Source organism: Streptomyces sp. NBC_01013 (assembly GCF_045162765.1).
In the GTDB taxonomy this organism is placed as follows: Bacteria; Actinomycetota; Actinomycetes; order Streptomycetales; family Streptomycetaceae; genus Streptomyces.
Window position 1 is genome coordinate 6,193,421 of sequence record NZ_CP108687.1, and the last position, 57,671, is coordinate 6,251,091.

Genomic DNA, 57,671 nt, shown 5'->3' on the forward strand with positions numbered 1-57,671 from the left:
GTCCCGGTGACCGACCTCGACCGGACCGACACTGGGGCGATGTCCGAGGCGGTCCGCGAGGCGGCACGGCTCGCCCGGCCGGGAGACACCGTACTGATGGCCCCGGCCTGCGCCTCGATGGACATGTTCGTCAATTACAACAAGCGGGGCGAAGCCTTCGCGGACGCCGTCCGCACGCTCGCCGCCGAGAGCGCCTGACGGGCCCGGCCTCCGCGCCGTACGGTCCCGGTGCACCCGGGCGACTACGGCGGTGCCGGGGGCCAGGGCCCTCGGCACCGGAGCCCCGGGCACGAGCAGTGGAGGGGACAGGGACCATGCCGGCCGAAGAGAGCTCCGCCGCACGCCGCGGGAACCGCTCACGGGCGACCTCAGCGATCAGCCGGGCGCTCCGGCCACCCCTCCTCGCGGCCGGGGGCGCACCGCTGCCGGCCGGCGCGGCCCTGCGCGTGCGGCCCGCCGCCGGCGCCCGACGCCCCCCTGCGGCGCGTTCCGGCGCCTCCGGCGGCTCCTCGTCCCGGGGCGGTGGCCCGCGGCGGCTGTACGAGCAGGCACGCCGGGCCTGGGACCGCCCGCTGACCGCCTACTACCTGATCCTGGGCGCCGGACTGCTCATCACCGTGCTCGGTCTGGTGATGGTCTACTCCGCCTCGATGATCAAGGCGCTGGAGCTCGGCAAGCCGGGGACGTACTTCTTCCGCAAGCAGTTCCTCGCCGCCGTCATCGGGGCCGGGCTGATGGCGGCAGCCGCCCGGATGCCCGTCAAACTTCACCGGGCCCTGTCCTACCCGCTGCTGATGGGCGCGGTCTTCCTGATGGTGCTGGTCCAGGTGCCCGGGATAGGGATGTCGGTCAACGGCAACCGGAACTGGCTCTACCTGGGCGGCCCCTTCCAGCTCCAGCCCAGCGAGTTCGGCAAGCTGGCCCTCGTCCTGTGGGGGGCCGACCTGCTCGCCCGCAAACAGGACAGACGACTGCTGACCCAGTGGAAGCACATGCTCGTGCCCCTGGTCCCGGTCGCCTTCATGCTGCTCGGGCTGATCATGCTCGGCGGTGACATGGGCACTGCGATCATTCTCACGGCCATCCTGTTCGGACTGCTCTGGCTGGCCGGAGCACCGACCCGGCTGTTCGCCGGGGTGCTCGCCTCCGCGGGTCTGGTCGCCTTCCTGCTGATCAAGACCAGTCCCAACCGGATGTCCCGACTCGACTGCATGGGGGCCAGCGAACCGGGCCCCGGCGGCTCGTGCTGGCAGGCCGTGCACGGCATCTACGCTCTGGCGTCCGGCGGATGGTTCGGATCCGGGCTCGGTGCAAGTGTGGAAAAATGGGGCCAACTGCCCGAACCTCACACCGACTTCATCTTCGCCATCACTGGGGAGGAACTGGGGTTGGCGGGGACGCTGTCGGTACTCGCCCTCTTCGCGGCTCTAGGCTATGCGGGTATCCGCGTGGCCGGACGCACGGAGGACCCCTTCGTGAGGTACGCAGCGGGAGGTGTGACCACCTGGATCACGGCTCAGGCCGTGATCAACATCGGTGCGGTGCTCGGCCTGCTGCCGATCGCCGGTGTCCCGCTCCCGCTGTTCTCCTACGGGGGGTCGGCCCTGTTGCCGACCATGTTCGCTGTCGGGCTGCTGATCGCGTTCGCGCGAGCGGATCCCGCCGCGAAGGCGGCCCTGGCCATGCGGAGGCCCGGGGTGAGATGGAAGACGATGAGACGGCGCGTCAAGAAGCGTCCGTCCGGAGAGCGGTGAATTTCGGTGCATGTCGTACTCGCCGGTGGGGGGACCGCCGGCCACATCGAGCCCGCGCTTGCCCTCGCGGACGCACTGCGGAGGCAGGACCCGAGCGTGGGAATCACCGCTCTCGGCACGGAGCGCGGACTCGAGACCAGGCTCGTACCCGAGCGGGGGTACGAACTCGCCCTGATCCCGGCCGTACCGCTGCCGCGCAAACCCACCCCTGAACTCATCACCGTCCCGGGCAGGCTCCGCGGCACCATCAAGGCCGCCGAGCAGATCCTGGAGCGCACCAAGGCGGACTGCGTGGTCGGCTTCGGCGGCTACGTGGCACTGCCCGGCTACCTGGCCGCCAAGCGCGCCGGTGTGCCGATCGTGGTGCACGAGGCCAACGCCCGGCCGGGCCTGGCCAACAAGATCGGTTCGCGGTACGCGCACGGGGTCGCCGTCTCCACCCCCGACAGCAAGCTGCGTGGTGCCCGCTACATCGGCATCCCGCTGCGCCGCACCATTGCCACCCTGGACCGGGCGCGGGTCCGTCCGGAGGCGCGTGCGGCCTTCGGCCTCGACCCCAACCTGCCGACGCTGCTGGTCTCCGGCGGCTCGCAGGGCGCCCGCCACCTCAACGAGGTGGTCCAGCGCGTCGCGCCGCTGCTCCAGCGCTCCGGGATCCAGATCCTGCATGTGGTCGGCCCGAAGAACGAAATGCCGCGCGTCGACAACATGCCCGGGATGCCGCCCTACGTCCCGGTACCGTACGTGGACCGGATGGATCTCGCGTACGCCGCGGCCGACATGATGCTCTGCCGGGCGGGCGCGATGACCGTCGCCGAACTCTCCGCCGTCGGGCTGCCCGCCGCCTACGTCCCGTTGCCGATCGGCAACGGCGAACAGCGGCTCAACGCCCAGCCGGTGGTCAACGCCGGCGGCGGACTGCTGGTGGACGACGCGGCGCTCACCCCCGAGTGGGTGCAGGGCAACGTCCTGCCGGTGCTGGCGGATCCGCACCGGTTGTACGAAATGTCCCGTGCCGCCGCCGAGTTCGGCCGCCGGGACGCCGACGATCTGCTGGTCGGCATGGTGTACGAGGCGATTGCCGCACGCCGAGGCGCGTGAGGCGGGCGGGTCCGGGGGCGGCGCCCCCGGACCCGGCATAAGGAGCGAGCGTGGCCGGACCGACGACCGCCCAGCGCGGTTCAGCGCAGCAGAAGGACGACACCCCGGACCGCCCGTCGCGCCCACGGACGGAGGGGCGCCGGATGTCCCGGCGCGCGCTCCTGATCGTGATCGCGGCGGCCGTACTCCTGCTGGGTTCCGGCGTCGTCTGGGCGCTCTACGGCTCCTCCTGGCTCCGCGCCGAACAAGTCCGCATCACCGGTGTCGACGTACTGACACCGGCCGAGGTGGAGACCGCGGCGGCGGTGCCGATGGGGGCCCCGCTCATCTCGGTGGACACGGACGCCGTCGCCGAGAGGTTGCGCCAGAAGTTGCCTCGTATCGACTCGGTGGATGTCGTACGGTCATGGCCGCACGGCATCGGACTTAAGGTGACCGAACGACAGCCGGTCCTGTTGGTGAAAAAGGGCGCGAAGTTCATTGAAGTGGACGCCGAAGGCGTGCGCTTCGCCACGGTGGACAAGGCTCCCGGGCGCGTACCGCTGCTGGAACTGACACCTGGTCAGTCCGCGAGTCTGCGCCGATTCGGCAGTGACCGGCTGGTGCGGGAAGCAGTCCGTGTCGCGGGCGACCTTCCGGACGTGGTCACCAAGGAGACCCAGGTCGTGCGAGTCGTCTCGTACGATTCGGTCTCCCTGGGGCTCACCGGGGACCGTACGGTGATCTGGGGGAGCAGCGAAGAAGGTGCGGTGAAGGCGAAAGTCCTCACCGCTCTCATGAAAGCCGCTCCCAAAGCGGGACACTTCGACGTGAGTGCACCCACCGCTCCGGCGGTGTCGGGTAGTTGACGCACATTTGGCCTGGCCAGCACCCTGGTTGGTCAGCGCTACGGGTGATCACATAGGGTGAAAAGAAAAACGGGAGGTTCGGCGTGTTCGTTGAACGTGCGCCACTTGTCGACTTAGTGTCCTGTTCGGAAGAGTCCATGAAGCAGACACACTGGTAACCCTAAACTTCAACGTTAGGGTTTGGGTCGGCGTTCGGACCGTCCCAATCGGCATCCGTCGTCGCGGCGGGACTACCGCCAAGCGACGACACGTAACTCGAGGCGAGAGGCCTTCGACGTGGCAGCACCGCAGAACTACCTCGCAGTCATCAAGGTCATCGGTGTCGGCGGCGGTGGTGTCAATGCCATCAACCGAATGATCGAGGTCGGTCTCAAGGGCGTCGAGTTCATCGCGATCAACACGGATGCGCAAGCCCTGTTGATGAGCGACGCCGACGTCAAGCTCGACGTCGGCCGTGAACTCACCCGCGGCCTCGGCGCCGGGGCGAACCCGGCCGTCGGTCGTAAGGCGGCAGAGGACCACCGTGAGGAGATCGAGGAGGTCCTCAAGGGGGCCGACATGGTCTTCGTCACCGCAGGAGAAGGCGGCGGCACCGGCACCGGTGGCGCACCCGTCGTCGCCAACATCGCGCGCTCGCTCGGCGCCCTGACGATCGGTGTGGTCACCCGCCCGTTCACTTTCGAGGGCCGGCGTCGCGCGAACCAGGCGGAGGACGGCATCGCCGAACTCCGCGAAGAGGTCGACACCCTCATCGTCATTCCCAACGACCGTCTGCTGTCCATCTCGGACCGTCAGGTCAGCGTGCTCGACGCGTTCAAGTCGGCCGACCAGGTGCTGCTCTCGGGCGTGCAGGGCATCACCGACCTCATCACCACCCCGGGCCTGATCAACCTCGACTTCGCCGACGTCAAGTCGGTCATGTCCGAGGCCGGATCGGCGCTCATGGGCATCGGCTCGGCCCGCGGCGACGACCGCGCGGTGGCCGCGGCGGAGATGGCGATCTCCTCGCCGCTCCTGGAGGCGTCCATCGACGGCGCCCGCGGTGTCCTGCTCTCCATCTCCGGAGGCAGCGACCTCGGTCTCTTCGAGATCAACGAGGCCGCCCAGCTGGTGAGCGAGGCGGCACACCCCGAGGCGAACATCATCTTCGGTGCGGTCATCGACGACGCACTGGGCGACGAGGTGCGGGTCACCGTGATCGCGGCGGGCTTCGACGGCGGACAGCCGCCGGCCCGGCGGGAGAACGTCCTGGGTGCGAGCTCCACCAAGCGTGAGGAGCCGGCTCCGCCGGCCCGGGCCGCAGAGCCCGTGCGACAGTCGAGCGGGCTGGGTTCCGTGCCCACGCGCGAGGAGCCCCCGGCCCAGGCCGAGCCGGTTCCGGTGGCCCATGAGAGCCACCTCCCGCCGGTCGCCCCGCCGCACGTCCCGCCGGCCCGTCCCTACCAGGACTCCCAGGCCGAAGAGCTGGACGTTCCGGACTTCTTGAAGTGATAGGTCCGCACCACTCAGTGAGCCATGAGGATTCTGTTCCTTCGGACGGCGGCGCTCACTTCTCCTTCACCGACAGGTGGGGCGGGGTGAGCGCCGCTCCGTACGCGGAGCTCAACCTCGGCGGCGCGGTCGGTGACGACCCCGCCGCCGTTCTCGCCAACCGCGAGCGGGCCGCCGAGGCCCGCGGGCTCGATCCGGCGCAGGTCGTCTGGATGAACCAGGTGCACGGGCGCGATGTCGCCGTCGTCGACGGGCCCTGGGGCGACGACCGCGAGATTCCCGCCGTGGACGCGGTGGTGACCGCGCGACGCGGGCTCCCGCTCGCCGTCCTCACCGCCGACTGCACCCCGGTACTGCTCGCCGACCCGGTCGCCGGAATCGTCGCAGCAGCACATGCGGGCCGCCCCGGTCTGATGGCCGGAGTCGTGCCCGCCGCGGTCGGGGCCATGGTCGAACTCGGCGCGGACCCGTCCAGGATCACCGCCCGCACCGGGCCGGCCGTCTGCGGCCGGTGCTACGAGGTGCCGGCCGCGATGCGGGACGAGGTCGCTGCGGTCGTCCCTGCTTCGTGGTCCGAGACCAGTTGGGGCACCCCGGCGCTGGACGTCACCGCCGGAGTCCACGCACAGCTGGCCGGCCTCGGCGTCACCGACCGGCAGGCGTCGCCGTTCTGCACCCTCGAATCGGGCGATCACTTCTCGTACCGACGCGACCGCACCACCGGGCGGCTCGCCGGATATGTCTGGTTGGACTGATAGGGCATGACGGATCGTAAGGAACAACTCGCCGCAAATCTGGCACAGGTGGAGCAACGCATTGCTACCGCCTGCGCCGCTGCCGGTCGCAAACGGGAAGAGGTGACCCTCATCGTGGTCACCAAGACCTACCCCGCGAGCGATGTGCGGATCCTGCATGAACTCGGTGTGCGCCATGTTGCGGAGAATCGTGACCAGGATGCTGCTCCCAAAGCTACCGAATGCGCGGATCTGTCCCTCACGTGGCACTTTGTCGGTCAATTGCAGACGAACAAGGTCCGATCTGTTGCGAGTTATGCCGATGTCGTGCAGTCCGTGGACCGTACGAAGCTGGTGACCGCACTCTCGGCCGCGGCCGACCGCGACGGACGCGAACTCGGGTGTCTCATCCAGGTCGCACTCGACGCGGAGAGCGGTGAGCGGGGAGAGCGCGGCGGGGTCGCACCCGACGGGATCGCGGAGTTGGCCGACGCGGTCGCATCCGCGCCCGGACTGCGGCTCGACGGTCTGATGACCGTCGCACCGCTCGCCGGACCGTTCGCCGGAAGGCAACGGGCGGCGTTCGACCGGCTGATGGAATTCTCATCCCGGCTGCGCGGGAACCATCCGGCTGCGAACATGGTCTCTGCAGGGATGAGTGCGGACCTCGAGGACGCGGTTGCGGCCGGAGCGACACATGTGCGCGTCGGTACTGCGGTACTCGGAGTCCGACCCGGGCTCGGGTAACGTCGCCAAGCAAGTCGGACCACAGCAGAAAATATGGTCATTACCGCCCAGGGCGGGCTGACCACAGTGGATCGCGGGCACTTGGTGACAGATGCCGATCCACCACAGAGCGGAGGACTCAGAGCATGGCCGGCGCGATGCGCAAGATGGCGGTCTACCTCGGCCTCGTGGAGGACGATGGGTACGACGGTCCGGGGTTCGACCCCGACGACGAATTCGAACCCGAGCCGGAGCCCGAGCGCGACCGGCGCCGGCATCAGCCCGCGCATCAGGTGGAGCGGGAGCGGGACGAACCGGTACGAGCGGTGCAGCCGCCGGCGCAGCGTGAGCCGGTTCAGATTCCGGCTGAACGAGAGCGACCCGCCCGAATCGCACCCGTGGCATCCATCACACCTGAACGCCCGAACATGGAGAAGAACGCACCGGTGATCATGCCCAAGGTCGTGTCCGAGCGGGAGCCGTACCGCATCACCACGCTGCACCCCAGGACCTACAACGAGGCCCGTACCATCGGGGAACACTTCCGTGAGGGCACTCCGGTGATCATGAATCTCACGGAGATGGACGATACGGACGCAAAGCGACTTGTCGACTTTGCCGCGGGACTTGTCTTCGGTCTCCATGGCAGCATTGAACGAGTGACGCAGAAGGTGTTCCTGTTGTCGCCTGCTAACGTCGATGTCACGGCGGAGGACAAGGCCCGCATCGCAGAGGGCGGATTCTTCAACCAGAGCTGAGAACACGACACCGGGAACAACCCGGCCGCAAGGCCGGAGCTACGAGAGCCAGGGGAGAGGGAAGCGCGAGGATGGGCGTCGCACAAAGTGTTGTCTACATCGCGTTGATGTGTTTCCTCATCGTGCTGATCTTCCGGCTTGTCATGGACTACGTCTTCCAGTTCGCACGTTCATGGCAGCCGGGCAAGCCGATGGTGGTCGTCCTTGAGGCCACTTACACGGTCACCGATCCACCGCTGAAGCTCCTGCGGCGGTTCATTCCGCCGCTGCGTCTCGGGGGCGTGGCACTCGACCTGTCCTTCTTCGTTCTGATGATCATCGTTTCCATCCTGATCGCCATCGTGATCAGGCTGTGAGCGATACGGTCCTGCCGACTGCCGACGACTACGTAGAGGTGAAGAAGAGATGCCGCTGACCCCCGAGGACGTGCGGAACAAGCAGTTCACGACGGTCCGCCTCCGAGAAGGTTATGACGAGGACGAGGTCGATGCCTTCCTCGACGAGGTCGAGTCCGAGCTGACCCGCCTGCTCCGTGAGAACGAGGACCTGCGCGCCAAGCTGGCCGCCGCCACGCGTGCCGCCGCGCAGAACCAGCAGCAGCAAGGCATGCGGAAGCCGGAGCCGCAGGACCGTCCGGGTGCTCCCGTGCCCGCCGCCATATCTGGTCCGCCGGTCCAGCAGCAGCAGCCCCCGCAGATGGGTCCGCCCCAGCTGCCCGGTGGTGCTCCTCAGCTGCCGGCCGGTCCCAGCGGCCACGGCCCCCAGGGTCCGCACGGCCCCGGTCCGCAGGGCCCGCACGGCCCCGGCCCGATGCAGGGCGGTCCCATGGGCGGACCGATGGGTGGTCCCATGGGCGGCCACAACCCGCAGCAGCAGATGCAGCAGATGCAGCAGCAGCAGCCGCCGCAGATGCAGCAGCAGGGCCCCGGCGGCGACAGTGCCGCCCGTGTCCTCTCCCTGGCGCAGCAGACCGCCGACCAGGCGATCGCTGAGGCCCGTTCCGAGGCCAACAAGATCGTCGGCGAGGCACGCAGCCGCGCCGAGGGTCTGGAGCGCGACGCGCGTGCCAAGGCGGACGCGCTGGAGCGGGACGCGCAGGAGAAGCACCGCGTGGCGATGGGCTCGCTGGAGTCGGCCCGCGCGACGCTGGAGCGCAAGGTCGAGGACCTGCGTGGCTTCGAGCGCGAGTACCGGACGCGTCTGAAGTCCTACCTGGAGAGCCAGCTGCGTCAGCTGGAGACCCAGGCCGACGACTCGCTGGCTCCGCCGCGGACGCCGGCTGCCGCTTCGCTGCCGCCGTCGCCCTCGCTGGCTCCGGCCGGTGCAGGCGCCATGGGTCACACCATGGGTGGCAACCACGGCGGTCACGGCAGTCAGCAGATGGGCGGCAACCCGTCCATGGGTGGTGGCCCCTCGTACGGCGGCCAGCAGCAGATGTCGCCGGCGATGACGCAGCCGATGGCACCGGTGCGGCCGCAGGCGCCGCAGCCGATGCAGCAGGCTCCTTCGCCGATGCGCGGGTTCCTGATCGACGAGGACGACAACTGAGCGGGTCGCGCTCGCTGAGCGCGTAGCCGTCGGCAGGCTGAGGGCCGGGCCCCGGGGTTTCCCCGGGGCCCGGCCCTTTGCCGTGGGCGGGGGCGGTGGGCCCGGGGGAGGCGGCGTGGGCTGGGCTTGGGGCCCGGGCCGCTGCGCGGAGCTGTTCCCCGCCCCTCCCCGCCCCTCCCCGCCCCTCCCCGCCCCGCCCCTCCCCGCCTCGTAGCGGGGCTGGGCTCCGGACGCCGCTTCTCCATGGCAGGGGGATCGCCGCGCGAACGACGAAGGCCCGCCCGGACCGAGACGGTCCGGGCGGGCCTTCGTTCGGCCGGGGAGGCTACTGCTCCGTCTTGCGGAGCCGGAACGTCAGGGACAGGCCCTCGTCCTCGAAGGGCTCGCCGTACGCCGCGTCCGCCTCGCCCTCCTCGTACTCCAGGGCCAGGACCTCGTCCGCGATGAGCGAGGCGTGCTCGGTCAGTGCCTCGGCCGTCGCGGGAGAGGTGGACGTCCAGCGGACGGCGATGCGGTCCGCCACGTCCAGGCCGCTGTTCTTGCGGGCCTCCTGGATCAGGCGGATCGCGTCGCGGGCCAGGCCCGCACGCCGCAGCTCCGGGGTGATCTCCAGGTCGAGGGCGACCGTCGCGCCCGAATCGGAGGCGACCGACCAGCCTTCGCGCGGGGTCTCCGTGATGATGACCTCGTCGGGGGAGAGTGCGACCTGCTCGCCGTCGACCTCGACCGACGCGGTGCCCTCGCGCAGGGCCAGCGAGAGTGCCGCCGCGTCCGCGTTCGCGACGGCCTTCGCCACCGCCTGGACGCCCTTGCCGAACCGCTTGCCCAGGGCCCGGAAGTTCGCCTTCGCCGTCGTATCGACCAGCGAGCCGCCCACCTCGGACAGGGAGGCCAGGGAGGAGACGTTCAGCTCCTCAGTGATCTGTCCGTGCAGCTCGGGGGAGAGGGTCTCGAATCCCGAGGCCGCGACCAGGGCGCGCGACAGCGGCTGGCGCGTCTTGACGCCCGACTCGGCACGCGTGGCGCGTCCCAGCTCGACCAGGCGGCGCACGAGGGCCATCTGCGTGGAGAGCCCCGGGTCGATCGCCGACAGGTCCGCCTGCGGCCACGTCGAGAGGTGCACCGACGCCGGGGCGTCCGGGGTGACCGGCGCGACGAGGTCCTGCCAGACCCGCTCGGTGATGAACGGGGTCAGCGGGGCCATCAGCCGCGTCACCGTCTCGACGACGTCGTGCAGGGTGCGCAGCGCCGCCTTGTCACCCTGCCAGAAGCGGCGGCGGGAGCGGCGCACGTACCAGTTGGACAGGTCGTCGACGAAGGCGGACAGCAGCTTGCCGGCGCGCTGGGTGTCGTAACCCTCCAGAGCCTGGGTGACCTGGTCCACCAGGGCGTTGAGCTCGCTGAGGAGCCAGCGGTCCAGGACCGTGCGGTCGGCCGGCGCCGGGTCGGCGGCAGAGGGCGCCCAGTTCGACGTACGGGCGTACAGGGCCTGGAAGGCGACCGTGTTCCAGTACGTGAGGAGGGTCTTGCGGACGACCTCCTGGATCGTGCCGTGGCCGACGCGGCGTGCCGCCCACGGGGAGCCGCCCGCCGCCATGAACCAGCGGACCGCGTCGGCGCCGTGCCGGTCCATGAGGGGGATCGGTTCGAGGGTGTTGCCCAGGTGCTTGGACATCTTCCGGCCGTCCTCGGCGAGGATGTGGCCGAGGCACACGACGTTCTCGTAACTGGACTTGTCGAAGACCAGGGTGCCGATCGCCATCAGGGTGTAGAACCAGCCGCGCGTCTGGTCGATGGCCTCCGAGATGAACTGCGCCGGGTAGCGGCTCTCGAAGATCTCCTTGTTCTTGTGCGGGTAGCCCCACTGCGCGAACGGCATCGAGCCCGAGTCGTACCAGGCGTCGATGACCTCGGGGACGCGGTACGCCTCCAGCTGGCAGTTCTCGTGCGAGCAGGTGAACGTGATCTCGTCGATGAACGGCCGGTGCGGGTCGAGGCCGGACAGGTCGGTGCCGGTGAGCCCGGTCAGCTCGGCGCGCGAGCCGACGCAGGTGAGGTGGTCGTCCTCGCACCGCCAGATCGGCAGCGGCGTGCCCCAGTAGCGGTTGCGGGACAGGGCCCAGTCGATGTTGTTGTTGAGCCAGTCGCCGTAGCGGCCGTTCTTGACCGAGTCCGGGAACCAGTTGGTCTTCTCGTTCTCTTCGAGGAGACGGTCCTTGACCGCGGTCGTGCGGATGTACCAGGACGGCTGCGCGTAGTAGAGCAGCGCGGTGTGGCAGCGCCAGCAGTGCGGGTAGCTGTGCTCGTACGGGACGTGGCGGAAGAGCAGACCGCGGTCCTTGAGGTCTTCGGTGAGCGCCTCGTCGGCCTTCTTGAAGAACACCCCGCCGACCAGCGGCACGTCCTCCTCGAAGGTGCCGTCGGGGCGGACCGGGTTGACCACCGGAAGGCCGTACGCCTTGCAGACCAGGAGGTCGTCGGCGCCGAAGGCGGGGGACTGGTGGACCAGACCCGTACCGTCCTCGGTCGTCACGTACTCGGCGTTGACGACGTAGTGCGCGGGGGCCGGGAAGTCGACGAGAGCGAACGGGCGCTCGTAGGTCCAGCGCTCCATCTCGCGGCCCGTGAAGGACTGGCCCGTGAGCTCCCAGCCCTCGCCCAGTGCCTTCTCGACGAGCGGGCGGGCGACGACCAGCTTCTCCTCGCCGTTCGTCGCGACGACGTACTCGACCTCGGGGTGCGCGGCGACGGCCGTGTTGGAGACCAGGGTCCAGGGGGTCGTCGTCCAGACCAGGAGGGCCGCCTCGCCGGCCAGGGGGCCGGAGGTCAGCGGGAAGCGTACGAAGACCGAGGGGTCGACGACCGTCTCGTAGCCCTGGGCCAGCTCGTGGTCCGAGAGGCCGGTGCCGCAGCGCGGGCACCAGGGGGCGACTCGGTGGTCCTGGACCAGCAGGCCCTTGTTGAAGATCTCCTTCAGGGACCACCACACGGACTCGACGTACTCGGGGTCCATCGTGCGGTACGCGTCGTCGAGGTCGACCCAGTAGCCCATCCGGGTCGTGAGGTCGGTGAAGGCGTCGGTGTGCCGGGTCACGGACTCGCGGCACTTGGCGTTGAACTCGGCGATGCCGTAAGCCTCGATGTCCTTCTTGCCGGTGAAGCCCAGCTCCTTCTCGACCGCCAGCTCGACCGGCAGCCCGTGGCAGTCCCAGCCGGCCTTGCGGCCGACGTGGTAGCCCTGCATGGTGCGGAAGCGCGGGAAGACGTCCTTGAAGACGCGGGCCTCGATGTGGTGGGCGCCCGGCATGCCGTTGGCGGTCGGCGGGCCCTCGTAGAAGACCCACTCGGGGCGGCCCTCGGACTGTTCGAGGCTCTGGCTGAAGACCTTGTTCTCGCGCCAGAAGTCGAGCACGGCGTGCTCCAGCGCGGGCAGGTCGACCTGGGCGGGTACCTGGCGGTACTGCGGCGATGTCATGTGCGGGCTTCCTCCGGCGGACGTCTTCCACTTCCGTCGGAGGGACGAGAACCGATGCCGGATCCCGCGGTACCACCCTCCTTGGCCCCGGGCGTGCCGCCCGTGGCCCCCTCATTGGGGTGCGATGCCGGTTCTACTGGCCTTGCGCCCGTGGGCGGAGCCCACTGGTCAAAGCTTTCCTCCGGCGGCTCCGGGGTGATCTTCGCGGCGCGCTCGCCCCCGGGCTTCCACCGTCCCCGGGTCGCTCTGGGCTGCGTACGACGCTACTCGTCCCATCCATGCCTCTCGCTGCGGCCAGTGTACGGGCCCGGACGGGTGGCGGCCGACCGGATTTCCGCAGCCTCCCGCGTGACCCGAATGGCCAGACGGGGTGTACGGGTTCGCGGCGCCGCCCGGCGGGCGGCCGGAAGGCGGATTACCGGGCGGGGAGCTGGGCACAACGGTTTCAGGCGCGTGGTGATCCGGACACGGGGAGGGGCGATGCGGCGGCGTGCCCCGTTGCCGCGGGGCTGGGGCCGATTTATCGTCCCAGCACGACTCGCGAGCAAGATCACAACGCGTGAAGGGGCCGCGGCCATGGTGGCGAAGAAGACCGCCGCAGAGAAGACGGCGTCAGCGAGATCCACGGGCGCGGCAGCCGGGGAGACGACGGGAGAGACCGGCCGGGACGGCGCGTCCGACGCGGACGCGCGGACCGGGCCGGAGCACACGGCCGCGAAGGCCGCCGCTCCCGCCGAAGCCACGGGGAAGACCACGAAGAAGGTGGCCAGGAAGACGGCCGGGAAGACGACGACCAAGAAGGCGGCGGCGAAGAAGGCCGCGCCGAAGAAGAGCGCGGCCGCGAGGACCACGGCCGAGAAGGCTTCGAACAAGGCCGCCGAGACGGCCACGGAGGCGGCCGAGGCCGCCGAGCAGACGGGAGCCCACACGGTGGTAGCCAAGAAGAGCGCGGCCAGGACCCGGCCGGCCGGGACGAGCACGGCACCCGTGCCCCCGGCGCGGGCCTCGGCGACGGCCCCGGGGGAGCTGGCCGTACGGCCCGGTGAGGACCCCTGGACGCCGGAGGAGGTCGCGGCCGCCCGTACCGAGCTGACCGGCGAGATCACGCGGCTGCGCAACGAGCTGGAGGCCTCCGGGCTGGCGCTGGCCGGGCTGATGCGGGACTCCGGCGACGGGGCGGGTGACGACGAGGCGGACACCGGCACCAAGAACATCACCCGCGAGCACGAGATGTCGCTCGCCGCCAACGCCCAGGAGATGCTGGAGCAGACCGAACGCGCACTGGCCCGCCTCGACGCGGGCACGTACGGGCTCTGCGAGATCTGCGGCAATCCGATCGGTAAGGCGCGGATGCAGGCGTTCCCCCGGGCCACCCTCTGCGTCGAGGACAAACAGAAGCAGGAACGACGCGGCTGACCCCCACCGGTGTGTCGTACCCTCGTCCTCAGTCGGGAACTAGGTTGAGGGACTCACGTGGCAGAGGCGGAGCGCATCATCGGTACGCCGGACATCCCCGAGGCTGAGGGACACGAAGGAGCCGAGCCGGAGAAGCCGGCAGGGGACGAGTCCCCGCAGGCCGTCGAGCCGGACGGGCTGGACACCGGGGACGGGGAAGCGGCGGTCGACCGGTCGCCGGCCACGCGTCGGCGCCGGATCATCCTGCTCTTCTGCGTCGCCGTCCTCGCGTACCTGCTCGACCTGGGCAGCAAGATGCTCGTGGTGGCCAAACTGGAGCATCAGGAGCCGATCGAGGTCTTCGGCGACTGGCTCAAGCTCGACGCGATCCGGAACGCGGGCGCCGCCTTCGGCTTCGGCGAGGCCTTCACGATCATCTTCACTATCATCGCGGCGACCGTCATCGTGGTGATCGCCCGGCTCGCACGCAAGCTGTACAGCCTGCCGTGGGCGATCGCGCTCGGCCTGCTGCTCGGAGGCGCCCTCGGCAACCTCACCGACCGCATCTTCCGCGCGCCCGGTGTCTTCGAGGGCGCGGTGGTGGACTTCATCGCCCCCGCGCACTTCGCCGTCTTCAACCTGGCGGACTCCGCGATCGTCTGCGGAGGCATCCTGATCGTGCTGCTCTCCTTCAAGGGCCTGGACCCCGACGGCACCGTGCACAAGGACTAGGGCCCTGTTTCGAAAGTAGTGCCGCCCGGAGGGCGGGCAGGCGGGACTTTCGAAACACGGCCTGGGGCCTGCCCGGCGGAACAGGGGCGGACAGGCCCCGGGCCGTGCCGTCCGGCAGACAATCGCCGGTCGATGGCACGGGGACGCGCAAGGCATACTCGACAGGTGAGTACGCAACCCGAGGTCCGCACCCTGCCCGTACCCGACGGCCTGGAGGGCGAGCGCGTCGACGCCGCCATCTCCCGCATGTTCGGCTTCTCCCGCACCAAGGCCGCAGAGCTGGCCGCCGCCGGGAAGGTGCAGGTGGACGGTTCGGTGGTCGGGAAGTCCGAACGGGTGCGGGGAGGCGCCTGGCTGGAAGTCGAGATGCCGCAGGCTCCCGCTCCGGTCCAGATCGTCGCCGAGCCCGTCGAGGGCATGGAGATCGTCCACGACGACGACGACATCGTCGTGATCATGAAGCCGGTCGGCGTCGCCGCGCACCCGAGCCCCGGCTGGACCGGCACCACCGTCATCGGCGGTCTCGCCGCGGCCGGGTACCGGATCTCGACCTCCGGCGCAGCCGAGCGCCAGGGCATCGTGCACCGGCTCGACGTCGGCACCTCCGGGCTGATGGTCGTCGCCAAGTCCGAGCGCGCCTACACGCTGCTGAAGGCCCAGTTCCGCGACCGGGTCGTCGACAAGAAGTACCACGCGCTGGTCCAGGGCCACCCGGACCCGATGAGCGGCACCATCGACGCCCCCATCGGACGCCACCCCACCCACGACTACAAGTGGGCCGTGGTCGCCGAGGGCAAGCCCTCCGTGACGCACTACGACCTGATCGAGGCGTACCGCGCCGCCAGCCTCCTGGACATCAAGCTGGAGACGGGCCGCACGCACCAGATCCGGGTGCACATGTCCGCCCACCGCCACCCCTGCGTCGGCGACCTGACCTACGGCGCCGACCCCACCATGGCCAAGCGGCTGGGCCTGACCCGGCAGTGGCTGCACGCGGTCCGGCTCGGCTTCGAACACCCCGCGGACGGCAGCTGGGTGGAGTTCTCCAGCACCTACCCGGACGACCTCCAGCAGGCCCTCGACAGGATCGCGGCGGAGAGCGAATGACCTCCTACACCACCCGCACGGTCACGGGCGAGCAGGACCGGGCCGCCTGCTTCCGGATCCGCAAGGACGTCTTCGTCGGCGAGCAGAACGTGCCGGAGGAGATCGAGTACGACGCCTACGACACGGACGCGGTGCACGTCATCGCCGTCGCCGCGGACGGCACGGCACTCGGCACCGGACGGCTGCTGCACGGCGCCGCCGCGGCGGCCAAGACCGGCGGCGACCCCACCGTGGGCTCACTCGGCCGACTCGCCGTGACCAAGCAGGCGCGCGGTCTCGGCGTCGGCGCGGCCCTCGTGCGGGCCATCGAGGACGCCGCCCGCGAGCTCGGCCTGTCCGCCGTCGACCTGCACGCGCAGACCCATGCTCTCGGCTTCTACGAGCGGATCGGTTACGAGGCCTACGGCCCCGAATTCCCGGACGCGGGCATCCCGCACCGGGCGATGCGCCGGGCCGTCGAGGCGTAGGGCCCCGTCCGCCGGATCGCGGCCCGAGCCGCGGTGTCACCGGTGCCCGATGGGGGGCGTTGTCCGGATTGTGGGGCCTGCATGGCAGGCTTGCTCCGGGCCGGCCGGTCACCGAGGCCGGTCCGGCGCGCTCCGGAAGGCACCTCGTGGATCAAATGGCCCTGCTGCTCCTGCTGCTGCTCGGAGCCGTGGTCACCGTGCCACTGGGAGACCGGCTGGGACTGCCCGCGCCGGTGCTGATGACGCTCGCGGGCGTCGGGATGGCCTTCCTCAGCTTCGTACCGAATGTAGACATCCCGCCCGAGATCATTCTTCCCGCGCTGCTGCCCCCACTGCTCTACGCCTCCGTGCAGCGCACCTCCTGGCGGCAGTTCGCCGCCAACAAACGGCCGATCTTCCTGCTGGCCGTGGCCCTGGTCTTCCTCACGACGGCGGCCGTAGCCGCGGTCGCCAACGCCGTCGTCCCCGGACTGCCCCTCGCCGCCGCCGTCGCGCTCGGCGCGCTCGTCGCGCCGCCCGACCCGGTCGCGGCCACCGCCGTCGCCGGATCGGTCGGACTGCCCCGCAGGCTCGTCTCCATCCTGGAGGGCGAGGGGCTGTTCAACGACGTGACCGCGATCGTGCTCTACCACGTGGCGATCGCCGCAGCCGTCAGCGGTACCTTCTCACTGCCCGAGGCCTTCGGTCTGCTGGTCCTGTCCGCCGTCGTCGCCGTGGCCGTGGGCGTCGCCCTCGGCTGGCTCACCATCAAGCTCATGGGGCTGCTGGGCGATGCCACCCTCCAGGTCGGGCTGACCCTGCTGGTGCCCTTCGTCAGCTACGTGCTCGCCGAGGAACTGAAGGGCTCCGGGGTGCTCGCCGTCCTGACCACCGCGCTCTTCCTCGCGGAGCACACCGCCGACGCCGACGACGTCCTCGGCCGGCTCACCGGCCGCACGTTCTGGGAGATCGTCGACACCCTCGTCACCGGTGTCGCCTTCGGGCTGATCGGCCTCGAACTGCACAACGTCTTCGGCACCGCCGACGGGCGCGAACTGCAGATGGCCGGATGGGCCCTGGCCGTCGTCGCCGTCGTCGTCGGCGTACGGCTGCTCTATCTGCTCCCCGCCACCTGGCTGGCCAAGCGGCTGCACACCCGCCGCGACGTCAGCGAGGAGATCCCCACCAGCTGGCGGGAGACCGTGATCATGTGGTGGGCCGGGATGCGCGGCGTGGCCTCGGTCGCCCTGGCGCTCGCGATCCCGCTGAAGACGGACGACGGGAGGCCGTTCCCCGGCCGCGACGAGATCGTCTTCATCGCCTTCGCCGTGATCATGGTCACTCTGGTCTTCCAGGGCCTGACGCTTCCCTGGCTGGTGCGTCGGCTGGGGGTCCGGGCGGACACGGACGCCGAGGCCGCGCTGGAGCGGGACCTCGCGATCCGCGCGGCCAAGGCGGCCAAGCAGCGGCTCAAGGAGATCCAGGAGGTCGAGGAGCTCCCCGAGGACCTCGCCGAACGCCTCCAGCGGCTGGCCTACGACGTGGGCGCCCGGATCAGCCCCGACATGGTCGACAACGAACGGCGCGAGGCCCTCGCCCAGCGCGCCGAGCGGTTCAAGGCGGTCAGCCGCATCCAGCGGGAGATGATGTCGGCCGCCCGCCACGCGGTGCTCTCCGCACGCAGCGAGGCAGGCGCGGACCCCGAGGTGGTCGACCGCGTGCTGCGGCAGCTGGACGTACGCAGCCTGCGCTGAGCGTCGGGGGCCGCGCGCGCCCTGACCGGCAGGCTCTGCCCCGCGTCGTGGGCGGCCCCTGCCGGTCACGGCGCCAGGACCTGACCGGCGGATCAGGGTCGGACGGCCCCGGCCCCGGGGCCCTAACCGCGCCCGGTGCGCGGCGCCCGGCCCCAGCCCGCCGGCTTCCCGTCCGCGCCGTCCATCGCCGGCCACACATCACCGGGCGCCAAGGCCGCGGGGGCCGTGGCGATCCTCGGCAGCGCGTACGGATGGTGGTCGCGCAGCCAGCCGATCAGCTGCTCCCGGACCGCGCAGCGCACCGTCCAGATGTCGTCCGCGTCCTTCGCCGTGACCACGGCGCGCACCTGGATGGTGGAGGGTGTGGTGTCGGTGACCGCCAGCGACCAGTCCCGGCCGTCCCACGCGGCGCACTCGCCGAGGATGTCCCGCAGCTGCTCGCGCATCGCGGCGACCGGCGCCGCGTGGTCGAGGTGGAAGAAGACCGAACCGGTCATCTGGATCCCGCCGCGCGACCAGTTCTCGAAGGGCTTGCTGGTGAAGTAAGAGACCGGCATCGTGATCCGCCGCTCGTCCCAGGTCCGGACCGCGAGGAAGGTCAGCGTGATCTCCTCGATCGTGCCCCACTCGCCGTCCACCACCACCGTGTCGCCGATCCGCACCATGTCGCCGAAAGCGATCTGCAGGCCTGCGAAGAGATTGCCGAGCGTGGACTGGGCGGCGACACCCGCGACGATGCCGAGGACGCCGGCCGAGGCCAGCATCGAGGTGCCGACGGTCTGCATGGCGGGGAACGTCAGGAGCATCGCGGCGACGGCGACGGTCGTCACGATCGCGATGACCACGCGCTGGATCAGGGTCACCTGCGTCCGTACCCGGCGCACCCGCGCCGGATCGCGGGTGCTCGCCGCGTAGCGCGCGTACACCGAGTCCACCACCGCCACGGCGATCCCCACCACCAGCCAGGCGGACGCGCCGATCAGCACGAGTGTGAGCAGCTGTCCGATGCCCGTCCGGTGGTCGCTGACCACGTGGAGCCGGGTATGGGTGTACGTGGCCCGCAGCAGGGCAGCGCCGAGCGTCAGCTGGAACGGGATTCTGCAGCGCCGCAGCAGGCCCCACAGCGGCGTCTCGTGGTGGCGGCCGTCGGCACGCCTGAGCAGCAGGTCGACCAGCCAGCCGACCAGCAGCGTGATCACGACCGAACCGCCGAGGATGATCAGCGGTCGCAGTACGTCTTCCATGCTGTCGCTCTCCATCCTTTCGAACGCAAATGGCACCATGGGCCTCATGAACATCATGCTTTTCCACTCGACGTATGGTCTGCGCCCCGCAGTGCACGCGGCCGCCGACCGGTTGCGCGGCGCCGGGCATGAGGTGCACGTGCCCGATCTCTTCGGGGGACACACCTTCGAAACCGTCGAGGAGGGGCTGGCCTTCAAGGAGGAGACGGGTAAGGAGGAACTGCTGAAGCGGGCCGTGCTCGCCGCGGCGCCGTACTCCGACCGCGGGCTGGTCTACGTGGGCTTCTCCCTCGGCGCCTCCGTCGCCCAGACGCTGGCCCTCGGGGATGCGAAGGCCCGGGGGCTGCTGCTGTTCCACGGCACCTCGGACATCGCCGAGAACGCCTCGGTCGACGATCTTCCCGTACAGCTGCACGTCGCCGATCCCGACCCGTTCGAGACGCACGACTGGCTGAACTCCTGGTATCTGCAGATGCAGCGGACCGGCGCCGATGTCGAGGTCTACAGGTACCCCGGCGCGGGGCACCTGTTCACCGACGCGGAGCTGCCGGACTTCGACCAGGCATCGGCCGAGCTGGCATGGAAGGTCGCGGTCGGCTTCCTCGCGACCCTGTGAGAGACGCGACGGGCCCCGCGCACGGTGTGGCGCGGGGCCCGTCGGGGAGTGCGGAGGGGGGTCAGCCGCGGTACGCGGTCCAGCTGTCGCTCATCCGCTGCACCTGGCCCGCGGTGAACTGGTACATGCAGGAGTCGTACGTGTAGTCCATGAAGTTGTGGATCGGGTCGACGCCGGTCTTGTTGGTGCAGGTGTCGCGCCCGGTCGGGCACTCGAACGCGGCGCTCTTCTCCGCGGGGGTGTCGGAGACGTAGTCGCCGTTGCCGCTACAGCCGCCCTGGAACGTGTGGTAGAGCCCCATCCAGTGGCCGACCTCGTGCGTCGCCGTGTCGCCCTCGTCGTAGTTGGTGGCGGAGCCGCCCGGCAGCGAGGCGTCCAGGATCACCACTCCGTCCATGGAGGGGCTGGAGGTGTAGGAGCTCGGGAACGTCGCCCAGCCGAGCAGCCCGCCTCCGAGGTTGGCCGTGTAGACGTTCAGTGCGTTCTTGCCGCCCTTGCGCAGGGCCGTCTTCATGGCCTTCTCGGCCGACGAGCCCGAGGAGAGGTTGTACCAGGAGGCGTTGTCCGTGTAGTCGGTGCCCGCCAGGGAGAACTGGAAGCCGGTGGGGCTGTTGCCGGTGCCCTGCCCGCTGTACGCGGCGTTCAGAACGCTCATCTGGCTGCTGATGGCGCCCGCGGTGAGCTTGCCCGTGGTGCCGGAGTGGATGACGTGGAAGTAGACCGGGACGGTCGCGCCGGCGGCGAGGGTGGAGCCGGTGACCCGGCGCTCGGCGACTCTCTGCTTCAGCTGCTTGTCCATGGCCGCGGTCTGGGAGGCGGTGAGCTCGTTGGGTTCCGCGGCGTGCTGCGGGCCCGTGGGGCGGGACTGGCGGGCGGCGGCGCCGGCCGGGGAGCCGGCGCAGGCCTCGGCCGAGGCGGCGGCGGTGGCCTTGCCGTTGGCGGCGGTGGCGCCGGTGGAGACGGTGAGCGGTGCCAGGGCCAGGGTTCCGGCCAGGACGGCGGTGCCGATCGCACGGTGGCGCATACGCGGGGATATACGAGCAAGAGTGCGCACAGGGTCTCCTAGCGGATGTGGGGGGGAGGGATTTCCTCACCCGCCGCCGGGAGATTACGTGGGCATGTCATATGGGCGGGAGGATCGATCCGGCCCAATCATTCGTGGAGCAAACCAGGGCAGAGGGAAGAAAATCTTCTGTCTGCTCCGGAGTTTGAGAGGCGGACGTCATCTATCGGGTCGTTCCGTTGGCCGGTGTGTCCCCATTGGATCCGTACGCGACGGCGTCCGACGCGGGGCTGTCACCCGCCCGCAACACATCCCGTGGTGGCCGGATCTCGACGGTCCGGGCGCGCGGCGGACGCGAACGGGCAGGTGAACCCACCGGGTTCACCTGCCCGTTCGACCGGAGTCGCGCGAATCAGCCCTTCAGCGCGGCGGTGATCGCGGTGTTGAAGTCGGCCACCGTCATCGGGGCGCTCTTGTTGTCCGAACCGGTCAGTGTCTTGCCGTCCATCTTCAGCGTCGGAGTGCCCCCGACGCCGCTCTTGTCGAAGGTCTTGGACATCTTCATCGCCCAGGCGTCGTACGTGCCGTCCTTGACGTTCTTCCGGAACGCGTCGTTGCCCTTCAGCGCGTCCACGGTGTCGGCGACCTTGATCAGGTACGAGTCGTCCTTGAACTTGTCGTCCGTCTCCTCCGGGTGGAACTTGGTGGAGTAGAGCGCGTACTTGTAGTCGAGGAAGGCCTCGGGGCTCACGTTCAGCGCGGCACCCAGCGCGCTCAGGGCGTTCTTCGAGCCCTCGCCGCCGTTGTTGTCGATGAACGTGGCACCGATGTACTTGACCTTGTACTTGCCGGCGTCGATGTCCTTGTGGACCGTCTCGCCGACCGTCTGCTCGAACGTGGCGCAGATCGGGCAGCGGGAGTCCTCGTACAGCTCCAGGGTCTTCTTGGCGGTCGACTTGCCGACCACGACGGTCGTGCCGTTCTCGCCCGAGGTGTTCTTCGGCGCGGTGACGTTCTTCGCGTCCTTCGCGGCGTCCCAGTGGTCCGGCTTGTTCAGCTGCATCACGCCGTAGGCGACGCCTCCCGCGATCGCGAGGACGGCGACGACCGAGATGCCGACGACGACCTGCCGGCGGGTCTTGTCCTTCCTGGCCTGGCGCTCGCGCTCCACGCGCAGCCGCTCACGGGCGGCGGACTTGTTGGCCTGGCTGTTGCGGTTGCTCATGATCGGTTCTCCGAGGGGTGCGTGGTCTTGCGTCATCAGGGACTTGCGTGCTCAGGCGGTGGCGCAGGCCGAGCGCGGCGGTCCCCTCCGTCCCACGGAGTGCACCAGGAGGCGGGCGTGGGCGAGCAGGTGCGGGCGGGGGCCGGCGATGCGCGCCTTGAGGCGTACGGAGCGGCGGGCCGCCCCGGCCACGGCCACCGCGATCAGCAGCGGCCGGAACGCCAGCAGGGCGAACGCGCCCAGCAGTCCGGCGAGTGCCAGCTCTCCGCGGTGCAGCCAGGCGGCGGCGAGCAGCCCCACCGTCACGTGCGCGGCCAGCAGCAACCACGGAACCAGGGGGCCGGGCGAGGCCAGCAGCGCGGCCGCGCCGTGACCGCCCGCAGCCACCGAAGCCAGCGGGGTGCCCACCTCGCCGACGCCGGCGAGTCCGGTCGCCCCCGTCCCGACGTCACCGCCACCGCACAGCACATCGACGCCGACCGACCGCAGCGGCCCCGCGATCGGGCCGCCCGCCGCGCCGTAACACAGGTGCTGACCCGTGGTGAAGACGGTGTCCGTCGCCAGCTCCAGCGGCACCAGCAGTCCGGCGATGGCCCCGAAGCCGCGCTCCCGGCCGGCCAGCGCGTACGCCATGACGAACACGGCACCCGCCAGCACGGCGACGAGGGTCAGCGGCAACGGGACCCGGGAGAGCAGCACATGGGAGGCAGCGGAGAGCGTCACGACGAGCGCTGTGAAAAGCGCCGCGCGTACGACTCTGAGCTGCGTCCCGGAGATGTCCATCGTCAGGGAGTGTCGCATGTGAACCTGTAAGGCATCCCTAAAGGCTGTCCCGCAATTCCTGGTGGATCAGCGCGCGGCGTCAGATGCGGTGTACGGCAAAGCGGAGAGGCGCCCGCATACGTGATGTATTCGGGCGTTTCGGTCACGCGGCGAGGCGCCTTGGCTGTCGTCGTGCGCCCGCCAGGACTCGCGGGACAGCCCCTGAAGGGCCGCTGGGGGAAGGCTTGCGCCCTCCCTGCGATCCTCAGCGGCCGAGGTCGCTACAGACCCGGGATGCGGCCGTTACGGAAGAGGTCCACGAAGATCTGGTGGTCCGCGCGCGCCCGCGCGCCGTAGCTGTGGGCGAAGTCCACCAGCAGGTCCCCGAAGCCGTCCTCGTCCGCCGCGATCGCCGCGTCGATCGCCCGCTCGGTGGAGAACGGCACCAGGGAGTGGCCGCTCTCGTTGTCCGCCGCGGAGTGCATCGTCGCCGTCGCGCGGCCGAGATCGGCGACGACCGCCGCGATCTCCTCGGGCTCGTCGATGTCCGACCAGTCCAGATCGACCGCGTACGGCGACACCTCGGCGACCAGCTGCCCGGCCCCGTCCAGCTCGGTCCAGCCCAGCCACGGGTCGGCGTGCGCCTGCAGGGCGCGCTGGGAGATCACCGTGCGGTGCCCCTCGTGCTGGAAGTAGCCCCGGACCGCCGCGTCCGTGATGTGGCGGGAGACGGCGGGGGTCTGTGCCTGCTTGAGATAGATCACGACATCGTTCTCCAGGGCGTCGCTGTTGCCCTCCAGAAGGATGTTGTACGAGGGCAGTCCGGCCGATCCGATACCGATTCCGCGCCGGCCGACGACATCCTTGACCCGGTAGGAGTCCGGGCGGGTCAGACTCGACTCCGGCAGCGTCTCCAGATAGCCGTCGAACGCGGCCAGGACCTTGTAGCGCGTCGCCGCGTCCAGGTCGATCGCCCCGCCGCCCTCCGCGAACCTGCGCTCGAAGTCACGGATCTCGGTCATCGAGTCCAGCAGCGAGAACCGGGTCAGGGAGCGGGCGACGCGCAGGGCGCCCAGTAGTGGGCCGTCGGCGGTGTCGAGCGTGAACGGAGGCACCTCGTCGTTCTTCGCGCCCGTCGCCAGTGCGTGGATCCGCTCGCGGTAGGCCGCCGCGTAGACCCGGACGAGCTCGGTGATCTGGTCGTCGCCCAGCGCCTTCGCGTAACCGATCAGGGCGACGGAGGCGGCGAAGCGCTTGAGGTCCCAGGTGAAGGGCCCCACATAGGCCTCGTCGAAGTCGTTCACGTTGAAGACCAGGCGGCCGTTGGCGTCCATGTAGGTGCCGAAGTTCTCCGCGTGCAGATCGCCGTGGATCCACACCCGCCCGGTGCGCTCGTCGAGATACGGCCCGCCGTGCCGCTCCCGCTCCAGGTCGTTGTAGAACAGGCACGCCGTGCCCCGGTAGAAGGCGAAGGCCGAGCCTGCCATCTTCCGGAACTTCACCCGGAAGGCAGCCGGATCGGCGGCCAGAAGCTCACCGAAAGCGGCGTCGAAGACCTCGAGGATCTGCTCCCCGCGCTGCGCTGCGCCGGTCTGCGTTTCCGACATCTCTGGGTGCCTCCTGGTACCTGGCCTGCATGATGACGTACATGACAAAAGGGACGGGCGTCCTCGCCCTTCCAACGCGCGACCGTATCGCGGAGTGCCCGCCACTCGTGACCCGGGAGACGTAGACTTCCACGCTGTCCCCCTCACTTCCCCCGGAGGCACAGCGCCGTGACCAAGCCGCCTTTCACGCACCTTCACGTCCACACCCAGTACTCGCTGCTGGACGGTGCCGCGCGGCTCAAGGACATGTTCGAGGCCTGCAACGAGATGGGCATGTCCCATATCGCGATGACGGACCACGGCAACCTGCACGGTGCGTACGACTTCTTCCACTCGGCGGCGAAGGCGAATGTGACGCCGATCATCGGGATCGAGGCGTACGTCGCCCCCGAGTCGCGCAAGCACAAGCGGAAGATCCAGTGGGGCCAGCCGCATCAGAAGCGTGACGACGTCTCCGGTTCGGGTGGTTACACCCACAAGACGATCTGGGCGTCGAACGCCAAGGGGCTGCACAACCTCTTCAAGCTGTCCTCGGACGCCTACGCCGAAGGCTGGCTGCAGAAGTGGCCGCGCATGGACAAGGAGACCATCTCCCAGTGGTCCGAGGGCCTGATCGCATCCACCGGCTGCCCCTCCGGCGAGGTGCAGACCCGGCTGCGGCTCGGACAGTTCGACGAGGCGGTCCAGGCGGCCTCCGACTACAAGGACATCTTCGGCGAGGGCAAGTACTTCCTGGAGCTGATGGACCACGGCATCGAGATCGAGCGCCGGGTCCGTGACGGGCTCCTCGAAATCGGCAAGAAGCTGAACATCCCGCCGCTCGTGACGAACGACTCGCACTACACCTACGCCAGCGAGGCGACCGCGCACGACGCGCTGCTCTGCATCCAGACCGGCAAGAACCTCTCGGACCCGGACCGCTTCCGTTTCGACGGCACCGGCTACTACCTCAAGACGACGGACGAGATGTACGGCGTCGACTCCTCGGACGCCTGGCAGGAGGGCTGCGCCAACACCCTGCTGGTGGCGCAGCAGATCGACACCACCGGGATGTTCGAGAAGCGTGACCTGATGCCGAAGTTCGACATCCCGGACGGCTACACGGAGATCACCTGGTTCCAGGAGGAGGTCCGCGTCGGCATGGACCGCCGCTTCCCGGGCGGGGTCCCCGAGGACCGGCAGAAGCAGGTCGAGTACGAGATGGACATCATCATCCAGATGGGGTTCCCGGGATACTTCCTGGTTGTCGCCGACTTCATCATGTGGGCCAAGAACAACGGCATCGCGGTCGGCCCGGGCCGAGGTTCCGCCGCCGGCTCGATCGTGTCGTACGCGATGGGCATCACCGACCTCGACCCGATCGAGCACGGGCTGATCTTCGAGCGCTTCCTGAACCCCGAGCGCGTCTCCATGCCCGATGTCGACATCGACTTCGACGAGCGCAGGCGCGTCGAGGTGATCAGGTACGTCACGGAGAAGTACGGCGCCGACAAGGTCGCCATGATCGGCACCTACGGCAAGATCAAGGCCAAGAACGCCATCAAGGACTCGGCCCGCGTCCTCGGCTACCCGTACGCGATGGGCGACCGGCTCACCAAGGCCATGCCCGCCGACGTCCTGGGCAAGGGCATCGACCTCAACGGCATCACCGACCCCAAGCACCCGCGCTACAGCGAGGCCGGCGAGATCCGGGGGATGTACGAGAACGAGCCCGACGTCCGGAAGGTCATCGACACCGCGAAGGGCGTCGAGGGCCTGGTCCGGCAGATGGGCGTGCACGCCGCGGGCGTCATCATGTCCAGCGAGCCGATCGTCGACCACGCCCCGGTCTGGGTCCGCCACACCGACGGCGTCACCATCACGCAGTGGGACTACCCGCAGTGCGAGTCGCTCGGCCTGCTGAAGATGGACTTCCTGGGGCTGCGCAACCTGACGATCATGGACGACGCCATCAAGATGGTGAAGTCCAACAAGGGCGTCGACCTGGAGATGCTGGCGCTGCCCCTGGACGACCCCAAGACGTACGAGCTGCTCTGCCGCGGCGACACGCTCGGGGTGTTCCAGTTCGACGGCGGCCCCATGCGATCCCTGCTGCGCCAGATGCAGCCCGACAACTTCGAGGACATCTCCGCCGTCTCGGCCCTGTACCGGCCGGGTCCGATGGGCATGAACTCGCACACGAACTACGCCGAGCGCAAGAACGGCCGCCAGGAGATCACTCCGATCCACCCGGAGCTGGAGGAGCCGCTCAAGGAGGTCCTCGGCCTCACCTACGGCCTGATCGTGTACCAGGAGCAGGTGCAGAAGGCCGCCCAGATCGTCGCCGGGTACTCGCTCGGCGAGGCCGACATCCTGCGCCGCGTGATGGGCAAGAAGAAGGCCGACGAGCTGGCGAAGAACTTCGTCCTGTTCGAGGCCGGGGCCAAGAAGAACGGCTTCTCCGACGCCGCGATCAAGGCGCTGTGGGACGTGCTGGTCCCCTTCGCCGGATACGCCTTCAACAAGGCGCACTCCTCCGCGTACGGGCTGGTCACCTACTGGACGGGCTACCTCAAGGCCAACTACCCCGCCGAGTACATGGCGGCGCTGCTCACCTCGGTCAAGGACGACAAGGACAAGTCGGCGGTCTACCTCAACGAGTGCCGCCGCATGGGCATCAAGGTGCTCCCGCCGAACGTCAACGAGTCGGAGTCGAACTTCGCCGCCCAGGGTGACGACGTCATCCTCTTCGGGTTGACGGCCATCCGTAACGTCGGCCAGAACGTCGTCGACTCGATCATCCGGTGCCGCAAGGCGAAGGGGAAGTACAGCAGCTTCCCCGACTTCCTGGACAAGGTCGAGGCGGTCGTCTGCAACAAGCGGACCGTGGAGTCGCTCATCAAGGCCGGCGCCTTCGACGAGATGGGCCACACCCGCAAGGGCCTGGTCGCCCACCACGAGCCCATGATCGACAACGTGGTGCAGGTCAAGCGCAAGGAGGCCGAGGGGCAGTTCGACCTCTTCGGCGGCGGTGAGGAGGACAGCGACGAGCCGGGCTTCGGGCTCGACGTCGAGTTCTCCGACATCGAGTGGGAGAAGTCCTACCTGCTGGCCCAGGAGCGCGAGATGCTCGGGCTCTACGTCTCCGACCACCCGCTCTTCGGCATCGAGCACGTGCTGAGCGACAAGTCCGACGCGGCGATCTCGCAGCTCACCGGCGGCGAGCACAGCGACGGTGCGATCGTCACCATCGGCGGCATCATCTCCGGCCTCCAGCGCAAGATGACCAAGCAGGGCAACGCCTGGGCCATCGCCACCGTCGAGGACCTGGCCGGCTCCATCGAGTGCATGTTCTTCCCGGCCACCTACCAGCTGGTGTCCACCCAGCTCGTCGAGGACACCGTGGTCTTCGTCAAGGGACGGCTCGACAAGCGCGAGGACGTGCCCCGGCTGGTCGCCATGGAGATGCAGGTCCCGGACATCTCGAACGCGGGCACCAACGCCCCCGTGGTCCTGACCATCCCCACCGTCAAGATCACCCCGCCCATGGTCAGCCGGCTCGGTGAGGTGCTCAACAGCCACCGGGGCGACACCGAGGTACGGATCAGGCTCCAGGGCCCCCGCAAGACCACGGTCCTGCGGCTCGACCGTCACCGGGTGAAGGCCGACCCGGCGCTCTTCGGTGACCTCAAGGTCCTGCTCGGCCCGTCCTGTCTGGCCGGCTGACACACCTGAGGCACACGCACGGGAGGGGCGCCCCGCGACTGCGGGTGCGCCCCTCCCGGCTACCGGCCTGTGGCCGTACCGGAGAAGTCCGGTCAGTTGTGGCCGAAGCGCCGCTGATGCTTACGCGCAACATCGGCAGGGCTGCCCTGGGACTGCGCCTGGGGCTGGTTCTGCGACTCGAAGGCCGTGGACCGTGCCTCCTGCGCACCGCGCTCCGACTCGGAGGCGCGATCCTGCTGGCTGCCCTGCTTGCGGTTCTTGTTCTTGGCCATGGTGTTCCTCCTATAAGGACTCTCGGGGCCAGGACCGCTGTCAGATTCACATAATCGGATAAACACCGCATGTTGGATCATTACCGTGCGTAGTGAGGGGGTATGATGCGCCGTTTTCCGGATCCGCCACGCCGATGATCGAGTTCCGGCCGTCAACCCTCGCGCGGTCGGGCAGACTCGAAGGAAACCCTGAGTAAGCGGATCCGTCCCTTTCCCGGAGACCGGACCCGCTGGACCCGTTCCCGAATTCCTGGAAGAGGGTGGAACGCGTGGACCGTTGCGTCGTCCTGGTGGACGCCGGCTACTTGCTGGGCGCAGCCGCGAGCTTGCTGGCCGGAGAGCCCGCCCGTTCCCGCATCACCGTCGACCACGCGGCCCTGATCCAGGGCCTGCGGGAGCGGGCCGAGGCCGATACGGAACAGCCCCTGCTGCGGATCTACTGGTTCGACGGCGCCCCCGACCGCGTACCGCAGCCCGAACACCGCAGGCTGCGTGTCATGCCACGGGTGACGGTACGGCTGGGAGCCCTCACCCGCAGCGACGGGCGGTGGGCGCAGAAGGGTGTCGACGCGGCGATGCACGCCGAGCTCACCGAACTGGCCAGGAACCGGGCCTGCTCGGACGTGGTCCTGGTGACCGGCGACGGTGATCTGCTGCCCGGTCTGATGTCCGCCAAGGAACACGGCGTCGCCGTTCACCTCTGGGCCGTCCAGGCCGCCGACGGCGACTACAACCAGTCGGAGGACCTCGTCGCGGAGGCCGACGAGCGGCGCGTGCTGGACCGGGCCTGGATCACCCAGGCCGTACGGGCCAAGGAGACCGGGGGCGCGTGCGCCCCGCCTCCCGTCCCGCGCCCCGAGATCGCCGCGATCCTCTCCGCGCCCCTGCCCGAGGCGGCCCTCGCGGCTTCCGCCGAGCGGGGTTCCCAGGCCCAGGCCCAGGCCGAAGCCGACCGCAACGGCACGTCCGCCCCGCCCGACGAGAACACCGGCCACACCGTGCACGGCCAGGGCGGCAGAGGCGTTCCCACCCCGAAGGACCTCGCGGGCACCCTGCGCGGCCCGGCCGCCCAGGCGGACCGCCAGCACCCCGCCCCGTCGCCCGCCGGTGCGACCCTGCGCTGGTCCTCCGACCGGGGGTGGGTGGAGCGGGCCGGCCCCCTCGGCGAACCGCCCGAGACCGCCTCCCTGCCGACGCTCGCCCAGCTCACCAGCGCCGAGCAGCGCTGGGCGGACCGGGAGGAGGACATCACCACGGTCGGCGGTGATCCCTTCGAGGTGGGGCAGGTGTTCGCCCGGCGCTGGATGGAACGACTGCCGGAAACCGTCCACCTGCAGAAGCTGTCCACCATGTACCCCCGCATCCCGCACCGCATCGACGGCGAACTCCTGCGCTACGCCGCGCGCTTCGGACTCCTCGCCCACAAGGACGACCAGATCGACGAGCACGACCGGTACGCGATCCGGGCGGGATTCTGGCGCGAGATCGACGTACGGGCCGCGGCGGAGCACGCTCCCACGGGCGAGAAGCACCCCCCGGCGGCCGACCGGCCCGCGGCCGCCGCCGGGAAACCTGCGAGCACGGCGGCATCCGGGGACTGAGTGCGCGTCGGTACCCGAGGTGCTCAACCCGGCCGTTGTCTGCCGCGACGATGTCCGATCGGTGCGGCCCCGGGCGTAATGCGGGTCCCCGGACCCCGTACCCTCGTACCTCGTGAGTACGGGCACAGCACAGGCGCAGACGGCGAACGGCACCGTGTGCGCGGTGCGGGATCTGGTCAAGACCTACCCCGCGGCCCGAGGCCGGCGCGGCACCCCCGCCACACCCGAGGTGCGGGCCACCGACGGCATCAGCCTGGACATCCGGCGCGGTGAGATCTTCGGACTGCTCGGCCCCAACGGTGCCGGCAAGTCCACTCTCGTACGTCAGCTCACCGGACTGATGCGGCCCGATTCGGGCAGTGTCGACATGCTGGGCCACGACCTCGTGCGCCACCCCGAACGGGCCTCCCGGCTGATCGGCTACCTGGGGCAGGAGTCGACCGCCCTCGACGAGCTGACCGTCGCCCTCGCCGCGGAGACCACCGCACGGCTGCGCGGCCTGCCCGTGCGCGAGGCCCGGGCCGAACGCGACGCGGTGCTCGACGAACTCGGCCTCGGTGAGATCGCCGGCCGCCCCCTCAAGAAGCTCTCCGGCGGGCAGCGACGGCTCGCCTGTGTGGCCGCCGCACTGGTCGGGGAGCGGGCGGTGCTCATCCTGGACGAGCCGACGACCGGCATGGATCCCGTGGCACGACGCGCCGTCTGGGCCGCGGTCGACCGGCGGCGGGCCGAGCGCGGTGCGTCGGTGCTCCTGGTCACCCACAACGTCATCGAGGCCGAGACCGTCCTCGACCGCGTCGCCGTCATGGAACGCGGCAAGGTCATCGCCTGCGACACCCCGGCCGGACTCAAGGAGCGGGTCGCGGGCGAGGTCCGGGTCGAACTGGTGTGGCGCGAGCGCGCGCCGCTGGACGTACCCGAGGTCGCCGCGCTACGGGCGTCCGCGCAGGAGTCCGGCCGCCGCTGGGTGCTGCGGCTCGGACCCGACGAGGCGCGGGCGGCCGTCGCCGCAGTGACCGGGGGCGCCGCCTTCGCCGCACTCGACGACTTCACCCTGGCGACGCCCAGCCTGGAAGATGTGTACCTGGCGCTCGGCGGGGACGCGACCAAGGGGCTGGTGAAGTCATGAGCGGGATCAATGCGGTGGCCGGAGCGGCCGGAGCGGACCGGTGCGGGTGTGCGGCCGGACAGGGACCGAACAGGAGCAGCGCCAGGTGACGAGCATCGTTCCTGCGGAAGCGGTGGCCGGGCAGTCCGGGCAGCCGAGCCGGACAGGGCGTGACGGCGAGGGCGCGCAGGGCCGGGCGCCCGCGCCGCTCGCGCCGCGCGCCCGGCTGTTCCCCTCACTCGCCGCGGTCTACCGGGCGCAGTTGTCCCGGGCCCGCGTCGCGCGCATCCCGCTGCTCTTCGTAGCGACGTTCCAGTCAATCGGGATCATGGTCCTGATGCGTGGGGTCGTGGACGGGGGCGACGAGGCCCGTGCCGTGGTGGCCGGGTCCAGCGTCCTGGTCGTCGCCTTCGTCGCGCTGAACCTGCTCGCCCAGTACTTCGGGCAGTTGCGGGCGGGTGGCGGCCTCGACCACTACGCGACCCTGCCGGTGCCGCCCGCTGCCGTGGTACTCGGTGCGGCCGGGGCGTACGCCTCCTTCACCGTGCCCGGCACCATCGTGACGGCCGTGACCGGCAGCGTTCTGTTCGGGTTGCCGATGACCCACCTGTGGGTCCTCGTCGCCGTCATCCCGCTCGCCGGGGCGGCCCTGGCCGGACTCGGCGCCGCCCTCGGGCTGCTCGCGCCGCGACCGGAGCTCGCCACCCTGCTGGGGCAGCTCGGCATGTCCGCGGCGCTGCTGCTGGGCGTGCTCCCCGCGGCCCGACTGCCGCAGCCGATCGGCTGGGCGCGCGACCTGCTGCCCTCCACGTACGGAGTCGAGGCACTCTCCCGGTCGTTCGACGCCCACCCCGACTGGGCCGTCGTCGGCCTCGACCTCGGCGTCTGCGCCGTCGTGGGCGTTCTCTCGCTCGCCGTGGCGACCTGGGCGTACCGCAGGGCAGCGGTCCGGTGAGGCGTGCCACCGGGACGCCTGGCACGATGGCACGGTGACAGCACCTCTGACGCCGCCGCACCAGCCCTCGCCCCACGACCCGTGGCAGACGCCGCCGGAAGGGGGCGGCCCAGGCGGTTCCCATCTCGGAACCCTGTTGCGGTCGCCGCAGGAGGAGGAGTTCCGTAAGGAACTGCGCCGGGCGGCGGTGGTCGGCGTCGCCGTGACGGTCGCCGGGTTCGCGCTCGGTCTGCTCTGGCTGTGGCTGGCGCCTCGTGTGCCGCTGGTCTCCGACGACACGGCCGTCTTCCTCAGCGACAGCGAGGGCGAGGAGGCGATCGGCGCCGACGGCACGTTCGCGCTGCTCGCGCTGGCCTTCGGTGCGGTGTCCGCGGGGCTGGCCTTCTGGTTCAACCGCAAGGGCGGGATCCCCGTCGTGGTGGCGCTCGCGCTGGGCGGCGGGCTCGGTTCGCTCCTGGCGTGGTGGCTCGGTACGCGCCTGGGGCCGACCGACGATGTGGTCGCCCATGCGCGAGAGGTCGGCAAGGGTGTGGTCTTCGACGCGCCGCTGGAGCTGCACGCGAAGGGCGTTCTGCTGGCGTGGTCATTGGCCGCGATGGCCGTGCATCTGGGGCTGACGGCGCTGTTCGGGCCGCGGGATCCGGAGCCGGAGTGGGGGGTGTACCACGGGGGGCCTGCGGGGGGTGCGTCGTACGGGCCCGGGCCTTCCGGTCCTGCGCCGTCGTCGCCCGATTCGCCGTCGCCGTCCGGGCCGTCGCCTTCCGGTCCTGCTCCGTCGTCCTCGCCCGAGCCGCCCGCGCCGCCTGCCGGGGGGTGAGCGGGGCCGCTGCGCGGGGTCTTTCCCCCACCCGCCCCTCCCCGTAACCGGGGCTCCGCCCCGGGCCCCGGTCCTCAGGCGCCGGACGCGCTGGATGTGCGGGGACGGGTCCCTGGGCGGGTGCGCCGGCCCGTTCCTCAGGCGCCGGACGGGTTCGATGTGCCCCGGCCGATCGGGGCGAAGACCGCGTTCGTCAGGGCGGCCAGGTCCGTGGGGGACAGTTCGACCTCCAGGCCGCGGCGGCCCGCGGACACGCAGATCGTGGTGTGGGACCGTGCCGACGCGTCCAGCACCGTGGGCAGCCGCTTGCGCTGGCCCAGGGGGGAGATGCCGCCGAGGACGTAGCCCGTGGTGCGCTCCGCCGCCGCCGGGTCGGCCATCGCGGCGCGCTTGCCGCCGGCCGCGGAGGCCAGGGCCTTCAGGTCCAGGGAGCCCGCCACGGGGACGACCGCGACCGTCAGGTGGCCGTCCACGTCGGCGACCAGGGTCTTGAACACCCGGTCGGGGGAGACGCCGAGGGCCTCGGCCGCCTCCTCGCCGTAGGAGGCCGAGGCGGGGTCGTGCTCGTAGGCGTGCACCGTGAACTCCGTGCCCGCCGCGGTCAGCGCGACCGTCGCGGGGGTGCCGCCGGACTGGGGCTGCTTCTTCGGCTTCTTCGCCACGGGGGAGTGGCCCTCCGGTCGCTCAGTTGGGGTGGGTCGGGGCGCGGGTGAGATCCACGGCCGGCAGCGACGGGAGATGGCGGATGACGGCCGTCTCGGACCGCAGGATCGTCAGCTCCTCGCGGAGTCGCGTCGCGGTGTCCGGGGCCTGGAGCAGCCGCTGTTTGGCGGGGATGTCGAGGACCGCCGCGGCGGCGACCAGATAGGAGACGACCGACGGCTCGTCGGGCAGGTCCGCGCCCGTCGTCAGGGAGCGCTCGTTCGCGCCCGCCAGTCGCTTCTGGTAGGCGCGGAAGGCCCGCAGGACGCCTTCGGTGAGCGCCTCCGCCTCCTCGCCCGGCTCCTCCTCCAGCTCTTCGAGCTCGGCGGTGAGGAACGGGCCGCTCGCGTCCACCGACAGGAGCTTCACCCGGCTGGTGCCCGTCGCCAGGACCTCGAAGCTGCCGTCCGCGCGCTCCCGGATCTTCGCCGCGTCGGCGATGCAGCCGACCCGGTGGAACGTCTGGACCGGGTCCGGGCCGAAGCCCTCCGCCGGGCCGCGCTCGACGGGAACCGTCAGCGCGTCCGGCATGCCCGCGCCCGTCGGAGCGGTCTCACGGCCGTCTCGGATGGCGACCACGGCGAACCGGCGCGGTTCGTCCTCGTCGGTCTTCGACAGCTCGCGCATCATGGCGCGATAACGCTCCTCGAAGACGTTCAGCGGCAGCACAAGGCCGGGAAACAGCACCGCGTTCAGCGGGAACAGAGGCAGGCGAGCGGTGGTCACAACGGTCAAGCGTAATGGCCGCGCGCGTGTCCCCGGTCGGCCCGGTGGCGCAAGGGCGTCCCGGAGGCCACCCGGAGCCGCGCTCCGTCCCGTGTGTCGAGGAACCTGCCGAGCGGATCGTCGGACACCGAGGCCCACGGGAACGACGCCGCGTGTGGTCCGATCTGCCGGAACTGTTCCAGCGCCTCGGCCCAGCGGCCCCGCACCACCAGCACGTACGCGAGCAGGTTGCGCACCTCCGCCGGCCACGGGTCGCCGGCCGCGAATGCGGCGGACAGCGAGATCGCCAGATCCGCCGCGGCGTCGATCCGCTCCTCCTGCACCGAGGTGAACCCGGCCCCCGGCCCCTCGGTCAGCACCGCGAAGGCGGCCCGCAGCGGCAGCGCCTGCACCAGGGAGCTGGGAGTTGAGTCCTCGGCGGCCCGCTCCGCGAAGTCGAAGCACTCGCGGTGCGAGCCGTACCAGGCGGCGGAGAGGTACTGGAGAGCGGCGACATGACAGCCGTAGTGGTGCGTGGAGCGCTGTATGGCCTGTTCCCACAACGCCTCGAACGTGGTGTGCGTGGCATGGGTGCCACGGGCGTGGTCCAGTGCGAGGCGCCAGGGCACCGGATCGCGTGGATCGCCCTCCGCCGCCGCGGTGATCATCGGCCCGACCGCGCGGAGCTGCTCGGCGCGGGCCGGCGACTCCCAGGCTCGCTCCACGGCCAGCTGGGCCTTGACGAGGATGGCGTCGGGATCGCGCGGAGAGGCGGCCAGCCAGTCCCTGAGCCACCCGTCCCGGTTGCGGGCGAAGGCGACCAGCCGGTTCAGATAGCGGTCCCGGCTCTCCCACTCGGCGGCGCCCCGGGTCGTCGCCAGCAGTTTCGCCGCCGGTTCGTACTCCCCGAGTGCGGCCGCCACCAGCGCGGGCGAGAGGCGCTCGTCGGGGGCGTCGAGCATCACCGCATGGTCCGCGGGCAACCCGGCAGACAGCTCCGGAGTGTGCCGGATCATGCGCGCGGTACGGAGCAGGGCGCGGAGGAAAGGCATGGTGCAGACCATTGAAAAGCGCTGGTCGGACAGGCGCCAGAGGGGCGCTGTGAAGCTTTGGTGCCGAGTGGATGGGTTGTACTGAACGCGGCCAAGAAAGAGTAAAGAAAATAACGGAATCTGGCCTGTTCCGGTCGCTCAGGTGGTGGGCTCCGGCGGTCTGTCCGGCGCTCGGGCAGGCCCGGCCGGTCAACTCCGGGCCCGGCGGCGCAAGGGCGCCCGGCCCGGGCGCCCTCCGGAAGGCCGCACGCGCCGGTCAGCCGCGGCTCAGCAGCCGCGAGGCGCCGGCGGCGACCGTGGTGGCCAGTATCCATCCCAGCAGGACGAGGGCCGCTGCCACCCACTGCCAGCCGCCCTCCAGCCGCCAGTACCCGTCCTGGCCGAGGTTGATCACCGGCACCAGCAGATCCAGCGCGTACAGCGCGGGATTCCACTCGGGATGCTCGCTGCCCTTGATCGACGTCGGTTCGTACCGCGAGAACGCGACCGTTCCGGCCGCCCACAGCACGGCCATCCACACCGCAGCCCGCCCCGGGCGGTAGCCGTACGCCACCGTCCAGTCCTGGACGAAGCCCCAGAGCTTGGCGGCGGGTGGCAGCGTCTCGCGGCGGCGCCGCTGCTTGGCGAGCAGCACCTCGCGGGCGTCCGCGTCCTCCCCGCTGTTGCGGAGCACGGTGGCCAGCCGTTCGTAGGGCTCCGGTACGTACTCCGGGGTCGCGGCGGACACCCATTCCAGACGGCGGGAGAGCGGGAAGTGCCCGTACGGGACGAGGTTCTCGTACACGAATCCGCCCATCGCCAGACCGCCCGGGCCCGGCCAGCTGGTCGACACGTCGATGAGCGTGACGACCTTCGCCCCGTTGAGCACCACCCGGCCGTGCGCCGGGCGCTCCGGGTTGAACCGCAGTTCCGGAGTGACGATCCGGCGCAGCGACAGCTCCTCGTGGCCGGTCAGCACGAAGACGGCCTTGTGCAGATCGACCGCGTCGCCGAACCGCCCGTCGTCCAGCCGCACCCCGCCCCGGCACCGGAAGACCTGTGAGCGGGTGCCGCGGGCGGGCGTCGGGGAGCTGGCGATGCCGTACGGGGGAGTGGCGCCCTGGTTCCCCGTGTCCACGCTGACCCAGGCCTCGCTCATGTACAGCGTCCGCTCCACGCTCAGCTGCGGGGCGTTGAGCGCGCGGCGTCCCTGCGTCGCCCGCAGCCGGCTGCCGCGCAGACTCAGCGAACCGCCCACCTTCGCCCCGCGCAGGCTGAGCTCGCCGAGCGTCTGGACCATCTCAGCCTGCAGGTCCTGGGCGACCGTGAGTCCGTCACCGACGAGTGCTCGCCCCTGCCGGTCGGGGCCGATTTCGATCTGGCTGATCAGCAGATCCGTACCGATCTGGGCATCCGTGAGCCGGATCCCGCGTTCGACCCGGCACCGCGGCAGATGCAGGTCGCCCTCGGTGCGCAGCCGCGCCGCCTCCAGCCGGGGCATCGCGCACCCCACCAGCCGCAGGGTCGTGAAGTGGCACTCGGGCAGCACCACCTCCTCCTCGAAGCGGCAGCCCGTCAGCTCCACGTACGGATCGACGCGGCCGCCCGCGAGGTCCAGCCTTCCCGTGACCCGTAGCCCCCGGAGCTTCAGTGCCGCCACCCGGCCCGGCCGGGCCGGTGGACCGCTCAGCAGCAGCCGGGCGACGACCTGGGCCTCCACGCTGCGTTCGGGGCCCCAGGCGTGCGGGGCGAAGGGATCGTCGCGCACCCCGTCGCGGGCGCGCAGGTCGTAGGTGGTCCCGGTCCGGAAAGCCAGCCACATGCCCAGCTCCGCGGCGCTGAGGCCGTCCGGAATGTCCCCGTCGTGCGGTTCGGTCACCGACGCTCCTTCCGCTCGGAGCAGAAACGGCCGGGGGTGCGATGGCGGGCGGGCTCCCGAGCCCCGCGACTGCGACTCCGGCGTTGTCGTCGGTAACGACGCTCCGCGTCGACTCCCTCTTCCGCCTTGGATTCGAAGCCGCATGGCGGCGCTCGCCGGTCCGCTCTCCGTCGCGCACCAGGTCGTAACCCGCTTATTCCCTCTGAGTGACCGAATGAACGCTCATAGTCAGCCGTCACACGAAGGGCATGTATCAGCCAGTGATACGGACGTCCGGGCGCCTGAGGCGGTCTGCGAGAATTGCGGTGTGATCTCTCGAATCGATCTGCGCGGCAATGCCCTCCCCGAGGGCGGCGCCCTGCGCGACCTGCTGCCCCGTGCCGAGTTCGACGTGGAAGCCGCCCTGGAGACGGTGCGGCCCATCTGCGAGGACGTACGCCATCGTGGCTCGGCGGCAGTGATCGACTGGGGGGAGAAACTCGACGGCGTGCGGCTCTCCTCGATCCGCGTCCCGGCCGACGCGATCACCGGCGCACTGGAACAGCTCGACCCCGCCGTGCGTGCCGCGCTGGAGGAGTCCATCCGACGGGCCCGCCTCGTCCACCGCGAGCAGCGCCGCCGCACGCACACGACCCAGGTCGTGCCCGGCGGCACCGTCACCGAGAAGTGGGTGCCCGTCGAGCGCGTCGGGCTGTACGTACCGGGCGGACGTTCGGTCTACCCGTCCTCCGTCGTGATGAACGTGGTCCCGGCCCAGGAGGCGGGTGTCGAAGGCATCGCCGTCGCGTCCCCGCCGCAGAAGGAGTTCGGCGGCCTGCCGCACCCCACGATCCTGGCGGCCTGCGCGCTGCTCGGGGTGGACGAGGTGTACGCCGCCGGTGGCTCCCAGGCCGTCGCGATGTTCGCGTACGGCACCGAGGACTGCCTGCCGGTGAACCTCGTCACCGGCCCCGGCAACATCTACGTCGCCGCCGCGAAGCGCCTCCTCAAGGGCCGCATCGGCATCGACGCCGAGGCCGGACCCACCGAGATCGCGATCCTCGCCGACGCCACCGCCGACCCGGTCCACGTCGCCGCCGACCTGATCAGCCAGGCCGAGCACGACCCGATGGCCGCCGCGGTCCTGGTCACCGACTCCGAGGAACTCGCCGCCGCCACCGAGGCCGAGCTGAAGCCCCAGGTCGCCGCGACCAAACACATCACCGACCGGATCGAGCCCGCACTGGCCGGCCGCCAGTCCGCGATCGTCCTGGTCAACGACCTGGAGGACGGACTCAAGGTCGTGGACGCGTACGCCGCGGAGCACCTGGAGATCCAGACCGCCGACGCCGCGGCCGTCGCCGGCCGCGTCCGTAACGCCGGCGCGATCTTCGTCGGCCCCTGGTCGCCCGTCTCCCTCGGTGACTACTGCGCCGGCTCCAACCACGTGCTGCCCACCGGCGGCTGCGCCTGCCACTCCTCGGGCCTGTCCGTGCAGTCCTTCCTGCGCGGCATCCACATCGTCGACTACACGCGCGACGCGCTCGCCGAGGTCACCCACCACGTGGTGACCCTCGCCGAGGCGGAGGACCTCCCCGCCCACGGCGCCGCGCTCAAGGCCAGGTTCGGGTGGAAGGTTCCGCAGCAGTGACGAACAACAGCACCACGGGCAACAGCTCCAGGGACAAGGGCACCACCGGCGACAGCACCCCGCGCAACGCCTGGGACGGCCTCCCGATCCGTGACGAACTGCGCGGCCAGTCCCCGTACGGCGCGCCCCAGCTCGACGTACCCGTCCGGCTGAACACCAACGAGAACCCGTACCCGCTCCCCGAGGCGCTCGTCGACCGGATCGCCGAGCGGGTCCGCGAGGCCGCCCGCGACCTCAACCGCTACCCCGACCGGGACGCCGTCGAGCTCCGCACCGAGCTCGCCCGCTACCTCTCCCGCACCGCCGGGCTCGAAGTCACCCGCGCTCACGTCTGGGCGGCCAACGGCTCCAACGAGGTGCTCCAGCAACTGCTGCAGACCTTCGGCGGCCCCGGCCGGACCGCGGTCGGCTTCGAGCCCTCGTACTCGATGCACGCCCTCATCGCCCGCGGTACCGGCACCGGCTGGATCTCCGGGCCGCGCAACGCGGACTTCACCATCGACGTCGACGCCGCCCGTGCGGTCATCGCGGAGCGCCGGCCCGATGTCGTCTTCATCACCTCGCCCAACAACCCCACCGGGACCGCCGTCGACGCCGACACCGTCCTCGCGCTGTACGACGCCGCGCAGGAAGCCGGACCGTCGATGGTCGTGGTCGACGAGGCGTACGGAGAGTTCAGCCACCACGCCTCGCTGCTCCCGCTGATCGAGGGCCGCCCCCACCTGGTGCTCTCCCGCACCATGTCGAAGGCGTTCGGAGCAGCCGGACTGCGCCTGGGCTACCTCGCCGCTGACCCGGCCGTCGTCGACGCGGTCCAGCTCGTGCGGCTCCCGTACCACCTGTCCTCCGTCACCCAGGCCACCGCGCTCGCCGCCCTGGAGCACACCGATACGCTCCTCGGGTACGTCGCGCAGCTCAAGGGCGAGCGCGACCGGATCGTCACCGAGCTGCGCGCTCTCGGCTTCGCCGTCACCGACTCGGACGCCAACTTCGTCCAGTTCGGCCGCTTCGCCGACAGCCACACCGCCTGGCAGCACATCCTCGACCGGGGCGTCCTGGTCCGGGACAACGGCGTACCGGGATGGCTGCGGGTCTCCGCAGGGACCCCGGCAGAGAACGACGCGTTCCTCGATGCGGTACGCGAACTGAAGAAGGAGCACGACGCATGACTCGCGAGGCCCGCGTAGGAAGAGTGGAGCGGACCACCAAGGAAACCTCCGTGGTCGTCGAGATCAACCTCGACGGCACCGGCAAGGTCGATGTCGCGACCGGGGTCGGCTTCTACGACCACATGCTCGACCAGCTCGGCCGCCACGGACTGTTCGACCTCACCGTCAAGACCGACGGCGACCTGCACATCGACTCGCACCACACCATCGAGGACACCGCCCTCGCGCTCGGCGCCGCGTTCAAGCAGGCCCTCGGCGACAAGGTCGGCATCTACCGCTTCGGCAACTGCACCGTCCCGCTGGACGAGTCGCTCGCCCAGGTCACCGTCGACCTCTCCGGCCGGCCGTACCTGGTGCACACCGAGCCCGAGAACATGGCGCCGATGATCGGCGCGTACGACACGACGATGACCCGGCACATCCTGGAGTCGTTCGTCGCCCAGGCGCAGATCGCCCTGCACGTCCACGTGCCGTACGGGCGCAACGCCCACCACATCGTGGAGTGCCAGTTCAAGGCGCTCGCCCGTGCCCTGCGTTACGCCAGCGAGCACGACCCGCGCGCGGCCGGCATCCTCCCTTCCACGAAGGGCGCCCTGTGACCGGCCTCAACACCGTCCTGATCCTGGTCGGCCTCTTCCTGGCCGGCGGGGTCTACTCCTTCTCGAAGCAGGGCATGCCCAAGGGCGTCATCGTGCTGCTCGGGATCGCCTCCGTGATGTGCCTGGTAGCGGGCGTCATGCGGATCCAAGGCCTCTGGGACTGAGGGAGCACACGTGGATACGAAGAAGAAGGTCGTGGTCTTCGACTACGGCTTCGGCAACGTCAGGTCCGCCGAGCGCGCCCTCGCCCACGTCGGCGCCGACGTCGAGATCACCCGTGACTTCGACACGGCGATGAACGCCGACGGGCTGCTGGTGCCCGGCGTCGGCGCGTTCTCCGCGTGCATGGAGGGCCTGAAGAAGGCCCGCGGCGAATGGATCATCGGACGCAGGCTCTCCGGCGGACGCCCCGTCATGGGCATCTGCGTCGGCATGCAGATCCTCTTCGAGCGCGGCATCGAGCACGGTGTGGAGACCGAAGGCCTCGACGAATGGCCCGGCACCGTCGGGCCGCTCCAGGCCGACGTCGTCCCGCACATGGGGTGGAACACGGTCCAGGCACCCGAGGACTCCCGGCTGTTCGCCGGACTCGACGCCGAGGCCCGGTACTACTTCGTGCACTCCTACGCGGCGCACGACTGGTCCCTCGAAGTCACCAACGCCAAGATCCGTGCTCCCAAGGTCACCTGGGCCACGCACGGCGAACGGTTCGTGGCAGCCGTGGAGAACGGCGCGCTGTGGGCCACCCAGTTCCACCCCGAGAAGTCCGGCGATGCCGGCGCCCAGCTGCTGACCAACTGGATCGAGACGCTGTAATGCCGAAGCTTGAACTGCTCCCCGCCGTAGACGTCCGCGACGGCCAGGCGGTCCGCCTGGTGCACGGGGAGTCCGGCTCCGAGACCTCCTACGGCTCCCCGCTGGAGGCCGCACTCGCCTGGCAGCGCGCCGGTGCCGAGTGGCTGCACCTCGTCGACCTGGACGCCGCCTTCGGCACCGGTGACAACCGGGCGCTCATCGCCGAGGTGGCCGGCGCCATGGACATCAAGGTCGAGCTCTCCGGCGGCATCCGTGACGACGCCTCGCTCGCCGCCGCCCTCGCCACCGGCTGCCGCCGCGTCAACCTCGGTACGGCCGCCCTGGAGACCCCGGAATGGGTCGCCAAGGTCATCGCCGAGCACGGCGACCAGATCGCCGTCGGCCTCGACGTCCGCGGCACCACGCTGCGCGGCCGCGGCTGGACCCGCGACGGCGGTGACCTCTACGAGACGCTCGCCCGCCTCGACTCCGAAGGCTGCGCCCGCTACGTCGTCACCGACATCGCCAAGGACGGCACGCTCCAGGGCCCGAACCTGGAGCTCCTGAAGAACGTCTGCGCGGCCACGGACAAGCCCGTCGTCGCCTCCGGCGGCGTCTCCTCGCTCGACGACCTGCGGGCCATCTCCTCGCTGGTCCCGGCCGGTGTCGAGGGCGCGATCGTCGGCAAGGCCCTGTACGCGAAGGCCTTCACCCTCGAAGAGGCGCTGGAGGCGGTCTCCGTATGACCGACGCCGTCAAGCGCATCTCCTCCGGCGCCCCCTGGGAGGAGAAGTTCGGCTACTCCCGAGCGGTCGAACTCTCCAACGGGCTCGTACTCGTGGCCGGCTGCACGTCCGTGGTGGGCGGCCAGATCTCCGCCGGCAGCCCCTACGAGCAGGCCGTCACCTCCTTCGAGGTCGCTTTCGAGGCGCTGAAGCAGGTGGGCCTGGGCCGCGAGGACGTCGTCCGCACCCGGATGTACATCACGCACGCCCGGGACGTGGAGGAGGTCGGCCGCGCCCACAAGGAGCTGTTCGACGCCGTGCGCCCCGCCGCCACCATGATCATCGTGTCCGGCTTCGTCGACCCGAGCCTGGTCGTCGAGGTCGAGGTCGAGGCCTACCGGGCAGGTGTGTGATGACGCTCGCGGTACGTGTCATCCCCTGTCTCGACGTGGACAACGGCCGCGTCGTCAAGGGCGTCAACTTCCAGAACCTGCGCGACGCCGGTGACCCCGTCGAGATGGCGAAGCTGTACGACGCCGAGGGCGCCGACGAGCTGACCTTCCTCGACATCACCGCGTCCAGCGGTGACCGGGAGACGACGTACGACGTGGTGCGCCGCACCGCCGAGCAGGTCTTCATCCCGCTCACGGTCGGCGGCGGCGTCCGCACGCCCGACGACGTCGACAAGCTTCTGCGGGCCGGCGCAGACAAGGTCGGCGTCAACACCGCGGCCATCGCCCGGCCCGAGCTGATCCGGGAGATCGCCGAGCGCTTCGGCCGTCAGGTCCTGGTGCTCTCCGTGGACGCCCGGCGTACTCCCGCCGGCACCTTCGAGGTCACCACGCACGGCGGCCGCAAGGGCACCGGCATCGACGCGGTCGAGTGGGCGCACCGGGCCGCCGAGCTGGGCGCGGGAGAGATCCTGCTCAACTCGATGGACGCCGACGGCACCAAGGACGGCTACGACACCGAGATGATCGCAGCCGTGCGCAGGCACGTGACCGTGCCCGTCATCGCCTCCGGCGGCGCGGGCAGGCTCGCGGACTTCGCACCGGCCATCGAAGCGGGGGCCGACGCGGTCCTCGCCGCGTCCGTCTTCCACTTCGGTGATCTGCGGATCTCCGAGGTCAAGGGCGCTCTGCGGGAGGCCGGACACCCGGTCCGCTGAGGGCCGGCGGGGGAGCACCGGGTCGGCCCGTGGGGGCCGGCGGGGGCAGCACCCGGTCGGTCCGCTGGGGGCCGCCAGGGGGAGCACCGGTCGCGGAGACCGGTGAAGTTGCCGATGTGCGCCACCGGGGTGCACCGCGAAAGTGGCGACCGCCAGAGAACAACGGCGGTTCCACGCGGTGCACCCCGAAGGCCCCCGGTGACGACGGGCCCCGGCCCCTCCCGGCGTGGCTCCCGCCACGACCGAGAGGCCCCCCTCGTGCAGCACCTCCCCTCCGGCGACACCTCCTCGCGCCACCGGATGTCCAAGAGCCGTTCCCGCCTCGTCAAGGGCCTGCTGGCCGCCACCGTCGCCACCGCGGGCCTGTGCACCGCGCTGATGCCGGGCGCCCAGGCCGCCGACAATCCCTACGAGCGCGGCCCGGCCCCCAGCAATTCGAGTATCGAGGCGAGCCGCGGCTCGTACGCGGTCTCGCAGACCAGCGTCTCCTCACTGGGCGTCAGCGGCTTCGGCGGCGGCACGATCTACTACCCGACTTCCACCTCCGACGGCACCTTCGGAGCAGTCGCCATCTCGCCCGGCTTCACCGCCTACCAGTCCAGCATCGCCTGGCTCGGACCGCGGCTCGCCTCACAGGGTTTCGTCGTCTTCACCATCGACACCAACACCACGGTGGACCAGCCCGACAGCCGCGGGCGTCAGCTCCTGGCCGCCCTGGACTACCTGACGAAGTCGAGCTCGGTACGCAGCCGGATCGACACTTCCCGGCTCGGCGTGATGGGCCACTCGATGGGCGGTGGCGGCACGCTGGAGGCCGCGAAGAGCCGCACCTCGCTGAAGGCGGCGATCCCGCTGACCGGCTGGAACCTCGACACCACCTGGCCCGAAGTCCGTACGCCCACCCTGATCTTCGGTGCGGACGGTGACACGATCGCCCCGGTCGCCACCCACTCCGAGCCGTTCTACCAGTCGCTGCCGAGCACGCTGGACAAGGCGTACGTGGAGCTGCGCGGGGCCACTCACTTCACCCCGAACTCCTCCAACACCACCATCGCGAAGTACAGCATTTCGTGGCTGAAGCGCTTCATCGACAATGACACCCGCTACGAGCAGTTCCTCTGCCCGATCCCGCAGGTGAGCCTCACGATCGCCGAGTCGCGGGGCAACTGCCCGCACACCTCGTAGCTCCTGACGTCCGGTCGGAGGGCCGGGCCGCGCCCAGCGGTCCGGCCCTCCGGCGCGCCGCCCTGCCCCCGGACTGTGCGCGCGCACAGCCAAGTGCGGCTCGCCTTGGGAGGGTGCCCCGCAACCTGCCGGGCGTGGCGCGGGGCCGGACGCACATCTTCCGGCGCTGTTTACGCGGAAGTAACGTGCTGGTTGTGACTTCATCGACGACCGTGCACAGTCCGCTCCGGCTGTACGGCCGCAGCGGTGAACTCGCCATCCTCGACACCCTGTTGATGCGCCTGCGCGACGGTGACGGCAGTGCCCTGGTGCTGACCGCCCTGCCCGGAGTCGGCCGCTCCGCGCTCCTGGACAAGACGGTCGAGGCGCACCGCGAACGGCGTACCGGCCCCGTCCTGACCGCCACCGCCGCTCCCGCCGAGCAGCGGCTGCCCTACAGCGGGCTGCACGCCCTGCTCTGTTCCGCCCCCGGTCCGCTTCCACTGCCCCCGGACCGGGTGCTGCGCGACGGCATCACCCCCACGGAGCTGCTGGCGCTGCTGCGGCAACTCGGCGCGGAAAAGCCACTGCTGGTGTGTGTGGACGACGCGCACGCCTGGGACCCCGATTCGCGCGCCGCCCTCGTCTTCGCCGCCCGCAGGCTCGGCGCGGGCAGCCGGGTCGCTGTGGTGGTCGGTGCCGGTGACGAGACGAGCTTCGAAGGACTGCCCGCCCTCCGGCTCGGGCCACTGGACGACGACGCGGCCGCGGCTCTCCTGGACCGGATCACCGATGCCACGGGCGCCGCCGACCCGGTCGATCCGGTGGTCCGTGGCGAACTCCTCCGACAAGCGGCCGGAAATCCCCGGCTGCTCGCCGGCCTGGCCTCCCGGCTCACCCCCGATCAGTTGGCCGGCCGTACCCCGTCGCCCTATCCGCTGCCCGGCGCCGAGGACGTCCTGGACGCGCACGCCGCCCGCCTCGACGGGCTGCCCCCGGACACACGCACACTGCTGCTGCTCGCGGCCGCGGCGCAGGAGCACGAACCGGAGGGTGCCGGGGCGGACATGGCCCTGCTGCACCGCGCGGCCACTTCGGCGGGCCTCGGCCCTGCGGCACTGGACCGGGCCCTGCTCACCCCGGCCGGGACCGCCGGATCCCTCCAACGGGCGGGCGACCGACTCCACTTCAGCCACCCGCTGCTGCGCCGGGCGGTCCTGCACCGCGCCTCCCCGCAGCGCCGTCGCGCGGCGCACGGCCTGCTCGCCACCCTGCTGGCGGCGACCCCTGCGCTTCCCCTCGCGCCGCGCTCGTTCCGGTCCGCGCCGGGGCACCTGGCCGCAGGGCCGTCCCTGCTGCCCGCGCTCGTCCAACGCGCCTGCGCCGCCGGGGGCCCCGACGACGGGCTGGCCGACGCGCTGGAGGCGGCGGCCGTGGCGCCGCGGCCGCATGCCGAGCGGGCGTCCGCGCTGGCCCGCGCCGCGGTGCTCTCCACCGACGAGGCGGTGCGGGCCGCCCGGCTCGCCGGTGCCGCCGAGCATGCCCGGCTCGCGGGCGACACCGGCCGGGCCCGCGCCCTGCTGGCCCGGGCCGGCGCGCATCCCGCACACGACGGCGCGCATCTGGTGCGCGGACTGCTCGCTCTGCGCGACGGGCCTGCCGCCGACGCGCACGAGGCGCTCCTCACCGCTGCGGCGCTGCTCGCCCCGTACGACCCGCGCCGCGCGCTGGACGCCCATCTCGGTGCCGCCGAGGCCGCCTGGGCGATGGGAGACGCGCTCGCGTACCTCGACGCCATGACCCGGATGCCGGTCTCCGTGCCCGATCCGGCCCTCGCCCAGTACTGCGACGGTCTGAGCGCGGTGCTGTGCGGACGCATCGCCGAAGGGCAGACACTGCTGCGCCGCTGCCTCGACTCGGCCGGCCGGGCGCACGACGCCGCCCCGTTGCTGCGCGGCGGGGCCTCGGCCCTGGTGCTCGGCGACGTCGACGCCGCCTGCAGGATCGGGACCCGGGCCCTCGCCGCCGTACGGTCGGCCGGTCCCGAGGCCCTGCTGCCGCAGGCCCTGGAACACCTGGCGTACGCCGAGCTCAGGGCCGGCCGCCATGCCTCCGCCCGCGCCCACGCACTGGAGGGCCTGCGCGCCGCCCGGCGTACCGGGCAGCCCAACACCGCCTCCCACCTGCACGCCGTGCTCGCGCTCGCCGCTTCCGTGGAGGGCGGCCCGGAGGCCTGTGCGGCCCATGCCGACGCGGCCCTCGCGGGGGCCGGGCCCCACGGACTCGCCCAGGCCGCGACCCTGGCCACCTGGGCGCTGGCCCGCGCCGACCTGGCGGCGGGGCGCTCCGGCGCGGCCGCGGCCCGGCTCGACCCGCTCGTCCGGCCAGGCCCCCGTCGCGGGCACTTCGCCACCCGGATGCTCGCCGTGCCGTGCTACGTCGAGGCGTCCGTCCTGGCCGGGCGGCCGGACCGGGGCAGGGGAGCGGACCCCGTCGCCGACGCCGTGGCGGAGTTCGCCGTCTGGGTCACCCGCACCACCGATCCCCAGGCCCCCGCCCAGCTGGCCCGCTGCCGTGCGTTGCTTGCGGCACCGGGCGATGCGGCCGGCCGGTACGAGGAGGCCCTCACCCACCACGACCGCGCCGGCGGCGACTTCGAACGCGCCCGCACCCAGCTGCTGTACGGGGCGTGGCTGCGCCGCCGCCGCCGGACCCGTGAGGCCAGGGGCCCGCTGCGGGACGCACTGGTCGCCTTCGAGCGGTGCGGGGCGCGGGCCTGGACGGACCGGGCGAGCGGTGAACTTCGGGCCGCAGGAGAAGCGGTGGAGGGCCCGGCCGCTGCCGGGGGCGCGGATCCGCTGGCCGCGCTGACCCCGCAGCAGCAGCGCATCGCCCGGTGCGTCGCCGAGGGCGCCACCAATCGTGAGGTGGCGCTGCGGCTCTCGGTGAGCACACGGACCGTCGACCACCATCTGCGCAACGTGTTCGCCGCGCTGGGCGTGCGGTCGCGGACCGAGCTGGCCAGGTTGCTGGACCGCTGACGCGGGCCCCATAAGGGGCCGACGCGGGTCGGGAGCGGACCCGGGACGGATCCGGTTCGGGTGCCGTGCGGGCCCGGTTCGGGCCCGAAACGACGTCCCGGTTTCGGACCCGAGGCCGGGAGGTTGCAGGACCGTGATGAGAAGTACGCCGCAAACCTCTAGGTACCGACTGGGCGGTATGCCATTCTGCGGGCGTCAGGATGATTCGGTGTGCTCATGCCCAACGCCGGGCTGGGTGAACCGGAGCCGGCCGTTTTCCGGAGCCGGCCGAATCCCGGTGGAGGCCGCCATGCCGCAGGTCGTACGTTCACGGGTCAGGGCGTTGCACGGGCCTCCCCCCGTCGCGCCGGTGCCGCGCCGCTTCCGTTCGCTGGCCGATCGCGAGGCCGTCGCCGTACTGCACCGGGCTGCCCGGGCGCTGGTGGAGGCGCTGCCGGAGCTGACGGACCGGCTCGTGGAGGCGCTGCGCGAACAGGAGCCCGCCTACCGCTCGGCCATCGAGGCCGACGCGGCGGAGATCTGGCAGGAGGTGCACCACTCGCTGCGGCACAACGTCGGATCGCTGATCCAGCCCCGGGAGTTCCGTGACGCGGCGCACCGCACCTCCCGGCGGATCGGTGAGGTGCGGGCCGAGCAGGGCCTGCCGCTCGACGCGGTCCTGCACGCCTTCCGGATGGGCGGTGCGATGGTCTGGCAGGACCTGGTGGACGACACCGCACGCCGCCACCCCGAGGACATCCGGCTGCTGGTGCATGTCGCGGCGGACGTCTGGAACTTCGTGGACGAGCACTGCGGTGTCGTCGCGGACGCCTACCGGCAGACCGAGCGCCGGCTGGCCTGGCGGCGGGAGAACCGCCAGCGCCTGATGACGGCGGCGCTGCTGGACGGCACCGCGCAGATCGCCGAACTGCCCGAAGCCGCCGCGATGCTGGGGCTTCCCGAGCACGGCAGGTACGCGGTACTCGCGGTCTCCACCGCTCGTCGCGCCCCGCACGGCACCGCGCAGCCGCCGATGACGCTGCCCGCGGGCACGGACGCGCTCTGGCACCCGGGTCCGGACGCGGAGTTCGCGATCCTGCCGCTGGCCTGGAGCGAAGAGGCGGCGGGCCCCGCCGCCCCGCTCCCCTCCACGGCGACCGGTTCCGCCGTGGAGGGGAGCGACCCGCCTGCCGGCGCGGTCGACGGGGACACGGAACTCGCGGCGCTGGCCGCCGGGTTGACTGCTCCGCCGGGCGCCCGGGTCGGCATCAGCTCCGTCGTCGACGGGCTGGCGGCCGTCGGGGATGCCCGGCGCCTGGCCGAGACCGCCCTGCGGGCCTGCCCGGCCGGGGGCGGGGTCGTCCTGCTCGACGACCAACTGCCCGCCGCCCTGGTCGTCTCCTCCCCGGGGCTCGGCTCGGCGCTGGCCGCGCGGGTGCTGGGCCCGCTGGACCGGCTGGACCCTGCCGACCGCGACGTGATCATCGAGACGCTCACGGCGTGGCTCGACTCGGACGGTTCCGCGCAGCGGGCCGGGGCCCGGCTCTACTGCCACCGCAACACGGTCCTGAACCGGCTGCGCCGCTTCGAGCAGCTGACCGGCCGTTGTCTGACCCGCCCGTCCGACGCGGTCGAGGTCTCCCTCGCCCTCGCGGCACGACGCCTGCTCGCGGGCTGACGGGGGCGCATGCGCTCGCCGGCCGGCGGGGGCGGTGCCCTCCGCGGCCGACGGCGCGTGTGCTCGCGCACAGTCCTCGCCCCTGCCGGCTGTACCCGCGCAGCGCGCCCGCCCTGGCCGCTGTACGCGGACCCGGGCGCCTGATGCCGTAACCGGCATGTCTTCAGCGTCCCCGACCCCTCGCACACCGCGCGCCCCCGCGAGCGCCTGCGCATCCGCCACCCCCGCGCCGGGACCGCGCCGGTGAGCGGCGGCTTCGACGCCCGGTCCCTCGCCGTGGTCGTCTTCCTCGGATTCGTCGCCGTGTCGCTGCTGCTGTGCGGGCTGGCCGCGGCGGACCAGGACGACCCGGAACACTTCTACGCCGGCGGCGGCTCCGCCCTCGGCCCGGCCGGGAGCGGGCTGGCCATCGCCGGTGACTACATCTCGGCCGCCACCCTGCTCTCCACCACCGGTTCCGTGGCGCTCGCCGGCTTCGACGGCGTCCTCTTCGCGGTCGCCACGGTCGTCTCCCTCGTCCTGGTCATGCGGATCCTGGCCGAACCGATGCGCCGCAGGGGAGTGTTCACCCTCGGCGACTTCCTGGCGGACCGGCTCGGCGACCCGACCGTCCGGCGGGCCCTCGGGATCACCACCCTGGTCGTCCTTGCCCCCCTGCTGCTGGTGCAACTCGCCACCGCCGGACGGGTCATGGCCTCCGTGTTCGGGCTTCCCGACGGCGCACTCACCAGTTGCACCGTCGCCAGCGGCGCCCTGATGGTCTGCTACTCGGCCGTCGGCGGCATGCGCGGCACCGGTTACATCCAGATCGTCAAGGTCGCGGTGGTGCTGGCCGCGGTGACCCTGCTCGCCGGGCTGGTGCTCGCCCGCTACGGCTGGAACCCGTTCGCCCTCTTCGACGCCGCCCAGCACGGCAGCGGTGCGGGCGGCTCGTACGCGCGCCCCGGACTGCAGTTCGGCCATACCTTCGCCGGCACCCTGGATCTCCTCGGCTTCCAGCTGACCCTGGTCCTCGGGGCGGCCTGCATGCCGCACATCATGATGCGGCTGCACCCCATGCGCGACAGCTGGACCGTGCGGCGCGCCACCGTCTGGGCGGCGGCGCCGGTGGCCTTGCTGTGTGCCGGTGTCGTCGTGGTCGGCCTCGGTGCGTCCGCCCTGCTCGGCCACAAGATCATTCAGGCCGCGGACCCCGCGGGCGGCACCGCGCTGCTGCTGGTGACCGGCGCACTCGACCCGGGGGCCGCCGGGCCGCGCGAGAGCCTGCTGTTCGCGTTCGTGGCCTGCGCCGTGTTCGCCACCACGCTGGCCGCGGTGGCGGGCATCACGCTGGCCGCCGCCTCCTCCGTCGCCCGCGACTTCGCGGCGAAGGCCCGGTCGCGTACGGCCGTCCGGTCGGACCGGTCCGCCGGGCGAGAAATCCTCCGCGCCCGCCTGGCCGTCGTCGTGACCGGCGCCCTGTCCGTCTACGTGTCGATGTACACCCATGACCGCAATCCCCAGGTGCTGCTCTCGCTGTCGTTCGCGGCCGCCGCCTCCGTACTGCCGCCGGTCCTGCTGTACGCGCTGTTCCGGCCGGGCTTCAACGCCCGCGGGGTGCGCTGGACCGTCTACGGCACGCTGCCGCTGATCGCGGTCCTGATGGTGTTCTCGCCCGCGTTCTCCGGCACTCACATCGCGCTGTTCCCGTCCCGCGACTTCCACTGGTTCCCGCTCCAGACGCCGGGGCTGGTCACGATCCCGGCCGGATTCCTGCTGGGGCACCTGGGGTCCCGAGCCGGGCGGAGGGAGCGGTCGGGGGCGGCCCATCGTGCAGGATCTATTGCGCAATAGATATTGCGCAAATTTTCTTTCCTATCTACCGTGAAGGGCATGGCAAGCAACGAATCACGCCGGGTGTCCGACCTCGGCACGCTCAAGGCGTTCGGGCACCCCCTGCGGATGAAGCTGTACCGGGCGCTCTACATCGCCCGGCAGGCCACCGCCTCCCAGCTCGCCGAACAGGTGGACGAGCAGGTCTCGCTGGTCAGCTACCACCTGCGCAAGCTCGCCGACCACGGCCTGATCGAGGAGGCCGGCCGCGAGGGCAAGGACGGCCGCGAGCGCTGGTGGCAGCCCGCGTCGAAGGGGCTGCGCTTCCACGACGAGGACTTCAGCGACGCGCCCGAGAAGGCCGCCACCCACACCGCCGTGAGCAGGCTCTCGTTCGACCAGCACATCGAGCTGTACCGCCGCTTCCTCGACGCGTACCGGAGCTGGTCGGCGAAGTGGCGCAAGGCCTCCTTCAGCTCGGAGTACCTGGCCCGGCTGAACCCCGAAGAGCTCAGCGCGCTCGAACGCGAGTTGGACGGGGTGATCAGCCGGTACGAGGAGCAGGGCCGCGCCCGCGACGAGGCCGGCGACACGGAGAACCGCGAGAACGTCGCCCTGCACCTCTACGGCTTCCCGTTCCGGACCTGATCCGGCGACCCGAGAGGACGAGCCCGTGACCGTCACCCTCCCCGCCACCGAAACCACCGGACGCCCCGCCCACCGCGACGGCAACGTCCTGCGCTGGCTCGGCGCCTACACGGCGTCCACGATCGGCGACAGCGTCTACTACATGGCCCTCGCCTGGGCGGCGGCCCGCACCGGGAGCGCCTCGCAGACCGGTCTGGTGCTCGCGGCCGGCTCCGTACCCCGGGCCGCGCTGCTGCTCGGCGGGGGAGTGCTCGCCGACCGGCTCGGCCCGCGCCGCGTCGTCGTCGCGAGTGACACGGCCCGCTGCCTCGTCATCCTGGGCCTGGCGGGCAGCCTGCTCCTCACCTCGCCCACCGTGTGGATGCTGATAGCCGTCGCCCTCGTCTTCGGCGCGGTCGACGCCCTCTTCCTGCCCGCGGTCGGCGCCCTGCCGCCACGGATCACCGCCGCCTCCCAGCTCGCCCGGGTCCAGGGCCTGCGCGGCCTCGCCACCCGCACCGCCAACGTCGTGGGCGCCCCGCTCGGGGGCGTCGCGGTGGCCCTCGGCGGCCCGGTCCTCGCCTTCGCCGCCGCGGGCGTGCTCTTCGCCGTCTCGCTGCCCCTGCTGCTGGCCGTACGGATGAGCCCGCTGCCCGCGCGGGACCCGGCCGACGCCCGCCCCGCCGGGACCGCCTGGCGTGAACTGGCCGACGGACTCGGGTACATCCGCCGCCACCCGATGCTCGGCCCCCTGATGCTCGTCGTCGCCGTCAGCGAACTCGGCTTCGTCGGCCCGCTCAACCTCGGCCTGATCCTGCTCAGCGAGGAACGCGGCTGGGGCGCCTCCGGCATGGGCTGGGTCATCGCCGCCTTCGGCACCGGCGCGGGCGCCTCGGCCCTGCTGCTCACCGTACGCGGCCGCGTACCCCGGGCGGGACTCGTCATGTGCCTCACCGTGCTGACCGGTGCCGTCGCCATCGGAGCCCTGGCGTACGTCCCCTCCGTGCCGCTCGCCGCGGGAGTCGCCGTCCTCGTCGGACTCTTCGCCGGCCTCGGCGGAGCCCTGTGCGGCGCCCTCACGCAGACCGCCGCCGACCCCGCCTACCTGGGCCGCGTCACCTCTGTCTCGACGCTCTTCACCCACGCCCTGGCGCCGCTCAGCTACCCAGTCACCGGCGCGGCCGTCGCGTTCTGGGGCACGGGCCCGGTCTTCGTCGCCAGCGCCTCGCTGTGCGCGGCGGGGGCGGTGACGGGCCTGCTCCTCGCCCCGCTGCGCCGCGCGGAACTCCCTGGCTGAGCACACGCGACGCCCGGCTGCAGGCGGAACGCCCGGGCCGGGGGGCCGGTACGCCGCACTACATCCCGAGCTTCGCCGTCGTCAGCCGGCCGATCGCGTCCTGCTCGCCGTCCATCTCCACCCGTGCCGCGTCCTGCCGCCCGAACGCGAACAGCAGCAGCTCGCCCGGCTCGCCGGTCACCGTCACCACCGGGGTGCCCCTGTGCGCCACCGCCGTCTGCCCGTCCGGGCGGCGCAGCACCAGCCCCACCGGCGCCTTGCGCCCCAGGACCCGCGCCGCCTTCTCCGTGCGCGACCACAGGACATCGGCGAACACCGGGTCCAGCTCCCGCGCCGACCAGTCCGGCTGTGCCCGGCGTACGTCCTCCGTGTGCACGAAGAACTCCACGGTGTTCGCCACCTCGTCCAGCTGCTTGAGCCCGAACGGGGACATGCGCGGGGGACCCGTTCGGATGAGCTGGATCAGCTCCTCGTACGGCTTGTCGGTGAATTCGGTCATGACCCGCTCGCGCCGGTTCTTCAGCGGACCGATGACCAGACCCGCCGCCGCGTCCGGCCGACGCTCCCGCACCACCACGTGGGCCGCCAGATCGCGGGCCGTCCACCCGTGGCAGAGAGTCGGGGCCTCCGGGCCCACGGCCTCCAACAGGTCGGCAAGCAGAAGTCGTTCGCGCTTCGCATGGGTCGACATGCCCGCCAGCGTACGACCGCCGACCACCGTCCGCCCAGTGGACGCACGCCCGAACGGCCTCCCGGGCCACGGCACAATGGGCACATGACCAGCACGCCCGGCACCCCCCGGCCCGCAAGTGACCTCGACCCCGCCATCGCCGCCCGCCTCAAGCGCGGCGCCGACGGACTGGTCCCGGCCATCGCCCAGCAGTACGACACCGGCGAGGTGCTGATGCTCGGCTGGATGGACGACGAGGCGCTGCACCGCACCCTGACCACCGGCCGCTGCACCTACTGGTCGCGCAGCCGCCAGGAGTACTGGGTCAAGGGCGACACCTCCGGCCACATCCAGCAGGTGAAGTCCGTCGCCCTGGACTGCGACGCCGACACCGTCCTCGTCAAGGTCGACCAGACGGGCGCCGCCTGCCACACGGGCGACCGCACCTGCTTCGACGCCGACGTCCTCCCGCTCGGACAGTAGGGTCTGCCGCCATGGACCTCGACACGTTCCGCAAGCTGGCCGTCGACCGGCGCGTCATCCCCGTCACCCGCCGGCTCCTCGCCGACGGCGACACCCCGGTCGGTCTCTACCGCAAGCTCGCGGGGGAGCGCACCGGCACGTTCCTGCTGGAGTCCGCGGAGAACGGCCGCACCTGGTCGCGCTACTCCTTCATCGGCGTACGCAGCGCCGCCACGCTCACCACCCGCGACGGCGAGGCCCACTGGCTCGGCACCCCGCCGGTCGGTGTCCCCGTCGACGGCGACCCGCTCCAGGCCCTGCGCGCCACCATCGAGACCCTGCACACCCCGCACGACCAGGAAGCCGGACTGCCGCCCTTCACCGGCGGCATGGTCGGCTACCTCGGATACGACATCGTGCGCCGGCTGGAGAAGATCGGTGAGAGCGGCGGCGACGACCTGAAGCTGCCCGAGCTGACGATGCTGCTCACCTCGGACCTCGCCGTCCTCGACCACTGGGACGGCAGCGTCCTGCTGATCGCCAACGCGATCAACCACAACGACCTGGCCACCGGTGTCGACGAGGCGTACACCGACGCCGTCGCCCGGCTCGACGCCATGGAGCAGGACCTGCGCCGTCCCGTCGAGAACGCCCCGGCCGCCCTGCCCCCCTCCGAACTCCCGCCGTACACCGCCCTGTGGGGCGGCCCCGCGTACCAGGACGCGGTCGAGGACGTGAAGGAGCGCATCAGGGCAGGCGAGGCCTTCCAGGTCGTTCCCTCCCAGCGCTTCGAAACACCGTGCACCGCAAGCGCGTTGGACGTCTACCGGGTGCTGCGCGCCACCAACCCGTCGCCGTACATGTACCTCTTCCGTTTCGACGGCTTCGACGTCGCGGGCTCCAGCCCCGAGGCCCTCGTCAAGGTCGAGGACGGCCGCGCGATGGTCCACCCCATCGCCGGCACCCGGCACCGCGGCGCCACCCCGCAGGAGGACCAGGCCCTCGCCGACGAACTCCTCGCCGACCCGAAGGAACGGGCCGAGCACCTGATGCTCGTCGACCTCGGCCGCAACGACCTGGGACGGGTCTGCGAACCCGGCAGCGTCGAGGTCGTCGACTTCATGTCGATCGAGCGGTACTCGCACGTGATGCACATCGTGTCCACCGTCACCGGCCGCGTCGCCGAGGGCCGCACCGCCTTCGACGTCCTCACCGCGTGCTTCCCGGCGGGCACCCTCTCCGGAGCGCCCAAGCCGCGCGCGATGCAGATCATCGAGGAGCTCGAACCCACGCGCCGCGGACTGTACGGCGGCTGCGTCGGCTACCTCGACTTCGCCGGGGACTCGGACACCGCCATCGCGATCCGCACCGCGCTGCTGCGGGACGGCACGGCGTACGTCCAGGCCGGCGCCGGTGTCGTCGCCGACTCCGACCCGGTCGCCGAGGACACCGAATGCCGGAACAAGGCCGCGGCGGTGCTGCGCGCCGTACACACGGCGAACCGCCTCGGCGGCAACTGAGACGGCCGGCACACGGGGGGCGGTCGGCCACCACGGGGCCGTAAGGGATAGTGGAGTACGTGAGCGCCGTCCCCGTACCCCAGCCCCGTGCCGAAGCCGCCGCCGCGCCCGACAGTGCGGGAAGCCGCCGAAGCCTGGCAGCCGGCCTGCTCCTCGGGGCGGCCGGCGCCACCGTCGTGCTGCTCGCCTCCGGGCAGACCTGGGCCGGGGGCAAAGCCGCGATCGGCGGCGGCACCCTGGCGCTGAACGCCGACGGACAGGACGTCACCGGCCTCCCCGCGGCCCTTGCCATAGTCGGTCTGGCCGCCCTCGTCGCCGTCTTCGCCGTCCGCGGCGCCGGCCGGCTGGCCGTCTCCGGGCTCCTGGCCCTCAGCGGGCTCGGCGCCGCACTGAGCGCCTACCTCGGCGCATCCGACAGCGCCGCACTCGACGAGAAGGCCGCGCAGGCCACCGGCGACAGCTCCGCCACCATCGAGGCCCTCAGTCACACGGCCTGGCCCTACGTCACCGCGGTCGGCGGCCTGCTGATCCTGCTCGCCGGGCTCCTCGCCCTGCGCTTCGGCAGCCGCTGGCCCACGATGTCCGGACGGTACGAGCGCGACGGCACCCCCCGGCCCCGCAAGACCCCCCGCGCCGCCCCGGACCCCGACCGGCCCGAGGACCTGTGGAAGGCCCTGGACCGCGGTGAGGACCCGACGCGCGAGGCATGACCCCCCAGCTCACGTCGCACTCGCACGTACGGGACAATGGCCGTGAGCTCGCAGCACCGCGGCACCCACAGCGGCACGGGCGCGGCGACCCCGAGCGATACCAACAGCGCAACACCAACGAGGAGCAACTCATGGCGGGCAGCAGCCACGGACACACCCCGGCCGCCTGGACCGGTGTCATCATCGCCTTCATCGGCTTCTGCATCGCGGGCGTCTTCATGGTCGCGGCCAACCCCCTCGGCTTCTGGGCCGGCATCGTCGTCGTCTTCGTCGGCGGGATCGTGGGCCTCGCGATGAAGGCCGCCGGCCTCGGCATGCCGAAGGAGTCGTCGGAGCTGGCGGCGGCCAGGGCCCGTGCCGGGCAGGCGCAGACCTCCTGAATTCCTTTCGCGGACGCACGCGTGCGAGGCGCAGCCCGGTCCGGGCTGCGCCTTTCCGTCTCAACGGCGACAATCACCGAGTGGACGCATCGTCTTTCCCCGCAGCGCCTTCACAGGCCGCCGCCCCACCGGTTCCGGGCCCGCACCCGGTGACCGGCCCGCCGGCGGCGCCCGGACACGGGCCGGCGCCGGTCTTCCCTCCCGGGCCCGCCCCCGTCGCCGCTCCCGTCCCACGGCTCCGACGGATCGCCACGCCGGCCGCCGTCCTGGCCGGCGTCGTCGGAGCCTTCGCCTACGTCGGCACCGTCGATCCCAACGAACCGGGTCACTACCCGGTCTGCCCGCTGCTCCGGTTCACCGGCATCTACTGCCCCGGCTGCGGGGGACTGCGCAGCGCCCACGCCTTCGCGCACGGCGACGTCGTGGCGGCGCTCGGTTCCAACGCCCTCGCGGTCATCGGATACGCGGCCTTCGCCGTGCTCTGGGCCCTCTGGATGGTCCGCGCGGCCGCCGGGAGGCCGCTGCGGATCGACCTCAAACCGGTCCACTGGTGGGGGATCGGAGCCGTACTGCTGATCTTCTCCGTGGTCCGGAACCTGCCGTTCGGATCGGCGCTGGCGCCGTGAATGCCCAGGTAGTGGGACATCCGCCGGACGGATGCGGGCCCACCGGCCTCCTGCGGATACCATCGACAGGGGCAGTCCTGTTCCCTTGTCAACGTCCCGGAAGGGGGCCTCTCGCGTGAGTGTGCTCGACGAGATCATCGACGGCGTTCGCGCCGACCTCGCGGAGCGACAGGCGCGCGTCAGCCTCGACGAGCTCAAGGAACGCGCAGCCCGCGCTCCCCAGGCCAAGGACGGAGTCGCCGCCCTGCGTGGCGAAGGCGTGACCGTCATCTGCGAGGTCAAGCGCTCCAGCCCCTCCAAGGGCGCCCTTGCCGCGATCGCCGATCCTGCCGCGCTCGCCGCGGACTACGAGGCCGGGGGCGCGTCCGTCATCTCGGTCCTCACCGAGGAGCGCCGCTTCGGCGGATCGCTGGCCGACCTGGAGGCCGTCCGCGCCAAGGTCGACATCCCGATCCTGCGCAAGGACTTCATCGTCACCTCGTACCAGCTGTGGGAGGCACGCGCCTACGGCGCCGACC

General features: G+C 71.4%; 53 protein-coding genes (2 of these 53 running past the window's edge). 41 read left to right on the plus strand and 12 right to left on the minus strand.

Annotated features, from left to right (window positions below; all coding sequences use genetic code 11):
- The 10 genes from murD to OG538_RS27015 form a co-directional block, all read left to right on the plus strand.
- Positions 1-198: the 3' portion of a UDP-N-acetylmuramoyl-L-alanine--D-glutamate ligase gene (murD, locus tag OG538_RS26970; RefSeq protein ID WP_406097825.1), read on the plus strand. 1,236 nt of this gene lie to the left of the window's left edge; 198 of the gene's 1,434 nt are visible here — the last part of the coding sequence; the start codon falls outside the window, past its left edge; it ends in the stop codon at positions 196-198.
- 116 nt (positions 199-314) lie between these two features.
- On the plus strand, positions 315-1,754 hold the full coding sequence (gene ftsW, locus OG538_RS26975; protein WP_406097827.1) for a putative lipid II flippase FtsW: 1,440 nt from the start codon (positions 315-317) through the stop codon (positions 1,752-1,754).
- A gap of 6 nt (positions 1,755-1,760) precedes the next feature.
- Positions 1,761-2,855, plus strand: a complete 1,095-nt coding sequence (murG, locus tag OG538_RS26980) for an undecaprenyldiphospho-muramoylpentapeptide beta-N-acetylglucosaminyltransferase (protein WP_406097829.1) — start codon at positions 1,761-1,763, stop codon at positions 2,853-2,855.
- Between the two features lie 50 nt (positions 2,856-2,905).
- Entirely contained in the window at positions 2,906-3,703 is a 798-nt protein-coding gene (locus OG538_RS26985) for a cell division protein FtsQ/DivIB (RefSeq protein WP_406097831.1), read from the plus strand.
- 276 nt (positions 3,704-3,979) lie between these two features.
- Positions 3,980-5,194: a cell division protein FtsZ gene (gene ftsZ, locus OG538_RS26990; RefSeq protein ID WP_406097832.1), complete on the plus strand. Its 1,215-nt coding sequence runs from the start codon at positions 3,980-3,982 to the stop codon at positions 5,192-5,194.
- Positions 5,191-5,949: a peptidoglycan editing factor PgeF gene (gene pgeF, locus OG538_RS26995; RefSeq protein WP_406097834.1), complete on the plus strand. Its 759-nt coding sequence runs from the start codon at positions 5,191-5,193 to the stop codon at positions 5,947-5,949. Before ftsZ ends, pgeF begins: the two co-directional genes overlap by 4 nt.
- Before the next feature lie 6 nt (positions 5,950-5,955).
- Positions 5,956-6,675, plus strand: coding sequence for a YggS family pyridoxal phosphate-dependent enzyme (locus tag OG538_RS27000; protein WP_406097836.1), 720 nt, complete (start codon positions 5,956-5,958; stop codon positions 6,673-6,675).
- A gap of 125 nt (positions 6,676-6,800) precedes the next feature.
- Positions 6,801-7,412 (plus strand): cell division protein SepF, encoded by a 612-nt coding sequence (locus tag OG538_RS27005; protein ID WP_093543442.1) that lies wholly within the window; start codon positions 6,801-6,803, stop codon positions 7,410-7,412.
- Positions 7,413-7,483: 71 nt separating this feature from the next.
- On the plus strand, positions 7,484-7,768 hold the full coding sequence (locus OG538_RS27010; RefSeq protein WP_406097838.1) for a YggT family protein: 285 nt from the start codon (positions 7,484-7,486) through the stop codon (positions 7,766-7,768).
- A 49-nt stretch (positions 7,769-7,817) separates the two neighbouring features.
- On the plus strand, positions 7,818-8,960 hold the full coding sequence (locus OG538_RS27015) for a DivIVA domain-containing protein (protein ID WP_406097840.1): 1,143 nt from the start codon (positions 7,818-7,820) through the stop codon (positions 8,958-8,960).
- Between the two features lie 325 nt (positions 8,961-9,285).
- On the opposite strand, the gene ileS is transcribed toward OG538_RS27015, so the two are convergent.
- A complete protein-coding gene (gene ileS, locus OG538_RS27020) occupies positions 9,286-12,435 on the minus strand; it encodes an isoleucine--tRNA ligase (RefSeq protein WP_406097842.1) in 3,150 nt (1,049 codons plus the stop codon).
- A gap of 576 nt (positions 12,436-13,011) precedes the next feature.
- Here ileS and OG538_RS27025 point away from each other — a divergent pair.
- The 5 genes from OG538_RS27025 (at position 13,012) to OG538_RS27045 (ending at position 17,869) form a co-directional block, all read left to right on the plus strand.
- Positions 13,012-13,851, plus strand: a complete 840-nt coding sequence (locus OG538_RS27025; RefSeq protein WP_406097844.1) for a TraR/DksA family transcriptional regulator — start codon at positions 13,012-13,014, stop codon at positions 13,849-13,851.
- A 57-nt stretch (positions 13,852-13,908) separates the two neighbouring features.
- Positions 13,909-14,562 carry a signal peptidase II gene (gene lspA / locus OG538_RS27030; RefSeq protein ID WP_406097846.1) on the plus strand — a complete coding sequence of 218 codons (654 nt, stop codon included), beginning with the start codon at positions 13,909-13,911 and terminating at the stop codon, positions 14,560-14,562.
- A 165-nt stretch (positions 14,563-14,727) separates the two neighbouring features.
- The gene (locus OG538_RS27035; RefSeq protein ID WP_406097848.1) at positions 14,728-15,669 is read left to right on the plus strand and encodes an RluA family pseudouridine synthase; all 942 of its coding nucleotides are present in this window, start codon (positions 14,728-14,730) and stop codon (positions 15,667-15,669) included.
- Complete coding sequence (locus OG538_RS27040) at positions 15,666-16,136, plus strand: GNAT family N-acetyltransferase (protein ID WP_406097850.1); 471 nt, start codon at positions 15,666-15,668, stop codon at positions 16,134-16,136. Before OG538_RS27035 ends, OG538_RS27040 begins: the two co-directional genes overlap by 4 nt.
- A gap of 146 nt (positions 16,137-16,282) precedes the next feature.
- Positions 16,283-17,869 carry a Na+/H+ antiporter gene (locus OG538_RS27045; RefSeq protein WP_406097852.1) on the plus strand — a complete coding sequence of 529 codons (1,587 nt, stop codon included), beginning with the start codon at positions 16,283-16,285 and terminating at the stop codon, positions 17,867-17,869.
- Positions 17,870-17,991: 122 nt separating this feature from the next.
- Here the strand turns inward: OG538_RS27045 and OG538_RS27050 are convergent, their stop codons facing one another.
- Positions 17,992-19,113 (minus strand): mechanosensitive ion channel family protein, encoded by a 1,122-nt coding sequence (locus OG538_RS27050; protein ID WP_406097854.1) that lies wholly within the window; start codon positions 19,111-19,113, stop codon positions 17,992-17,994.
- A 37-nt stretch (positions 19,114-19,150) separates the two neighbouring features.
- Here OG538_RS27050 and OG538_RS27055 point away from each other — a divergent pair, with 37 nt between their 5' ends.
- Complete coding sequence (locus tag OG538_RS27055) at positions 19,151-19,729, plus strand: dienelactone hydrolase family protein (protein ID WP_406097855.1); 579 nt, start codon at positions 19,151-19,153, stop codon at positions 19,727-19,729.
- Positions 19,730-19,790: 61 nt separating this feature from the next.
- Here OG538_RS27055 and OG538_RS27060 read toward each other — a convergent pair whose 3' ends face one another.
- The 4 genes from OG538_RS27060 to OG538_RS27075 all read right to left on the minus strand — a co-directional run bounded on the left by OG538_RS27060 (position 19,791) and on the right by OG538_RS27075 (position 24,326).
- Positions 19,791-20,753 carry a zinc metalloprotease gene (locus tag OG538_RS27060; protein ID WP_406097857.1) on the minus strand — a complete coding sequence of 321 codons (963 nt, stop codon included), beginning with the start codon at positions 20,751-20,753 and terminating at the stop codon, positions 19,791-19,793.
- 391 nt (positions 20,754-21,144) lie between these two features.
- Entirely contained in the window at positions 21,145-21,957 is an 813-nt protein-coding gene (locus OG538_RS27065; protein ID WP_406097859.1) for a DsbA family protein, read from the minus strand.
- Positions 21,958-22,008: 51 nt separating this feature from the next.
- Positions 22,009-22,740, minus strand: a complete 732-nt coding sequence (locus OG538_RS27070) for a hypothetical protein (protein WP_406100318.1) — start codon at positions 22,738-22,740, stop codon at positions 22,009-22,011.
- 260 nt (positions 22,741-23,000) lie between these two features.
- Complete coding sequence (locus OG538_RS27075) at positions 23,001-24,326, minus strand: DUF2252 domain-containing protein (protein WP_406097861.1); 1,326 nt, start codon at positions 24,324-24,326, stop codon at positions 23,001-23,003.
- Between the two features lie 168 nt (positions 24,327-24,494).
- Here OG538_RS27075 and dnaE point away from each other — a divergent pair, with 168 nt between their 5' ends.
- Complete coding sequence (dnaE, locus tag OG538_RS27080) at positions 24,495-28,031, plus strand: DNA polymerase III subunit alpha (RefSeq protein WP_406097863.1); 3,537 nt, start codon at positions 24,495-24,497, stop codon at positions 28,029-28,031.
- A 92-nt stretch (positions 28,032-28,123) separates the two neighbouring features.
- Here the strand turns inward: dnaE and OG538_RS27085 are convergent, their stop codons facing one another.
- Positions 28,124-28,303 carry a hypothetical protein gene (locus tag OG538_RS27085; RefSeq protein WP_148017758.1) on the minus strand — a complete coding sequence of 60 codons (180 nt, stop codon included), beginning with the start codon at positions 28,301-28,303 and terminating at the stop codon, positions 28,124-28,126.
- A 260-nt stretch (positions 28,304-28,563) separates the two neighbouring features.
- Between OG538_RS27085 and OG538_RS27090 the strand changes: the two genes are divergently transcribed.
- The 4 genes from OG538_RS27090 (at position 28,564) to OG538_RS27105 (ending at position 32,784) form a co-directional block, all read left to right on the plus strand.
- Entirely contained in the window at positions 28,564-29,904 is a 1,341-nt protein-coding gene (locus tag OG538_RS27090) for an NYN domain-containing protein (RefSeq protein WP_406097865.1), read from the plus strand.
- A 154-nt stretch (positions 29,905-30,058) separates the two neighbouring features.
- Complete coding sequence (locus OG538_RS27095; RefSeq protein ID WP_406100320.1) at positions 30,059-31,033, plus strand: ABC transporter ATP-binding protein; 975 nt, start codon at positions 30,059-30,061, stop codon at positions 31,031-31,033.
- Between the two features lie 205 nt (positions 31,034-31,238).
- Positions 31,239-31,967, plus strand: coding sequence for an ABC transporter permease (locus tag OG538_RS27100; protein ID WP_406100322.1), 729 nt, complete (start codon positions 31,239-31,241; stop codon positions 31,965-31,967).
- Between the two features lie 34 nt (positions 31,968-32,001).
- Positions 32,002-32,784: an ABC transporter permease gene (locus tag OG538_RS27105; protein WP_406097867.1), complete on the plus strand. Its 783-nt coding sequence runs from the start codon at positions 32,002-32,004 to the stop codon at positions 32,782-32,784.
- A gap of 137 nt (positions 32,785-32,921) precedes the next feature.
- On the opposite strand, the gene ybaK is transcribed toward OG538_RS27105, so the two are convergent.
- The 4 genes from ybaK to OG538_RS27125 form a co-directional block, all read right to left on the minus strand.
- Positions 32,922-33,446: a Cys-tRNA(Pro) deacylase gene (gene ybaK / locus OG538_RS27110; RefSeq protein WP_406097869.1), complete on the minus strand. Its 525-nt coding sequence runs from the start codon at positions 33,444-33,446 to the stop codon at positions 32,922-32,924.
- 22 nt (positions 33,447-33,468) lie between these two features.
- Positions 33,469-34,212 (minus strand): LON peptidase substrate-binding domain-containing protein, encoded by a 744-nt coding sequence (locus tag OG538_RS27115; RefSeq protein ID WP_406097871.1) that lies wholly within the window; start codon positions 34,210-34,212, stop codon positions 33,469-33,471.
- Positions 34,213-34,217: 5 nt separating this feature from the next.
- Positions 34,218-35,255, minus strand: a complete 1,038-nt coding sequence (locus OG538_RS27120; protein WP_406097873.1) for a hypothetical protein — start codon at positions 35,253-35,255, stop codon at positions 34,218-34,220.
- A gap of 244 nt (positions 35,256-35,499) precedes the next feature.
- Positions 35,500-37,101 carry an oxidoreductase gene (locus tag OG538_RS27125; RefSeq protein ID WP_406097875.1) on the minus strand — a complete coding sequence of 534 codons (1,602 nt, stop codon included), beginning with the start codon at positions 37,099-37,101 and terminating at the stop codon, positions 35,500-35,502.
- A 307-nt stretch (positions 37,102-37,408) separates the two neighbouring features.
- On the opposite strand from OG538_RS27125, the gene hisD reads away from it, so the two are divergent.
- The 14 genes from hisD (at position 37,409) to OG538_RS27195 (ending at position 52,785) form a co-directional block, all read left to right on the plus strand.
- Complete coding sequence (hisD, locus tag OG538_RS27130; RefSeq protein WP_406097877.1) at positions 37,409-38,731, plus strand: histidinol dehydrogenase; 1,323 nt, start codon at positions 37,409-37,411, stop codon at positions 38,729-38,731.
- Positions 38,728-39,900 (plus strand): histidinol-phosphate transaminase, encoded by a 1,173-nt coding sequence (locus tag OG538_RS27135; protein ID WP_406097878.1) that lies wholly within the window; start codon positions 38,728-38,730, stop codon positions 39,898-39,900. Before hisD ends, OG538_RS27135 begins: the two co-directional genes overlap by 4 nt.
- Complete coding sequence (gene hisB, locus OG538_RS27140) at positions 39,897-40,499, plus strand: imidazoleglycerol-phosphate dehydratase HisB (protein WP_406097880.1); 603 nt, start codon at positions 39,897-39,899, stop codon at positions 40,497-40,499. Before OG538_RS27135 ends, hisB begins: the two co-directional genes overlap by 4 nt.
- Positions 40,496-40,663 carry a hypothetical protein gene (locus OG538_RS27145; protein ID WP_168713658.1) on the plus strand — a complete coding sequence of 56 codons (168 nt, stop codon included), beginning with the start codon at positions 40,496-40,498 and terminating at the stop codon, positions 40,661-40,663. Before hisB ends, OG538_RS27145 begins: the two co-directional genes overlap by 4 nt.
- Positions 40,664-40,673: 10 nt before the next feature.
- Positions 40,674-41,315, plus strand: coding sequence for an imidazole glycerol phosphate synthase subunit HisH (gene hisH, locus OG538_RS27150; RefSeq protein WP_406097882.1), 642 nt, complete (start codon positions 40,674-40,676; stop codon positions 41,313-41,315).
- Positions 41,315-42,040, plus strand: coding sequence for a bifunctional 1-(5-phosphoribosyl)-5-((5-phosphoribosylamino)methylideneamino)imidazole-4-carboxamide isomerase/phosphoribosylanthranilate isomerase PriA (priA, locus tag OG538_RS27155; protein ID WP_145762961.1), 726 nt, complete (start codon positions 41,315-41,317; stop codon positions 42,038-42,040). Before hisH ends, priA begins: the two co-directional genes overlap by 1 nt.
- Positions 42,037-42,432 carry a RidA family protein gene (locus OG538_RS27160; protein WP_406097885.1) on the plus strand — a complete coding sequence of 132 codons (396 nt, stop codon included), beginning with the start codon at positions 42,037-42,039 and terminating at the stop codon, positions 42,430-42,432. The genes priA and OG538_RS27160 overlap by 4 nt, the downstream gene beginning before the upstream one ends.
- On the plus strand, positions 42,432-43,187 hold the full coding sequence (gene hisF / locus OG538_RS27165; RefSeq protein ID WP_406097887.1) for an imidazole glycerol phosphate synthase subunit HisF: 756 nt from the start codon (positions 42,432-42,434) through the stop codon (positions 43,185-43,187). Before OG538_RS27160 ends, hisF begins: the two co-directional genes overlap by 1 nt.
- Positions 43,188-43,487: 300 nt before the next feature.
- On the plus strand, positions 43,488-44,372 hold the full coding sequence (locus OG538_RS27170; RefSeq protein WP_406100323.1) for an alpha/beta hydrolase family protein: 885 nt from the start codon (positions 43,488-43,490) through the stop codon (positions 44,370-44,372).
- Between the two features lie 194 nt (positions 44,373-44,566).
- The gene (locus OG538_RS27175; protein ID WP_406097888.1) at positions 44,567-47,392 is read left to right on the plus strand and encodes an AAA family ATPase; all 2,826 of its coding nucleotides are present in this window, start codon (positions 44,567-44,569) and stop codon (positions 47,390-47,392) included.
- A gap of 289 nt (positions 47,393-47,681) precedes the next feature.
- Positions 47,682-49,049, plus strand: a complete 1,368-nt coding sequence (locus tag OG538_RS27180; protein WP_406097890.1) for a helix-turn-helix domain-containing protein — start codon at positions 47,682-47,684, stop codon at positions 49,047-49,049.
- 243 nt (positions 49,050-49,292) lie between these two features.
- Positions 49,293-50,882 carry a cation acetate symporter gene (locus OG538_RS27185; protein WP_406097892.1) on the plus strand — a complete coding sequence of 530 codons (1,590 nt, stop codon included), beginning with the start codon at positions 49,293-49,295 and terminating at the stop codon, positions 50,880-50,882.
- A gap of 39 nt (positions 50,883-50,921) precedes the next feature.
- On the plus strand, positions 50,922-51,509 hold the full coding sequence (locus OG538_RS27190; protein ID WP_406097894.1) for a winged helix-turn-helix domain-containing protein: 588 nt from the start codon (positions 50,922-50,924) through the stop codon (positions 51,507-51,509).
- Between the two features lie 25 nt (positions 51,510-51,534).
- Entirely contained in the window at positions 51,535-52,785 is a 1,251-nt protein-coding gene (locus OG538_RS27195; RefSeq protein WP_406097896.1) for an MFS transporter, read from the plus strand.
- A gap of 58 nt (positions 52,786-52,843) precedes the next feature.
- On the opposite strand, the gene OG538_RS27200 is transcribed toward OG538_RS27195, so the two are convergent.
- Entirely contained in the window at positions 52,844-53,476 is a 633-nt protein-coding gene (locus tag OG538_RS27200) for a TIGR03085 family metal-binding protein (protein WP_406097898.1), read from the minus strand.
- A gap of 84 nt (positions 53,477-53,560) precedes the next feature.
- Here OG538_RS27200 and hisI point away from each other — a divergent pair, with 84 nt between their 5' ends.
- The 6 genes from hisI to trpC all read left to right on the plus strand — a co-directional run.
- Complete coding sequence (hisI, locus tag OG538_RS27205; protein WP_406097900.1) at positions 53,561-53,938, plus strand: phosphoribosyl-AMP cyclohydrolase; 378 nt, start codon at positions 53,561-53,563, stop codon at positions 53,936-53,938.
- Between the two features lie 11 nt (positions 53,939-53,949).
- Positions 53,950-55,437, plus strand: a complete 1,488-nt coding sequence (locus tag OG538_RS27210; protein WP_406097902.1) for an anthranilate synthase component I — start codon at positions 53,950-53,952, stop codon at positions 55,435-55,437.
- A gap of 50 nt (positions 55,438-55,487) precedes the next feature.
- Positions 55,488-56,147, plus strand: a complete 660-nt coding sequence (locus tag OG538_RS27215; RefSeq protein ID WP_406097904.1) for a TIGR02234 family membrane protein — start codon at positions 55,488-55,490, stop codon at positions 56,145-56,147.
- Between the two features lie 131 nt (positions 56,148-56,278).
- Entirely contained in the window at positions 56,279-56,527 is a 249-nt protein-coding gene (locus OG538_RS27220; RefSeq protein WP_266777642.1) for an HGxxPAAW family protein, read from the plus strand.
- Between the two features lie 149 nt (positions 56,528-56,676).
- Complete coding sequence (locus OG538_RS27225) at positions 56,677-57,153, plus strand: DUF2752 domain-containing protein (RefSeq protein ID WP_406100325.1); 477 nt, start codon at positions 56,677-56,679, stop codon at positions 57,151-57,153.
- A 115-nt stretch (positions 57,154-57,268) separates the two neighbouring features.
- Positions 57,269-57,671, plus strand: partial view of an indole-3-glycerol phosphate synthase TrpC gene (gene trpC, locus OG538_RS27230; RefSeq protein ID WP_406097906.1) — the beginning only. Its footprint extends 407 nt past the window's final position; 403 of the gene's 810 nt are visible here — the first part of the coding sequence; its start codon is at positions 57,269-57,271; its stop codon lies beyond the right edge, outside the window.

Coding starts and splice junctions, on each gene's coding strand:
- ftsW (WP_406097827.1), top strand. CDS start 315: ATGCCGGCCGAAGAGAGCTCCGCCGCACGCCGCGGGAACCGCTCACGG.
- OG538_RS27000 (WP_406097836.1), top strand. CDS start 5,956: ATGACGGATCGTAAGGAACAACTCGCCGCAAATCTGGCACAGGTGGAG.
- OG538_RS27005 (WP_093543442.1), top strand. CDS start 6,801: ATGGCCGGCGCGATGCGCAAGATGGCGGTCTACCTCGGCCTCGTGGAG.
- OG538_RS27010 (WP_406097838.1), top strand. CDS start 7,484: ATGGGCGTCGCACAAAGTGTTGTCTACATCGCGTTGATGTGTTTCCTC.
- OG538_RS27015 (WP_406097840.1), top strand. CDS start 7,818: ATGCCGCTGACCCCCGAGGACGTGCGGAACAAGCAGTTCACGACGGTC.
- ileS (WP_406097842.1), bottom strand. CDS start 12,435: ATGACATCGCCGCAGTACCGCCAGGTACCCGCCCAGGTCGACCTGCCC.
- OG538_RS27025 (WP_406097844.1), top strand. CDS start 13,012: ATGGTGGCGAAGAAGACCGCCGCAGAGAAGACGGCGTCAGCGAGATCC.
- OG538_RS27040 (WP_406097850.1), top strand. CDS start 15,666: ATGACCTCCTACACCACCCGCACGGTCACGGGCGAGCAGGACCGGGCC.
- OG538_RS27050 (WP_406097854.1), bottom strand. CDS start 19,113: ATGGAAGACGTACTGCGACCGCTGATCATCCTCGGCGGTTCGGTCGTG.
- OG538_RS27055 (WP_406097855.1), top strand. CDS start 19,151: ATGGGCCTCATGAACATCATGCTTTTCCACTCGACGTATGGTCTGCGC.
- OG538_RS27060 (WP_406097857.1), bottom strand. CDS start 20,753: ATGCGCCACCGTGCGATCGGCACCGCCGTCCTGGCCGGAACCCTGGCC.
- OG538_RS27065 (WP_406097859.1), bottom strand. CDS start 21,957: ATGAGCAACCGCAACAGCCAGGCCAACAAGTCCGCCGCCCGTGAGCGG.
- OG538_RS27070 (WP_406100318.1), bottom strand. CDS start 22,740: ATGGACATCTCCGGGACGCAGCTCAGAGTCGTACGCGCGGCGCTTTTC.
- OG538_RS27075 (WP_406097861.1), bottom strand. CDS start 24,326: ATGTCGGAAACGCAGACCGGCGCAGCGCAGCGCGGGGAGCAGATCCTC.
- OG538_RS27085 (WP_148017758.1), bottom strand. CDS start 28,303: ATGGCCAAGAACAAGAACCGCAAGCAGGGCAGCCAGCAGGATCGCGCC.
- OG538_RS27120 (WP_406097873.1), bottom strand. CDS start 35,255: ATGGTCTGCACCATGCCTTTCCTCCGCGCCCTGCTCCGTACCGCGCGC.
- hisB (WP_406097880.1), top strand. CDS start 39,897: ATGACTCGCGAGGCCCGCGTAGGAAGAGTGGAGCGGACCACCAAGGAA.
- priA (WP_145762961.1), top strand. CDS start 41,315: ATGCCGAAGCTTGAACTGCTCCCCGCCGTAGACGTCCGCGACGGCCAG.
- OG538_RS27160 (WP_406097885.1), top strand. CDS start 42,037: ATGACCGACGCCGTCAAGCGCATCTCCTCCGGCGCCCCCTGGGAGGAG.
- hisF (WP_406097887.1), top strand. CDS start 42,432: ATGACGCTCGCGGTACGTGTCATCCCCTGTCTCGACGTGGACAACGGC.
- OG538_RS27170 (WP_406100323.1), top strand. CDS start 43,488: ATGTCCAAGAGCCGTTCCCGCCTCGTCAAGGGCCTGCTGGCCGCCACC.
- OG538_RS27180 (WP_406097890.1), top strand. CDS start 47,682: ATGCCGCAGGTCGTACGTTCACGGGTCAGGGCGTTGCACGGGCCTCCC.
- OG538_RS27190 (WP_406097894.1), top strand. CDS start 50,922: ATGGCAAGCAACGAATCACGCCGGGTGTCCGACCTCGGCACGCTCAAG.
- OG538_RS27200 (WP_406097898.1), bottom strand. CDS start 53,476: ATGTCGACCCATGCGAAGCGCGAACGACTTCTGCTTGCCGACCTGTTG.
- hisI (WP_406097900.1), top strand. CDS start 53,561: ATGACCAGCACGCCCGGCACCCCCCGGCCCGCAAGTGACCTCGACCCC.
- OG538_RS27210 (WP_406097902.1), top strand. CDS start 53,950: ATGGACCTCGACACGTTCCGCAAGCTGGCCGTCGACCGGCGCGTCATC.
- OG538_RS27220 (WP_266777642.1), top strand. CDS start 56,279: ATGGCGGGCAGCAGCCACGGACACACCCCGGCCGCCTGGACCGGTGTC.